Below are 57671 nucleotides of genomic sequence, written 5' to 3'. Positions count from 1 at the left end.
CATGAAGCTGATTTACAGTCCGCTGCACGGGACCGGCAAGGTCTTGGCCCAACGGGTACTGCAGGGCGCTGGCTTCCAGGCCGTCCGCATCGTGCCGAAGCAGGCCATTTTGGATCCTGAATTTCCGACGACACCGTTCCCGAACCCTGAATTCCCCCAAGCCTTTGACTTGGCAATTCAATTGGGCAAGGAAGAATCCGCGGATGTACTGATCGCCACGGACCCGGATGCCGACCGATTAGGCACGGCAGTGCGGCTGCCCAACGGCGAGTATCAGTTGCTGACGGGGAACCAGATCGCCAGCATCATGCTGCATTACATTTTGACGGCCCGGAAGAATGCCGGCACATTGCCTAAGAATGGGGCCGTCGTGAAGTCCTTTGTATCTACTGAATTGGCCACTAAGATTGCCGAAAGTTTCGGCATGCAGATGATCAATGTGGAGACCGGCTTCAAGTTTATTGCCGAGCAGATCGAACACTTTGAAGAAACCGGCGAGCACGAATTCCTCTTCGGCTTCGAAGAGAGTTATGGTTATCTGATCAAGCCGTTCGTGCGGGATAAGGATGCCATGCAGGCAACACTGCTGCTGGCGGAAGTGGCGGCCTACTATAAGCACCAAGGCAAGACGCTATATGACGGCTTGCAGGAGCTGTACAAGGAATACGGCTACTTCGCGGAGAAGACCGTTTCCCAAGACTTCCCGGGTATCAAGGGCGCTGAAGAAATGAGTGCCTTGATGGCCAAGTTCCGGAAAGAAGAGCCCAGCGAGTTTGCCGGCGTTAAGGTTGCCCGGACCGAAGACTACAAGACCGGCCAAGCCAAGTTGGCGGATGGCAGCACGGAGAAGCTGACGCTGCCGAAGTCCGATGTTTTGAAGTTCATCTTGAGCGATGGCACCTGGATCGCCATTCGGCCGTCTGGGACGGAGCCGAAGATCAAGTATTATGTGGGCACTCAGTCTGATTCCCAAGACGCGGCCCACAAGCGTTTGGATGACTTTGAACAGGCGCTGACTGCCTTCACTAAAGCGTAATGGTTGGTCTATCTTTTGAAAATGTAATAAAATAACTTTCAGCCCCATTGACACGTTGCTGCCGGTGGGGCTGAATTGTCTATTGGCAGAGAATCTGTCATGCTTGTACTGGGTGTCCGGACGTGGTAACATACGGACAATTCAAAATCAGAAATGGAGAGTGGTCTGGATGGGTCTGCATCAGTACATCACGGGGTTAACAAATTTGGAATGGTTGGATCGGGCGCCGGGGTTCTTCAAGTATCAGCAGCATTCCGTTGCTGCCCATTCATTTAAGGTGGCAGCGATCGCCCAAATGCTGGGCGACATTGAGGAACAGGCCGGAAACACCATCGACTGGAAGATGCTGTACGAAAAATCATTGAACCATGATTATACGGAACGGTTCATCGGGGACATTAAGACCCCGGTGAAGTACGCCACTCCGGAGCTGCGGCATATGCTGGCCCGGGTGGAGGATCATATGACTGAGAACTTCATTCAGAATGAAATTCCGGAAGAACTGCAGGACATTTACCGTCGGCGGTTGTCAGAGGGCAAAGATGATTCGCTGGAAGGCAAAATCTTGTCGGTGGCCGATAAGGTGGATCTGCTGTATGAGTCCTTTGGGGGAATCCAAAAGGGCAATCCGGAGACGGTGTATATGGATATTTTCAAGGAGAGCTTGACAACGATCGTATCATTTAAAGCGATGCCGTCGGTGCAGTATTTCTTGGAGAACATCATGCCGGATCTGTTGAATGAGGACTTTTCGGATCGGGATAAGCTGGCCGCGATTACGAAGCAGATCGTGCCGGCGTATCATGTGGCGCGGTAGGCTGGCTTCTTCTAACCGGGCTCAGGCGACCAGAAGCTAGGGGATAAGGACGGCCAGGCAAAAACCCAAAACCGGGGTTTGTGCCTGGCCGTCCTTATCCCTACGCTTCTGACCGGTCGCCTTCGCCCTCTCTCTGGCGAAAGTATGTTCTCTGTGGTACAATATTTCTGTTGAATTAGTAGTACGTAATATGCGGCGCAAGAGTCATTTTTTGGCTTTTGCGCTTCGTTCGCTTATCAGCTTTTGTGGAGGAGGATTTTGCCTAACTATGATTACACGTCAACCTGACAGACCATTTGATTTGGTTTCGAAATACAAGCCGGCCGGGGATCAGGGTAAAGCGATTGCCCGGATCACGAAGGACTTCCAGCAAGGGGATAAAGAAGTTGTCCTAGAAGGGGCGACGGGGACTGGTAAGACGTTCACGATGGCGAACGTGATTGCAAAGCTGAACAAGCCGACATTGGTCATTTCCCACAACAAAACGCTGGCTGGTCAATTATATGGCGAGTTCAAGGAATTCTTCCCCCACAACCGGGTGGAGTACTTTGTCAGTTATTATGATTACTATCAGCCTGAAGCCTATGTGCCCTCCAGTGATACGTATATTGAAAAAGATGCCAGCATTAATGATGAGATCGATAAATTGCGCCACTCCGCGACCAGTGCACTGTTGGAGCGTAATGACGTCATTGTGGTGGCCAGTGTGTCTTGTATTTTCGGGTTGGGGGATCCTAAGGAATATGCCAAGAGCGTAATCTCTTTGCGCCAAGGGATGCAGATCGACCGGAATACATTGCTCCGGGAACTGGTCGGGATTCAATTCGAACGCAATGATATCGACTTTCAACGGGGCCGCTTCCGAGTCCGGGGGGACGTGGTGGAAATCTTCCCTGCCTCCAACGACGAAAATGCGATTCGGGTCGAGTTTTTTGGGGATGAAATTGATCGCATCGTCGAAGTAGATGCGCTGACCGGCGAGATTATCGGGACCCGGGATCAGGTATCGATCTTTCCGGCGACCCACTTTATGACCAACGACGAACAGATGGAGGGCGCCATCAAGCGCATCCAGACTGAACTGCAGGGCCAACTGAAGAATTTCCGGGAGCACGGCAAACTATTGGAGGCCCAGCGGCTGGAACAGCGAACCAATTACGACATCGATATGATGCGGGAAATGGGCTACACCAACGGGATCGAGAACTACTCGGCCACCTTGGAAGGCCGCGCGCCGGGCGTGCCGCCCCATACGCTGCTGGATTTCTTCCCAGATGATTTCAATATTATGATTGATGAATCCCACGTCACTATGCCTCAGATTCGCGGCATGTATAATGGCGACCGGGCGCGGAAGCAGATGCTGGTGGACTACGGCTTCCGCTTGCCCAGTGCCCGGGATAACCGGCCGTTGAAGCTGAATGAGTTTGAGGAACACGTCAAACGGATTCTGTATGTTTCCGCTACGCCAGGCCCCTATGAAATGGACCGGACCCAGGACCATGTCCCCCAGATCATTCGGCCGACCGGGTTACTTGATCCTATCATTGAAGTCCGGCCAATTATGGGTCAGATCGATGATATGGTCGGTGAGATCAATCAGCGCGTGGAGAAACACGAGCGGGTTTTCATCACGACGATGACGAAGAAAATGGCCGAAGACTTAACCGATTATCTCAAAGAAATGGGTATGAAGGTGCGCTACCTCCACTCAGATATCAAGACTTTGGAACGGACCCAGATCATTCGCGACCTGCGGCTCGGTGTATTTGATGTCTTGATCGGGATCAACCTGCTGCGGGAAGGGATCGATGTTCCGGAAGTTTCACTGATTTGTATTCTTGATGCCGACAAGGAAGGCTTCCTCCGGTCTGCCCAGTCGCTGACCCAGATCATTGGCCGAGCGTCGCGGAACGTCAACGGTAAAGTGATTATGTACGCCGACAAGGTGACGGATTCGATGCAAGAGGCCATTGCTAAGACCCGTGGCCGGCGCAAGGTACAAGAGGCCTTCAACGAGGCGCACGACGTCACCCCGACGACGATTGTCAAGCCGATTCGGGATGCCATTTCAGTCATGCGGCCGGCGGATGACGCTGATGAAGCGACCAAAGAGAAGGCGGCCAGTGTGGATCTGAGTACAATGACGAAGAAGGAACGTACTGAATTGATCAATAATTTGACGGAACAAATGCAGAATGCCGCCAAGAAGCTGGACTTCGAAACGGCGGCCACGCTGCGCGATACTATCTTAGAATTGAAAGCGGAAGTGGATTAAACATATGGCCAACGACAAAATCATTATTCATGGTGCCCGGGCCCACAATCTGAAGAACATTGACGTGACGATCCCCCGGGATAAGCTGGTGGTCATCACTGGCCTGTCCGGGTCAGGAAAGAGTTCGCTGGCCTTCGACACGCTGTACGCCGAAGGTCAGCGGCGCTATGTCGAAAGTCTGTCAGCCTATGCCCGGCAGTTCCTCGGGCAGATGCAGAAGCCTGATGTGGACAGCATTGACGGATTATCGCCGGCAATTTCGATCGATCAGAAAACGACCTCTAAGAACCCGCGGTCCACGGTCGGCACAGTGACCGAGATCAATGACTACTTACGGCTATTGTGGGCCCGGGTGGGTCATCCCATCTGCCCTAACGACGGCACACCGATCCAAAGCCAGTCGGTGGACCAAATGGTCGCCCGCACGCTGGCTCTGCCGGAGGGGTCCCGGATTCAAATTATGTCCCCGATCGTCCGCCAAAAGAAGGGTACCCAGAAAAAAGAATTTGCCCGGGTGAAGCGGGAGGGCTATGTCCGCCTGCGGGTCGACGGGGAGACCTACGATGTGAGCGAAGCGCCGGAACTGGATAAGAACAAGAAACACGATGTGGACATCGTGGTTGACCGGATCGTGGTTCGGGATAATGTGCGGTCACGGCTTTTCGATTCCCTAGAGGCTGCCCTGCGGCTATCTGATGGGTACGCTAATGTGGATGTGATCGGCGGAGAGCCGCTGGTCTTTTCTGAACACTATGCGTGCCCCATCTGCGGATTTACCGTGGGTGAGCTTGAACCGCGGCTGTTTTCGTTCAATGCGCCGTTTGGTGCCTGTCCCGACTGTGATGGACTGGGCATGAAGCTGTCGGTGGACCCGGATCTGGTCGTCCCTGATGATACGAAGACACTGCGGGAAGGGGCCATTGCACCCTGGAACCCAATCAGTTCTCAGTATTATCCGGAATTGCTGGCCCAGGCGGCCGCCGCCTTCCATATTGATTTGGATACGCCGTTTAAGGACTTGCCGAAGAAAGATAGGGACCTGGTCATGAACGGTTCCGGCGGCAAAGAATTCCATTTCCATTATGAAAACGACTTTGGCGGCGTACGGGATGTTGATGTGGCCTTCGAGGGCGTCCTTACGAACATTGCCCGGCGTTATCGGGATACCAACAGTGACTTTACCCGAGATCAAATGCGGTTGTACATGACCGAACTGACCTGCCCGACCTGCCACGGCAAGCGGCTGAACCGTCAAGCCCTGAGCGTTAAGGTCAGCGGCGAGGATATTGCCGAAGTTTCTGACCTGTCAATCAAGGATGCACTCCCGTTCTTTAAGCAGGTCGAATTGTCTGAACAAGAAGCCGTCATAGCCAAGCCGATTTTAAAGGAAGTGCGGGATCGGCTCACTTTCCTGCGTAATGTGGGCCTGGATTATTTAACCCTGTCCCGGGCGGCTGGTACGTTGTCCGGTGGGGAGGCCCAGCGGATTCGATTAGCTACCCAGATCGGTTCCAATCTGTCCGGGGTGCTGTATATTCTGGATGAACCCTCCATTGGTTTGCACCAGCGGGACAATGACCGGTTGATTTCGTCGTTGAAAAAAATGCGGGATCTGGGGAACACCTTAATCGTTGTCGAGCACGATGAAGACACCATGCGGGCGGCGGATTACTTGATCGATATTGGACCCGGCGCGGGTGAAAAGGGCGGCGAAGTGATGGCCGCCGGTACCCCAGCCCAGGTTGCGAAAAATCCGAAATCGTTGACGGGGCAGTATCTGGCAGGGAAAAAGTTTGTGCCGGTACCGCTCGAACGGCGCAACGGCAATGGCAAAAAGATCCGCATCACCGGGGCCGCAGAAAACAATCTGAAGGATATTGATGTGGACTTCCCCCTGGGCAAGTTCATTGTGGTCACCGGAGTCTCTGGTTCCGGCAAGTCGACGCTGGTCAACCAGATCTTGAAGCGGGCGCTGGCGCAGAAGCTGAACCATAATTCCCACAAAGCGGGGAAGTACAAGAACATCACCGGCTACAAGAATATTGATAAACTGGTGGATATCGACCAAAGCCCGATCGGCCGGACCCCCCGGAGCAACCCGGCCACCTATACCAGTGTCTTTGATGATATTCGCGACCTGTTTGCCAAGACTAATGAAGCGAAGATTCGCGGGTATTCCAAGGGCCGCTTCAGTTTCAACGTCAAGGGCGGCCGTTGCGAGACCTGTAAGGGTGACGGAATCATTCGAATCGAAATGAACTTCCTGCCGGATATTTATGTGCCCTGCGAAGTCTGCCACGGCACCCGGTATAATTCCGAGACGTTGGAAGTCACCTATCACGGGAAGAACATTGCCCAAGTTTTGGACATGACCGTGGCTGAGGCACTGGATTTCTTTAAAGCTATTCCGAAGATCACCCGTAAGCTGCAGACTATTGTTGACGTGGGCTTGGGTTACGTGAAAATGGGTCAACCGGCCACGACCCTGTCCGGTGGCGAAGCCCAGCGGATGAAGCTGGCCTCTGAACTGTACAAGAAGTCCACCGGCAGCAATTTCTACATCCTTGATGAACCCACCACCGGTCTGCACACCGATGATATCAAGCGTCTGCTGACGGTCTTGCAGCGACTGGTAGATGAGGGCAACACCGTACTGATCATTGAGCATAATCTGGATGTGGTCAAGAGCGCCGACTGGCTGATCGATCTCGGTCCAGAAGGCGGCGATGGCGGCGGCACCGTGATCGCCACCGGCACCCCCGAACACGTCGCTACTGTAGCGGCAAGCTACACCGGCCAATACCTCGGTCCTATTCTTGACCGGGATAAAGCCCGGACGGAAAACGCCGTAGCAGCTAAGAAAAAGAAAACGCCGGTAAAGGCGAAGAAATAGTTCTAATCTGGATTAAGGCAAGGTAATTTGTTCTGGTCGATCTAGTGCCGAAGCTTGCGGAGCATTGGCACGGCAGTATACCGGACATCACCTTGCCTTAATCCTCTTTTTAATTGCCAACAATTAATTTGCCCCATGAAGGACACGCCCGGCTGTGTTATAATGTCCATGCAAAAGAAAAGGAGTGTGCGTATGGCCTCAAATAATCCATTAGATGTGGTCATTATCACCGGTATGAGCGGCGCCGGCAAAACCATTGCCGCCCAAGCCTTCGAAGATTTAGGCTATTTCGTCATTGATAACATGCCGCCGTCTCTATTACCCAAGTTCTGGGACCTGGTCCGTGAATCCGGATCGATCCAAAAGGTCGCGCTGGTCATCGACCTGCGCTCCCGGGCATTCTATGACCAGATTATTTCCATGCTGGCCGATCTGGACAACGCCAATACCGTACGCACCCGGATCCTCTTCCTGGATGCCTCGAATTCTGAGCTGGTCGCCCGCTATAAGGAGACCCGCCGCTCCCATCCGTTAGCAATGGACGGTCGGCTGCTGGAGGGCATTAAACTGGAACGCGAGCTGCTCACCGAGATGAAGAATCGGGCACAAATTGTGATCGACACCTCGAACATGTCGCCTCGGCAATTACGGGAAGAGATTTTCGGCCACTTCAAGGAATCCGGTGATACGCCGTTTCACATTGAAGTGATGTCCTTCGGTTATAAATATGGCATTCCCATTGATGCCGATATCGTCATGGACGTCCGGTTTTTACCGAATCCGTACTACATTCCAGCGTACAAGCCGCTGACGGGTTTGGATAAGCCCGTTTATGATTATGTGATGAACCAGCCGGAGACTGAGAAATTCTACCAGCAATTCATTGATCTGTTGTGGCTGACGATGCCGGGTTACCAGCGAGAGGGCAAGACTAGTATGACCATTGCCATCGGCTGTACTGGCGGTCAGCATCGCAGTGTGGCGATTGCCCAGCGGCTGGCTCAGGACTTAGGCAAGAAGTATTCCGTGGATGTGACTCATCGGGATATGCATCGGCGAAAGGAGACGGTGAACCGCTCATGAATGGAGACAACCGCATTATTCGCGTCATCCGCGGCCGCCGACCCAAAGTCGTCGTTATTGGCGGCGGCACCGGCCTGCCAGTCATTTTATCCAGCCTGCGCCAGGAGAACGCTGACATCACTGCGGTCGTGACTGTGGCCGATGATGGCGGCTCCTCCGGCGTTTTGCGCAACTACATCAATGTTGTGCCGCCCGGGGATATCCGCAATGTCCTGGTGGCATTATCGGAATTATCCGATTCAGAGTTGCGGATTTTCCAATACCGCTTTAACAGTTCCGACGCCTTTCTCTCTGGTCATGCCATTGGCAATCTGATCATTACGGCGCTGGCGGAAATGGATGGCGATATTTTCACTGCTGTTCAGGAATTGTCGGCGATGATGAAAGTGGACGGGCACGTCTATCCCGTGGCGGATGTCCCGCTGACTCTGAACGCTGAGTTCACCGACGGCTCCACCCGCCAGGGGGAGACTGAGATCTCCGGTGCCGGCAAACGCATCCAGCGCGTGTGGGTGACCCAGAAGGACAACCCCGCTGAACCGCCGGAAGCGGCCGATCAGGTGATTGACGCGATCATGGACGCCCAAGTCGTGGTGCTGGGTCCGGGCTCGCTGTTCACCAGTATTCTGCCGAATCTGATGATCGACAATGTGCATCACGCGCTGCGCCATACCGCGGCCAACATTACCTATATTTGCAATATCATGACTCAGAAGGGTGAGACCGAGAACTTTTCTGACGCCGACCATGTGGCGGTATTGAACCGCCATCTCGGCGGCAACTACATCGATACTGTCCTGGTCAATACGGCGCCGGTACCGGAGAATTACATGGACCGCCAAAAGTATGATGAATACTTATACCAAGTGCGCCATGACTTCGATGGCTTACGGGCCTTTGGCTGCAATGTGATCTCCGACAATTTCTTGGACCTGCACGATCGCGGTGTTTTCCATAACGGCCGCAAGGTGGCCAAGGAGTTGCTGAATCTGGCGTTCCAAGCCAAACTGGATAAGCGCGGCAGAAAGGGCAGGGGGTGAGTCAATGGCGTCTTTCGCCAGTCAGGTGAAAAAGGAATTAACGCTATTGCCGGTCCATCGGCAGCACGCCCGGGCTGAGCTGGCTGCTTTGATTCGGATGAACGGTACACTGCGGTTAGTGGATCATCAATTTGTCCTTTCCGTGGCGACAGAGAATCCAGCCATTGCCCGGCGTATTTATGCCTTACTGAAGCAGGTGTATGCCGTTGAGGCGGAGCTGCTGGTCAGTCGGAAAATGAATTTACGCAAGAATTATAATTACGCGGTGCGCCTGCAGGGCGGCAGCCATCGGGTGCTCACCGACCTGTCGATCCTGCAAGATGATGCCCTGCATATCAGTCACCGGATCTCGTCGGATATCAGCAGCAAAGAACCGTTGCTGCGCTCCTACTTGCGGGGGGCCTTCCTTGCCGGCGGGTCGGTGAATGATCCTGAAACCAGCCGCTATCACTTAGAGATTTACTCCACATATGCCGATCATTCCCGGGATCTGTTGGCAGCCCTGCGGTCGTTTCACTTGAATGCCAAGGAAACAGCCCGGCGCAGCGGCTATATTGTCTACCTCAAAGAGGCGGAACAAGTCGCCGATTTTCTCCAATTGATCGGTGCGACCAATGCGATGCTGCAATTTGAGGATGTCCGCATCGTCCGGGACATGCGCAATTCAGTTAATCGGCTGGTCAATTGCGAGACCGCAAATATGAACAAGACGGTGAACGCTGCCGCCCGCCAGATCGAGAACATTGAATTGATTCAAGCAACAGTCGGCCTGAGCGCGTTATCCCCATCGCTCCGAGAAATTGCGACCATCCGGCTGGCTCATCCTGAGGTGTCGTTGAAAGAGCTTGGTGAATTGCTCCCCGGCGGCCCAGTGTCGAAATCCGGGGTCAATCACCGGCTGCGCAAAATCAATGCCTTCGCGGATACCTTGCGGCAAGGCAATTACAGTAACAGAAAGGAAGCATAAGCCTATGGCAACCCCTATTATTCTGGATGAACAACTCTGTTTTTCCATTTATCAGGCACATAAAGTATTCAATCGCTTCTATGCGAAGGCACTGGCGCCATTCCACCTCACCTATTCCCAATACATCGTGCTGCTCGCCTTGTGGCAGTATGGCACGCTGTCAGTGAAGGCTCTGGGCGAACGAGTTGGGCTGGATAGCGGCACCCTGACGCCGCTCTTGAAGCGGTTAGAAAAGGACGGCTGGTTAAGCCGGCAGCGCTCTAAGCGGGACGAACGGCGCTTGGACGTCCAGCTGACCGCCTATGGCCGCGACATGCAGGATAAAGTCGACGAGCGCGTCGGTACGTGCATGGAGTGGATCGGGCTGACCCCAGACCAATACAATCATGTCCGGGATGCAGTGTCCTCTGTCCGGGATCATTTGGCGGCGATTCCTGACGGCAATTTTGAAGATCTGCCGACGATGAGCAACTAGCGCCAACAAAAATAGCGGCGGCACATACCAGAATCTGGCATGTGCCGCCGCTATTATTTTTTAGTCGGGCCGAAGCCCAAGATTAAATTACTTCTTTGCTGCCGGTTGCGTCCGGTCCATGATCTGGTCGATCAAACCGTAATCCTTGGCTTGTTCAGCAGACATGTAGTTATCCCGTTCGGTATCGGCTTGGATCTTCTTCAGCGGCTGGCCAGTCGTGTCCGCCAAGATCTGGTTGATCTTGTTCCGGGTCTTCAAGATCTCTTCAGCAGCGATCTGGATATCCGTTTGCTGACCCTGGGCACCGCCTAAGGGTTGATGAATCAAGACGGTGGCGTTTGGCAGAGCAAAGCGCTTGCCCTTTGTGCCGGCAGTCAGCAGAATGGAGGCCATGGAAGCCGCCATCCCGATGGCAATCGTCTGCACGTCAGCCTTGACGAAATTCATGGTATCCATGATTGCCAAGCCGGACGTAATGACACCGCCCGGAGAGTTGATGTACAGGTAGATATCTTTATCGGAATCCTGGGCATCCAGGAACAGCAGTTGGGCGATAATCGAGTTGGCCATTTGGTCATTTACTTCGCCAGACAGCATGATGATGCGGTCCTTCAGTAACCGGGAGTAAATGTCATAGGCGCGCTCGCCCCGAGAAGTTTGTTCAATAACTGTAGGGACTAACATAGGTTCAGAAAACCTCCTTCAAAGAGCGCACCGCGACCGGTTCAGCCAAAATGCGGCGAGCAGCGGTGCGATGCATGGTGACAGGCAATTGGGTACTGTGGTAGGGCATCAACATGCCCGCAATTAGCACTCATCAAGTTACTCTGCTAATTTACCACGAAAGAATCCAGGCGTCAACGGCGACGCTCATGTTTGTCCTTGGGGGCGGCCAAGCTTAGACCGGCAGCGACGATGGCGATCGTACCGGTGGTGATCAGCAAGACGCCGTTCACGATATGTAACACTTCGGCGGCAGTGTGTTTATCCATTGGGGAAGGCTCCTTTCTTAATTCAGTAACTGACTCCATCATAGCAAAGTTCTGTCGATTCTGGCGAAAAACTTCTGCGACCCCCTTGTAATTCCTCGGGGTTTCAGGTATTATATTTCAAGTGATGCGCTGTTAGTGTAATGGATCGCACGAAAGATTCCGGTTCTTTAGATGAGGGTTCGATTCCCCCACAGCGCATAGTGATTCAGAATGTTCCGCCCACCGATTGCTGTCGGTGGGCGGTTTTTTGGTGGCTTCGGACAGCCTGCCCCGGCCGACTGGGGCGTTTTTTGTCCAACCTGCTGAAAATATGTGCAAATTCCGAACAATTATTGATATTTTTGCGCAAAAAAGGGCTGAAAAGTGGCCCAAAACCGGGCCCAATGGGGTTTGCGGGAAGAAGCGCTGAACTTGCAAACCCCTACGGCGAGTGCTATATTGATAAGTGTCAGAGGGAGAACCGAAGTGAGTGGATCCCTTAAAATTTTCCCCTCACCGGGTCACTCTGTGACACCCTTGGACATAATGCGTCCCAGAGAGGGGTCAGATATCGTGCACGAAGAACTGGGGTGGATCGAGGCGCTCGCGCCGGATTTCCTATCTGTGCTTCGCCAACGGTATCAGGTCCTGCGCATGATCAGTTGGGCGTCCCCGATCGGCCGCCGCACACTGGCGGCTGAATTGGATGTAAGCGAGCGGGTGCTGCGCACGGAGACAGATTTCCTCCGGCGCCAGCGGCTGATCGACTCAACATCCGCCGGGATGGTCATCACCACCCATGGTCGAGAAGTTCTTCAAGGCTTGGAGAACTTCATGAATCAATTGGTTGGCATTCATGATGTGGAGAATCAATTAGCCCATGTGTTGGGTGTGGATCACGTCATGATTGTATCGGGTAACTGCGATACGCAGCCGAAGATTCTTGATGAGATGGGTGCGCTGGTGAATCAAACGCTGAACGCATTGCTGCCGGATGGCAGGAACGTCGTTGCCGTCATGGGCGGCAACACGATGGGCCATGTGGCGACCGCTCTTAGCCGTAGGCTGGGGCAGAACCGCCAGCTCATGTTCGTTCCCGCCCGCGGCGGTATCGGCGAACGGGTCGACATTCAGGCCAACACGATTTGTGCCGAGATGGCCCGTTCCACTGGCGGCGAGCATCGTGCCCTTTATCTTCCGGATAATGTGAGTGCCGATGTTTACGAGCCGCTTTTGAAAGAACCGAGTGTACGCCGGGTCCTTGATCTGATCGGTCATGCGACTGCGGTAGTCCACAGCGTGGGTGATGCCTTGGTCATGGCCAAGCGTCGTGAAATGGACGCGGCCACGATTCAGCTGTTGCAAAAGGATCAAGCAGTCGGCGAAGCCTTCGGCTATTTCTTCGATGAAGCCGGCCAGGTGGTTTACAAGGTACCGCGCATTGGCCTGCAAGTTTCTGACTTGCAGAAAATCCCGTACGTCGTCTGCATTGCTGGCGGAGCTTCCAAAGGCAAAGCAATTAAGGCGTACATGCATAGTGCACCGGAACATACGTGGTTGATCACGGATGAAGGTGCAGCTAAAGTGATTTTAAATGGGGCAACCCTTTAAAATATTATTGTTCAATTTCCTAAAGGAGGAAGTTTTGTATGACTGTCAAAATTGGTATCAACGGCTTCGGTCGTATCGGTCGTTTGGCTTTCCGTCGGATTTATGAATTAGGTGCTAAGTCCAACGATATTCAAGTTGTCGCTATCAACGATTTAACCAGCCCGGCAATGCTGGCTCATCTGTTGAAGTATGACTCCACTCATGGCACCTTCCCTGGTGAAGTGAGCGCGACTGACGACTCCATCGTCGTTGACGGCAAGAAGTACCGTGTATACGCTGAACCCCAAGCACAAAACATTCCTTGGGTTAAGAACGACGGCGTTGAATACGTTCTGGAATGCACCGGCTTCTATACTTCCAAGGCTAAGTCCCAAGCACACTTGGACGCTGGCGCAAAGCGGGTACTGATCTCAGCACCGGCTGGCAGCGACACAAAGACCATCGTTTACAACGTTAACGATGACACTTTGAACAGTGACGATCGTATCGTTTCTGCTGGTTCCTGCACAACTAACTGCTTGGCTCCTCTGGCTTACTTCGTCAACAACGAATTTGGTATCAAGGTTGGTACCATGACGACGGTTCACGCCTACACTTCCACTCAGATGCTGCTTGACGGCCCTGTACGTGGTGGCAACTTGCGTGCTGCTCGTTCTGCCGCTGTTAACACGATTCCCCACTCCACAGGTGCTGCTAAGGCCATTGGCTTGGTAATTCCTGAATTGAAGGGTGTCCTGAACGGCCATGCACAACGTGTGTCTGTTGTTGATGGTTCCTTGACTGAATTGGTTACTATCCTTGACAAGAAGGTTACTGCCGACGAAGTTAACGAAGCAATCAAGAAGCACACTGAAGGCAACGAAAGCTTCGGCTACAACGCTGATGAAATCGTATCTTCCGATGTTATCGGTACAACATACGGCTCCATCTTCGACCCGACCCAAACTGAAGTTGTTACTGCTGGCGACAATCAATTGGTTAAGACTGTTGCTTGGTACGACAACGAATATGGTTTCACTTGCCAGATGATTCGTACGCTGTTGAAGTTTGCCACTCTCTAATCTGAGCGTCCAGCTTTAATACGGCAATAACGTTGAGGCGGAGGGAGGTTCACTCCCTTCGCCTTTTATTTTTGGAAAGTTTAACTAGGAGGTTACTACACAATGGCAAAATTGATTGTTTCTGACGTCGATGTCAAAGACAAAAAAGTCTTGATGCGGGTGGACTTCAACGTGCCCATCAAGGACGGCAAGATTGGCGACGACAACCGGATCCGCGCTGCTTTACCGACGATTAAATACATCATCGAGCATGGCGGCAAGGCAATTCTGCTGTCTCACTTAGGCCGGATCAAGAGTGACGAAGACAAGGCTAAGCTGAGCTTGAAGCCCGTTGCTGCTCGTCTTTCCGAATTGTTGAACAAGCCGGTTGAATTTGTACCGGTTAACGAAGGCAAGGAATTGGAAGACGCCATCAACAAGCTGCAAGACGGTCAGGTATTGTTAATGGAGAACACTCGGTTCCAAGATATCGACAACGATTTTGGCAAGCGGGAATCCAAGAACGATCCGAAGCTGGGTCAATACTGGGCTTCCTTGGGCGACGTATTTATCAACGACGCCTTTGGGACAGCACACCGGGAGCACGCTTCTAACGTTGGTATCGCCACCGCTATGAAGGCTGCTGGCAAGCCCGTTGCGGCTGGCTTCTTGATGGAAAAGGAAATCAAGTTCTTGGGCGAAGCGGTCGACAATCCGGTTCACCCGTTCGTTACCATTCTTGGCGGGGCTAAGGTTTCCGACAAGATCGGCGTCATTGACAACTTGATTCCTAAGTCTGATCACATCCTGATCGGCGGCGGCATGGCGTACACCTTCTTGGCGGCCCAGGGCCACAAGATCGGCAAGTCTCTGTACGAACCGGACAAGGAAGACTTGGCTAAGCAATTACTGGCTAAAGCTGGTGACAAGATCGTTTTGCCGGTCGACAACGTGGTCGCTAAGGAATTCTCCAACGACGTGCCTTACGAGACTGTCGGCGTGGATGTTCCTGACGATGAATTAGCCTTGGATATCGGCCCGAAGACAGTTGCTCTGTTCAAGGAGAAGCTGCAAGGCGCTAAGACGGTTGTTTGGAACGGCCCGATGGGTGCGTTTGAAATGAGCCACTTCGCCAAGGGTACTTTGGAAGTCGGCCAAGCACTGGGCGACCTGCAAGGGGCCACCACGATCATCGGCGGCGGCGATTCCGCAGCGGCTGCTGAGCAATTGGGCATCGCAGACAAGATTACCCACATTTCCACTGGCGGCGGCGCTTCTCTGGAATACCTGGAAGGTAAGACATTGCCGGGTATCGCCTCCATTTCTGACAAGTAATCACGGAAGGACGGAGTAATTTTGCGTAAACCTATTATTGCAGGCAACTGGAAAATGAACATGAACCCTGATGAGACCCGGGCATTCGTGGCTGCTGTCAAGAATGAATTACCGGATCCCAGCAAGGTGGAGTCTGTCATTGCCGCACCGGCAATCGACATCACGGCCTTAGTGGATGCAGCCAAGGATTCTGTCTTGGTGCCCGCTGCTCAAAATGCCAATGATCACGAATCAGGGGCCTTTACTGGCGAGACCAGTCCTAAGGTTTTAGCTGACTTAGGCGTCAAGTACGTCATCGTCGGCCACTCCGAACGGCGCGGTTATTACCATGAAACGAATGAGGACGTCAACAAGAAGGCTAAGGCCGTTTTTGCCAACGGTATGAAGCCGATCATCTGTGTTGGCGAGTCCTTAGAACAACGCGAAGCCGGCGAAACGGAAGACTGGGTCGCGACTCAGGTTGAAGCCGCTTTGAACGGTTTATCTGCTGACCAGGCCAAGGCATTGGTCATTGCTTATGAACCAATCTGGGCCATTGGGACCGGTAAGACGGCGACCTCCGACCAAGCTGAGGAAGTTTGCCGGCACATCCGGGAGACGATCGCGAAGCTTTATGATCAAACGGTTGCGGATGCCACTCGGATCCAATACGGCGGTTCCATGAAGCCGAACAACGTTAAGGAATTAATGGCTCAGCCGGATATTGACGGCGGGCTGGTTGGCGGGGCTTCCCTGCAACCTGATTCCTTCCTGCAACTCGTTCACTACCAAGACTAATTGGTTGCGGCAAGGGGAATGATTGGTTGGGAAATCCAGGAATTCCTTTTGTCCCACCGTTAAATACGGTAGAATGAACTTGAGTCATTGTTTCTACATTGTTTAAAAAGGAGAGATAACCACATGTCTGTTATTACTGATGTATTGGCCCGCGAAGTGTTGGATTCTCGGGGCAACCCCACTGTCGAAGCCGAAGTTTACACTGAACTGGGCGGCTTTGGCCGGGCAATCGTTCCTTCTGGTGCGTCTACTGGTGAACATGAAGCTGTTGAATTGCGTGACGGCGATCCCAAGCGCTTCGGCGGCAAGGGTGTCCTGAAGGCTGTTGCCAACGTTAACGACAAGATTGCTAAAGAAGTCATCGGCATGGACGTTACCGACCAACGTGCTTTGGACCAAGCGATGATCGACTTGGACGGCACCCCGAATAAGGGTAAGTTGGGCGCTAACGCCATCCTCAGTGTTTCCTTGGCCGCTGCTCGCGCAGCTGCTGACGAACTGGGCCTGCCGCTGTACTCTTATCTTGGCGGGACCAATGGTCACGTTCTGCCCACACCGATGATGAACGTTATCAACGGTGGTGCACACGCAGACAACAACGTTGACTTCCAGGAATTCATGATCATGCCGGTTGGGGCTAAGTCGATCCACGAAGCTGTTCGGATGGGTTCTGAAACTTTCCACACCTTGAAGAAACTGCTCGAGGAGCGGGGTTACATGACCGCTGTTGGTGACGAAGGCGGCTTCGCACCGGACTTGAAGAACAACGAAGAGCCTTTCGAAATCTTGGTTGAAGCCATCCAACGTGCTGGCTACAAGCCTGGGGAAGATATTTCCATCGCCTTCGACTGCGCTTCTTCTGAATTCTACAACACCGACACTCATCAATATGAATTGAAGGGTGACGGCAAGAACTATACTGCCGATGAATTCACCAGCTTGCTGGAAGGCTTGATCGACAAGTATCCGATCGTTTCCGTTGAAGATCCTTTGGACGAGAACGAATGGGACGACTGGAAGACTCTGACTGCTCGTTTGGGCAAGAAGGTCCAAATCGTTGGTGATGATCTGTTCGTAACGAACACGCAATATCTGGAAAAGGGTATTGAAATGGGCGTTGCTAACTCCATCCTGATCAAGTTGAACCAAATCGGTACGTTGACTGAAACAATGGAAGCCATCGAAATGGCTAAGGAAGCTGGTTACACAGCTATTGTTTCTCACCGTTCTGGTGAAACTGAAGATACAACGATCGCTGACTTGGTTGTTGCCACCAATGCTGGCCAGATCAAGACTGGTTCCATGAGCCGGACTGATCGGATCGCGAAGTATAACCAATTGATGCGGATCGAAGATCAACTCGGCGATGCTGCTGAATACAAGGGCATCAAGAGCTTCTACAACATCAAGAAGTAATAATCGCTTAACCCTCTGGTGACGATCAGGGGTCGACAAACACCGCGGGCCGGCGCCACCAGTCTGCGGTGTTTTTGTCTGAACTTTTGAAGGGAGTGACAGGGTGTGGAAACGTCCAAACAGACTCAGCCAATTGATTGGACCCGTTTGATTCTGGTGGGGCGCGGACTGCTGATTGGTCTTTGTACCGGCGCGGTCGTGAGCGCCTTTCGCTGGAGTATCGGTAAAATGCTGGCCGCCACCATCTGGGTCTATCAGCAGGTCCAGACTGGCCACGGCTGGTGGTGGCTGGTGATCATCGGCGGCAGTGTCCTGCTGCCGTTAGGGGCCGGCATCTTGGTTAAGCAGCAGCCGCAGATCAGCGGCTCGGGTATTCCTCAAGTTGAGGCCCAACTGGATGACGCCTTGCAGCTGCACTGGTGGTCGATCCTCTGGCGCAAATTTATCGGCGGCGTCTTAAGTATCGGTCCGGGTCTATTTCTGGGTCGGGAAGGGCCCTCAATTCAGCTTGGCGCCGCTGTCGGCCAGGGTTTCGCGGAAACTACCGGTCAGGCCGGTACCGCGCGCCGCATTGCCATTGCCTGCGGGGCAGCTGGCGGATTATCCGCCGCGTTTAATGCGCCCATTGCCGGTACGTTATTTGTGCTGGAGGAAATATACCACAACTTTTCCCTGCTGGTTTGGCTGGCATCGCTGGCCAGCGCCGTGGCGGCTAACTTTGTCGCCAGTGTGGTCTTCGGCTTGACGCCGGTCCTGCACCTCACCTATGCCAATAGTCTGCCGTTAAATGAATACGGCCATTTGCTGGGATTAGGCGTCTTGCTGGGGCTGCTGGGCGTGGTTTATCAGAAGACATTGCTGGCCATGCCCGGCTGGTACCGGCGATTTGTCCCGCTGCCGCGCTGGCTGGACGGTCTCGTACCGTTTGCAGTCACCATTTTAGTTGGCTTTTGGCAACCGCTGTGGTTGGGCGGGGGAAACGCCATTATCCTGCACATGGGGCAAGTGGTGCCCACCCTCGGATTGTTGCTGGTCTTATTCGCGGTCCGCTTTGCATTGTCCATGGTCGCTTATGGATCCGGTCTGCCCGGCGGGATTTTTCTGCCGATTCTTAGTCTAGGCGCCGTATTGGGCGGTATTTACGCCACCGTGATGATCATGCTCGGCTGGCTGCCGCGGCAATACTTCATTAATTTTGTCATTTTTGCCATGGCTGGCTATTTCGCCGGTATTGGCAAGGCGCCGTTTACGGCTATTCTATTGATCACTGAAATGGTGGGATCACTCGTGCACCTGATGCCCTTGGCCGTGGTATCCCTCGTGGCTTATCTGGTAGTGGACGTGCTGCACGGGGCACCAATCTATGCCAGTTTGCGCGACCGGCTCAAATTGCCCGCTGGCACGCAGGGACCAACGGGCAAACGGGCGCATATTGAAATTCCGGTGACGGTTGGTTCGCGGTTGGAAGACACTTCGGTGCGTGATTTCCGTTGGCCGAAAGGCACTTTGCTGGTGGCAATTCGGCGGGGGGAACAGGAATTGGTCCCCAGCGGCGATACCTTGATTCATGCCGGGGATACGCTGTTAGTGGCAGTGGACGCCAGCATGCGCGCAAAAGTCAAAGAAGAGCTCACAGCGCTGGTCCAGCAACGGCACTAGTGATTATCGCTGGGATCGGCGGCGATGTAATGCTGCTGCACTTGGCTATCCCAGTTAGCGACCAGATCGTCGTACCGGTGGAGCTGAATATAGAAATATACCGCGTCAGCAAAGGGCAGAAAAAGAACCAGCATCACCAGCCGCAATGGCAAAAAGATCCCCGCAATATGAATCAGCAGCAAAAAGGTAACGATTTTACCCACCCGGCGCAAGATTCCGCGGCCATCACGGAGCACATAATCTTTCCAGAACCGATGACTGACCACCGGGCCGCTGAGCTCAAAATGATCACCTGGGCGGCGTAATTTGTCCTTTAAGGCAAGAATCCGGCGGCGAATCGTGGCCAGGGTCTGCAATCTGACCCGGACCGCCAGCCACGCAAAGAATAGGGTCATCACCGTGAGAAATGTCGTTAATAAAATGGCGAGCATTGTACTGGTCATTATTCGTCCGCTCCTTCTATTCTAAGTTGTCCCCATCATACCCTATTTTGGCCCGCCGGGGGTGCTAGCCGAATCGCCCATGCTAGACGGCGGCCCGCGTAGTGTGGTACGATAAACAAGTAAATTTAGCAATCCGGAGTGAAAGCAGGTTCTATACGTGTATAATCTCGTTATGACGTTACTCATTATTGATTCCATTGCCATCGTGATCGCGGTCATGATGCAGCCGACCAAACAGCAGGATGCGCTGAACGCCCTTTCTGGTGGCGGCGGCGAGCTTTTTGGTCAACAAAAGAAGCGGGGCTTTGAAGCATTTATGGAGAAAGTGACGGCCGTTTTAGGCTTTCTATTCTTCGTATTTGCGTTGATTCTGGTCTACCTCGGATCAAAATAATCTAATGGATACAGAGGCTGGAACACAACGTTGTCGGCGATGACAGACTCGCATGCTTTTCCTAGTCGCGGAACACAAGCCAGCAATTTCTGCTTAACGCAACAAGGGGCAAAGCCAAGGTACGGCTTTTGCCCCTTGTTGTCGTGAACGCACATTTTTTCGGCCTCATTTTTCTTTGCACAAATGAATTCTGGTGGGGTGCCACCAAGTAAGAAGGACGGTAAACAGTTTAATGAATGAACACGATGAATTAATTGCGAATGTCTACGACATCTTTGGCAGTCATCCAGAGACCCAATATACGGTCGAGACATTAGCCAAGATCATGCACTTAGGCGGCGCGGCAGCCTTCAAAAATATTGTGAAGGTCCTGACCGAACTGGAAAACGACAAGCGCATCACACCTCAGGGTAACGACCGTTATCAGCTGACCCCGATCGACGAAGTCGTTACGGGTGTTTTCCATGGCCACGAGAAGGGTTTCGGCTTTGTCTCTTATGATGATGAACAACCGGATATCTTTATCCCCAAAGGCAAGACTGATACGGCCATTGACGGCGATACGGTCGTTGTCACGATGGTCGGTCCGGGCAATCCTTGGAAGAAAAAGGGCCCGGAAGGCTATATTTCCGGTGTCGTCGAACGCAAAATCACTCGTCTAGTCGGTGAGTTTGTCCAGTATTCCGACGCAGAAGCTAAGAAGACGGGTCAGGTCGGTTATGCATCCAGTCACGAAAAGAAATTGGCCCAATATGTGATTTTCCTGTCTAATGAAGGTATCCATCCCCAAATGGGTGATATGGTCTTAGTGGAGATCACTAAGTATCCCACAGCGAAGACACCGACCCAGATGGAAGGGGTCGTTTTGAAGACCATTGGGAATAAGAACGAGCCCGGGGTCGACATTCTGTCCATCGTTTACGATCATGGATTGCATGATGAATTCCCCCAGGAAGTCCTGGATCAGGCCAATAGTATTCCCGATACCGTGCAGCCGGAAGAAAAAATCGGCCGGCGGGATATTACGGATCAGCCGATGGTCACCATCGACGGTGATGATTCGAAGGACTTCGACGATGCCGTGGCGGTTTGGAAAATGGATAACGGCCATTATCATTTAGGCGTCTCTATCGCCGATGTGTCCCACTATGTCACTGAGGGATCGCCTCTGGATAAGGAAGCCTATGATCGCGGGACCAGTACCTATTTGGCCGATCGGGTGATCCCGATGCTGCCGTTCCGCCTATCCAACGGAATTTGTTCCTTGAATCCCGGAGTAGAGCGCCTGACCTTGACCTGCGACATGGAAATTGATGGTGAAGGTCACGTCGTGAAGTATGATATTTATCCCAGTGTGATGAAGTCAGCCGCCCGAATGACATACAACAACGTGAACAAAATCATCGAAGATCGCGATCCAGCACTGCGGGAACAATACGCCAAGCTGGACGACATGTTCGACACCATGGGCGAATTGCATAAGATTCTCTTTGCCATGCGTCATCGCCGCGGGGCTATCGACTTTGAAGACACTGAAGCAAAAATCATTGTGGATGAAAACTCTAAGCCAGTGGATATCGTCTTGCGTGAGCGGGGGACGGCAGAGCGAATGATCGAAAGCTTCATGCTGGCGGCCAATGAGACCGTCGCAGAGGCCTATTACAAGAAGCATGTGCCGTTCTTGTACCGGGTGCACGAAACGCCTGATGAAGATCGGATCCAATCCTTCTATGAATTTGTGTCGGCTTTTGGGATTCATCCTAAGGGCGGCACAGAGAACGTGAAGCCCAAGGCCTTGCAGGATCTGCTGGCCCAGGTGGAAGGTACGCCGCAAGAGGCAGTTGTCAATATCATGATGCTGCGCAGCTTGAAACAGGCCCATTATTCCGATGAACTGCTGGGCCACTTTGGTTTGGCGGCCGAGTATTATACCCACTTCACCTCGCCCATTCGCCGGTATCCGGACTTGTTCGTGCACCGGATGATCCATGAGTACGCGGCTAATGGCACGACCCAGAAGGAAAAGGATAAGTTCCACGAGATCCTGCCAGATGTTGCATTGCAATGTTCGACCCAAGAGCGCAAAGCAGTCGACACGGAGCGGGACGTGGATGATCTGCTGAAGACTGAATATATGGCGGACCAAGTCGATCAAGAATTCGATGCCGTCGTCGCTTCGGTCACCAGCTTCGGAATGTTCATTGCGCTGCCGAACACCGTTGAGGGTCTGGTCCACATTTCGACGATTGGCGACGACTTCTACTCATTCGATGAGAAGCAGTTAGCCTTGATTGGCCGATCGACCCATAAAATGTACCGGATCGGCCAAGACGTCAAAGTTAAATTGGTCACAGCTAATGTGACGCTGCGCCAGTTGACCTTTGAATTAGTCCTGAGCCCAGAGGATCAGCAGCGTGCGGATCAGCGGCAGAAGCGGATGGCGCAATACGGCAATTCCGGCAACTACAGCGGTCCTCGCAAGACCACTGGCGGCAAGCCGAATTTCCGCGGCAACAATAACAACAACCGCGGCAATCGGAACACCAATAATAACAACGGCGGCAAGAGCGACGACGGCTTCAACCGGCCGCGGGTCGTGCGCAGCAACAATAGTAATAATCATCGTCGCAATCAGAACCATAAGTAACAGAAAGAAAGGTGCGTCGGCATGGCCAAACGTAAAGAGCAAAAAAAGCCGGCCAACCAGCTCGCCCAAAACAAAAAGGCCGGTCACAATTACGAGATTCTGGAAACCTACGAGGCGGGCATTGCTTTGACCGGGACAGAGATCAAGTCCGTCCGTGAGGGTAAAATGAACCTGCGGGACGGATATGCCCGGGTCCGCAACGGTGAAGTATGGTTGGAAAACGTGCATATTTCGCCCTATAAGCAGGGAAATCAGTTCAATGTCGACCCGTTACGCAATCGCAAGCTGTTGTTAAAGAAGCGTGAGATTGCCAAACTGGCGGGCGTCGTCCAGGAAAAAGGGATCGCCATTGTGCCCTTGAAAGCTTACCTGAAACATGGCTACGCCAAGATCTTGATTGGCGTGGGCAAAGGGAAGCACGAGTATGACAAACGTGAGACCCTGAAACGCAAGGAACAGGCCCGGGATGTCCAGCGCGCCCTGAGCCAGCGTTATGATTAAACAGCATGGTGCATGGACCATGGACAGTAAAAAAGCCAAACCTCGTTGCTGAGAGGTTTGGCTTTTTCTGTGCGGTTCGAATTAGTCGATGGCCGCCGGAGTGATATTGTTCTTGTCGGCCCACTGTAACGTCTTCTCCAGCATTGTCCGGGCAGCGGTCAGTTGACCATGCTTGTCCTTGATCTTCAATGTTGGAATACTCTTCTCGGCATTGTGCACCGCTTCGAGCAGATCAGTAATATTTTTCAAGGTCTTGCGGGGTTTGCCGGTGATCAGCTGGCCCTTCATCTTGCTGGGCAGAACACTGAAGATGATCGTGGTGATCCCCTTTACTGTGTCCCGGTATTCGTCCTGTTGGGCACTGGTTGTGTTTGCCAGGACGGCAAGATTTAACGGCAGAAGGTCGTGAACAAAGTCATTGACCTTCTCCATTTCAGCGACGCGCACCCGAGGGGCATGGTCGCTGTCATCCGTTGACTTAGCGTCGGCCTTCACTTCAGTTGCCGGTGCAGCAGATGTTGTTTCTCGGTTATTTGCTGTTGTCCCATGCTGATTATTGGTGAAGTATTGGGTCGAAGTGGGTACCGGCCGGCTCAAGTGGGCGTCCAGCTTGTGGATAACCGGCTGCTTACGGCTAGGTGTTGGCTGCGGGGCAGTGCTGCCGGCAGTATTATTACCATTACCATGGTTGCTATTGGTGTCTGCGGTCGAAGCAGGCATCTGCGCTGCGGGCGCCTGAATCTGTACTTGCGGTGTCGGAGCCGATTGCGGTGCGGCAGAAGCGGCTTGGGTGGACGGGCTGCTAGTGGAGACAGCGGCGGCCGGAGCGGCTGTGGTCGTTGTTGCCGCAACGGCCGTTGGCTGTTCGTCCGTCGCAGTGCTCGGCAGGGCGCTGTAGTTGATCCGCTGATCCTGCAAGCCATAGAAGTACACGAATTGTTGGGCCATCTCGGAATTATCGTGGTTGAACGGGATCAAGTCGATCACCGGATCAATGGACTTCGTAGCGACCCGATTGAGGTAGTTGGCTAAGAAATCAGCCAGCTGCAAGCCCAGCCGATCCTTGGAGTCCGCACTGGTAATGTAGATGCTGGACCGTTGCTGGTATTTCAGCAGCAAGTGCTTTTGCAAGCTTTCCCGGACCATCCGCAATTGATTCTCGTCAATGATCGGCGAGTGATCCATGGTGATGGTCAGGTTCAGTTGCGGCAGATGTTTGCCGGCCAAAGTGTGGCCAATCAATTCACTCAGCAACCGGATATACGGGAAGGTTTGGGAGAAACGTTCGTTAGCATTGTTCCGGGTCAGCAGGACCGGAACCTTTTCGGTCTTCAAACCGGCGTAATCGATGTATTTATCGTGGCTCATCTGCAAGATCTTGACGATATTTTCGTTCGTCTTGAAATGGGCTTTGACTTCGTCGCCTTTGTCCCAGCCAAACGGATAAAGGGCATCTTGGAATTTCTTCAAAGAGCTCGCTTCTTCCAATTGGGGCACCAGAATACCGCTGACGACGATCAGATTGTTGCCGCGGCCCTGTTGTTCAGGATCAAAAGATTCATCCATGTAGATGGAATAGTCTGTCAGCACCGGCGCGGGTTCTTCCACGGTGGGCGCCTTGGCCGCGGGGGCCGCTGCCTTTTCTTCACTGGGGGCCGGTTGGGCGGCTAATTCCTCGGCCACTTTTTCAAAATAAGCTTCCAAAATGCCGCGGTTCTTAGCGCCCGGTTGAGTCCGGCCGGTCAAGTAGGATTGGAGGCTGGCGTAGGAAATACCAATATCAACCGCCAGATTTTTCGTGGACTCTTTTGTCCGTAATAATTCTTGTTTCAATTTTTCAGGCAATGTATCGTTTGTTGCCATGCAAAATTCCTTCTTCCGTGTTTTCGATAAATTTAAAATTCGTAGTACAAATCCCGTTCAGGGAGTAAGACGTCACTATACGTTGGGGCTAACGCATCCGCCATTGCTTGGGGCTTAAAGGTGTGCCAGGGAACCACATACATGGCGTGAACGCGCTCGGCCAGGGTGATCAAATCTGCCCGCTGAGCATGACCGGTGGCTGATAAAAAAGTGAAGGGAATATCAGCGGCTGCCAGGAAGTCCTTCAACTGCGCAAAACGGGGATCGTAATCACCCAGCGGCTCGCCGTTGGAGTGCAGATAAACAGCCGGTCGGGGGAGGGCAGTCAGTCGGGCCAGATGGGCATAACTGTTTTGCAAAACAAACCGACCGGGATTCGCTTGAATTGCTGCCATGGTGTCCGGACCAAACGTCGTGAGCGGCGTGTCCGGGGCAAAGGCATGCAAGACGGCAGCAAATTCCGGTTCCCAAATGATTGGCCGATCAGCCTGGCGCGCAATTTTGTCTAGGGCCAGCAACCGTTCCACGTTGCGGGGATAAACATTCAAAATAAATTGGGTCGCCGGCTGATCGTGCAGCAAATCTTGAAATTTAGCGGCAAGCGTTGCTTCAGTTAAGGGTGTCGCCGGCTGGTCTGCATCTTCTACAGGAACCGGGGCAGAAAAGCTGAATGTTGTCCCTTCCAGCATGAATACTTTGACCCGCCGAGTTTTCAGCACTCTAGACCAGTTTAGCACGCGGTCGGCGTGGGGTCCATTCAAACGGACGTCCCCGCTATGGGCAAAGCATTGGCGGCCATCATCCACCAGCAGCGCCATCGCTCCGACCGTATCGTGATCACTGGCAAAGCCGGTGACCTGTAAACTGCCCACTGTTAAGGGCTGTTCGTAGGGCAAGATATGCAAATTAGCGACGGGTGCTTCCATGTGCTGGGCAATCAAGACTTGATAAAGCTGATAAGCGTCGGGACTCAGATAGATGGGGATGTCCCGTTGCAGATACTGCAAAGCCCCCATGTGATCGATGTGCAGGTGGGAAATAAAGATGGCCTCGTGCTGAAACTTGTCCGGCAGCTCAGGATGGAACAACTCGGGCAGGTGGGGCAGCTGATGCTGGGCAATCATATTGTCAATGGATAACTGCGGATCAATGGTGGTGACGCCGAAATCCATGATTACCCGGGAATCCCCCTGGGCGATTTCGACAATATTTCCGCCGATGGTGTCTAAACCGTTTAAAAACCGTAACGTAGTCAATGCCAGGATCCTTTCTGATTAAAAAGGGCCAGGCAACGCAATCGTTACCCAGCCCGCGGTCATTATTCAATTCTTCTGCGCGCAGCAGATTATTGCTTGTTGGTCTTGATGATGTTTTCGGTGGTGGCTTGCAACTTAGTCAGCGTTGCCTTCGGGTCGGCATTCTTCGTGATCATCTGATCGACTGCTTCCAGCAAATCGTTCCGATATTCAGAAAAGCCTAAGAAGGCAGTGGACTGGAAGCCATCATCCAAGGAATCAACAGCGGCTTGGTTGTAAGGCTTGTCCTTCAAATACTGTTTGAAGTCGGTGTCATCCATTGCGGATTTGCGCAGCGGCACATAGCCGGTGGCCATGGCCCATTTTGCCGTTTCCTTAGAAGAAAGCAGGAACTTCATGAACTGCCAAGCACCTTTCTTCTGATCGGCGCTGGCACTCTTGAACATGACGATATCGTTCCCGGCGATTTCAGTGGCCTTCTTGCCCTTGTAACTGGGCAGCGGCATTGTACCCCACTTGAGGGTCTTAGGCGCCTGAGCGACCATCTGGGTGACCCCAGCAGAGGAGCCAGCGTAGAAGGCGGCCTTGCCTTGGATGAAGCCTTGGGTGAAGTAGTTATCTGCACCGGCGGTCTTGGCGATCTTGTTCTTCACCATGTTCTGGATCAAGTTGGCAGCTTCCAGCGTATCCGCAGTGTCCAGGTTAACTTTCAGTGTACCTGGGGCGATCAGCGGATTGCCGGCTTGGCGGGCTAAGCCCTCGAATTCCATGTCCCAGGACCGGTCAAAGCCCATCCCGTAGATGCCGTCTGCCTTCAGCTTATTGCCAGCCGCGACGATGTCATCCCAAGTCTTGGGCTTGGCAATGCCGTACTTGTCCAGGATGGCTTGGTTGTAATACAGGATCCGAGTCGACTTGGAGAAGGGGATCGAATAATACTTGCCTTCGTACTTGGAACTCTTCAAGAAGGCGGGGTAAATATCCTTCAAGTCGCTGCTGCTCAGCTTATCGCTGCCCTGCAGCATGTAGTTATCCAAGGGTTCGATCAAATTGCTCTTGCTGTAATCCGGTACGGTGGTGTAAGTGGTCTGCGAAATAGTCGGCAGGTTGCGGGACTTGGCGGCAGCCATGATCTTTTGCTGCAGCGCCGTATAGTTCCCTTGGGCGGTACCTTTCACGACATATTTCGATTGCGACTTGTTGAAGTCGGCGATGATGCTGTTGATTGCCTTTTGATAGGGGCCGTTCATCCCATGCCAGAAGGTGATCTCCACTTTTTTATTATCAGTGGTGCTGCTTCCCTTGCTGCTGGATGAACTGGAATTGCTGTTTCCACACCCGGCCATGACCAGGGCGGCTAATACTACGGTGACAGTCGAGGCCATGACTTTCAACCAAGTATGCTTTTTCATCAGTTTAAACCTATCCTTTCAATCCTGAATTCGAAATCCCTGCAATAATGTATTTTTGCAGGAAAATGTAAACAATGACCATTGGAATGATAACAAATGTAGACGCCGCCATCAACAGGGCATAATTTGTCCCAGCATCCGTGGTGAAGGCCTGCAACCCCACGGGCAGGGTGCGCATGTTTTCATCATTGGTGACGATCAGCGGCCACATGAAGGCGTTCCAGGAGCCGATGACCTGCAGCACCGTGACCGCGGTGATCGTGGATTTGGACATCGGTACCAGAATATGCCAGAGGAAGCGCCAATCCGAGGCACCATCGATTTTAGCGGCGTAGTATGTCTGATCCGGCACCGAATTGAACGTTTGGCGCAGGGTAAAGACGGTGAAGAAACTAGCCAGCCACGGCAGGATCAAAGCGCCGTAAGTGTTGACCAGGTGCATGTTCGACAGGGTGACAAAGTTCGGGATGATCAGCATTTCGCCGGGGATCATCATCGTCCCCAGAAAGATCATGAACACGAGATTGCGGCCCCAGAAGTGCAGCTTGCTAAAAGCAAAGGCGGCCAAAATGCTGGTGAACAATTGGCCCACTGTCGTAACGGTGGTCACGATCACTGAATTCACGAAGTAGCGGGCAAAGGGGGCAGCCTTAAACGCTTCCACGTAGTTGCCCCATTGCAGCTGCTTCGGGATCCAGACCGGCGGAATTTGCACCGTTTCCGGCTGGGTCTTCAGAGAAGTTGACAGCATCCAGAAGAAGGGCAGGATCATGATGAGGGCACCCAATGTCAAGATGACGTAACGTAAAACTGATGCAGCTTTTTTCATGATTTTCTCCCCTCCTAATAGTGGACGTGCTTGCGGCTATACCACAGCTGAATCAAGGTGACGAATAGGATTAGGAAGAAGAGGACCACGCCGCTGGCGGCGGCGATGCCGTACTTCCATTCGGTGTAAAACTTCTCGTATAAGTAGTACACGATGGTCAAGGCCGACTTCGACGGACCGGATGATCCTTGGAACAAGGCGAAGATCTCATCGAAGACTTTGAAGGAGCCGATGACACCGTTGACCGTCACCAGGAAGGTGATCGGGGATAACAGTGGGAGCGTAACGTTGGTGAATTGGCGCCAAGCATTTGCCCCATCAATTTCAGCCGCCTGGTAATAGCGGGTGTTGATGTTGTTCAGGCCCACCAGAAAAAGGACGATATTGAACCCGAGACCTTTCCAAATTGACATAATGATCAGCGCCGGCATGGCCCATTTTGGATCATTCAACCAGTTGATCGGATTGACGCCGACCAAGCCCAGCAGATAGTTCAACAGACCGTAATCGGAATGGTAGATCCAGTTCCAAACTTGAGCGATAGCCACGGTACTGGTGACAAAAGGCAGGAAGTAGATCGTCCGAAACGCGCCAGCCAAGAATTTGATCTTGTTCAAGAGCAGGGCAATGGCCAGGGAAATGATAATGTTCAGCGGCACCACCCCAATGACGAAGACCAAGGTGTTGCGGACGGCCAGATGGAAATCCGGATCGTTCCACAAGTAAGTGAAATTACTGAAGCCATAAGCCGAAACAATATCATTATAGAAATCGTATTTCGTGTAGAAACTCATCAAGAACGACTTGATGATCGGGTAAATGTTGAACGTGATCGTAATGACCAGCATCGGCAGCAAATACAGCCAGCCCTTGATGGTGGATTTAACGGTAGGTTTTTCATTCAGCATGATCATCACCGCCAAAGATGCGTTTGCCGTCCGCGTCGAAGAGGAAGAAACCTTTCTTTTCCAGAGTGAAATCAAGTTCCTGAGTATTGTGCGGCAATTGCCCCATTTCGGTACTGATCAATTGCAGATCGTTATAATCCAGCTTGGCTGTGGATTCCCGGCCAAATTGGTCAAATTCGATAACCTTGCCGTGCAGTGTGGTCAGCGGATCAAGGGCCCGCTGGGGCAGCGTCAATGCCTCCGGCCGAATGCCGGCCGTTTGCGCGCGGCTTAAGATATCGTCTGAAACAACGCCGGCTAAATCATGGCTCAGGGCACTGGCCGGAACAGAATTGATTACTGGTTCGCCAATAAATTGGGCGACAAACAGATTATCCGGACTGGCGTACAGTGTTTTGGGCGTGCTGAATTGTTGAATATGGCCGTCATGGAGGACCATGATTTGGTCGGAAATGTGCATCGCTTCATCCTGATCGTGGGTAACGAAGACGGTGGTGACGCCGGTTTCCCGTTGGATCCGGCGGATTTCTTCCCGCATCTCGATCCGTAAGCGGGCATCCAGGTTGGATAAGGGTTCATCCAGCAGGAGGATGCTCGGCTCCTTGGCTAAGGCCCGGGCAATCGCGACCCGCTGCTGCTGGCCGCCGGACAGCTCGCCGGGCTTCTTATCCAGTTGGTCGTCCACGTGGACCAGGGCGGCGAGTTCGTGGGCCTTCTTGGCCCGGTCAGCCCGGGACAGGCCCGCCATCTTGAGCGGGAATTCGATATTCTTTTGAACCGTCAAATGGGGATAGAGGGCGTAGTTCTGAAAGACCATCCCGACCTTGCGGCCTAAGGCGTCTTCCTTGGTAACGTCAGTATCGCCAAAATAAATCTGGCCGTGAGTCGGGGCGAGCAGCCCCGAAATCAGCATCAGCGTCGTGGACTTGCCGCCGCCGGAGGGGCCTAGCAGACAGACTAGGGATCCCTCCTGGATGACAAAGTTCAGATGCTTCAAAATGTCGCGCTTGCCGTCATAAGACAGCGTCACGTCCTTAAAAGTTACTTGCAAAAGTGTTCTCCCCTTCGCTGAGTATGCTTGGTGCTGGATCAACAGATAACAAGTGCTTATCGTTCCGCGAATGTTGGTGCAGAAACATAACGAATCATTAAGGATTTTACCGCATTTGAGCGGTTTTGACCACCAAAGAGACGCTGGTATCAAGCGGTTTTTGCACCGTCCGCCGTTGGCAAGGCGTGCTAAATCGATTAAACTGGAAAACATAGGAGTGATCAATGTGATTCGGATGGCTAAAAAAAGCGACGGGCCAGCAGTGCTGCCCATCGTTAATCAGATTTTTGAAGAAATGGAATTAAAAACAATGGCGAAGATTCCCCAGGATATCTTATTCAAAGAATTGGCCATTGCCTACCAGACAGAAAATTATCGGTATAGCTACCGGCGCACCCTGGTGGCGACAGATGACGATGATCAAGTGGTCGGCGTCGCCGTCGGGTATCCGGAAAGCGATGAAGCTCACGTGGATGATGCACTGCAGGCACTGTGGCCCAAGATCGGCTTACCGGCAGATTATCGGTTATTTACCGATAAGGAGGCTCGGCCGGGCGAATGGTACTTGGATTCGCTAGCCGTGGCGCCAGCGGCGCAGCATCATGGAATCGCGACGTCGCTGCTGCAGGCTCTGCCGGCGCATGTGCTGCGGACAACCGGGCTGCACCGGATTTCGCTGAATGTGGATCTGACCAATCCGGGAGCAGAGCGGCTGTATACGAAGAACGGGTATCGCAGTATTGGCGACCAGATGATTGGGGATCATCAGTATCACCATATGGTGCTGGATATTTAAGTTGAAAAAGAGACTGAGACTGACCATATTTCAAGCGTACCGAGTGTCAATGCAGAGCATTAATACTCGGTACGCTTGAAAGGGTTCTAGTCTCAGTCTCTTTTATTTCCGCCGGTGATGGTGGTACGGGGTGAAGTCGTCCCCGAGGACATAGCCGCGTTTCTTTGGCCGCAAGAGGTTGCGGACGCCGGAGCGCAGGCGGACTTTGCGCCAGCGGTTGAGCACCGCAGCGACGAGCAGGGCAGGAACTTCGTTATCCGGGTGGAAAACGTCGACGACATAGTAGTCGGCGTCAGTGACGGTGGATAGGGTATCCACGACCATCACTTTCCGGTTGCCGTGGAAGCCGGTGTAGCGATTCTGGGTCAGGTCGCCGACCAGCAGCCAGTTTAGACCGCTGACAAAGATGACTTCCCGCCAGATCCCGACGATCCGGTTGATCTGGCCGACAGTCTCTTCATGGCTGGTCAGCGTGTAATTCGGCAATAACCCCAATGAAGACTGGCGAGCTTCGCCCAGCGTCTCCGCGCTCAAGGACAGGACCCGCACGCCGTTCAATTCAAACGACCGGAGGGATTGAATGAGATAGTGGGGGGTGTTTTTCTCATCCGTTACCCGGACCAGGGCATTATGCTCGGCGGGGACATAGAAGCGCATCAGACGCGGGCCTTGGCCTGGGCGGCCGGCTTGGCAGCCAATCCCCACCGAATGGCCTGGGCAACCCCGTCTTGAATATTAGTGGCTGTCACGTACTGAGCAATTTTTTTAATGGCCGGGACCGCGTTGCCCATGGCGACCCCCATACCGGCGCTGGCGATCATCGATTCATCATTCAAGTTATCGCCGATGGCCATCACGTCGGTCATGGCGTAGCCGCGCAGTTTCGCCAGGCGGGCCAGAGCCAGTCCCTTTTGGGCTTCGACACTATTGATTTCGATATTGTTTGGCGACGATGACGTAATCACCAGTCCGGCGTTGGCGTCGTACGCCTCCCGAATCGGGGCGAATGCGGCTTGGCCGCGGCTGTCAAAGACCAGCATCTTGAGTACCTCCACGGTCGGATCCACCAGCAGGCTGTCGAAGGAGTCGACATAGTGGATGTTCATCAGCTCCAGCCGGGCACTCGCCAGCACAACGGCGATTTTGAAGGACGTATCCGGATTCAGCCGGGTCAAGACATCGGCGACATTTTGAATCCGCCGCACTTTGCTCTCAGAAAAAATGCCGCGGTTGGTCACTAATTCATAGTAATAACCCTCTGCCTCGATGTCCCTGCGCAGTTTAGTCACCAGCCCTTGAGGAATGGGCAAATCCACTAGCAGTTCACCGGTTTCACTGAATACGCGGGCGCCATTCAAGGTAATGAAGGCTGGTTTCACCGTGAGATCGGCCACCAAGGGCTGTGCTTCGGTGAGCCCGCGGCCCGTGGCTACGACAAACTCGGCGCCAGCCTTGGTGGCTTCTTCAATAGCCGCAATGTTGCCGGGAGAAACAGTCATTTTGTCATTCAACAGCGTGCCGTCCATGTCGGAGGCAATCATTTTGAGCATGGCGATATTCCTTTCTTTGAGGCTTAGCTTAAAACGTTCTCAATCCATAGTTTAGCACATTCGCACCAACCCGCGTCTTTCCCCGGGCGGCGCTTTTTGCTATAGTTTGCAATAGAGGTGAAGGTCAGTGAAAGTCTTGATCCACAACGATTGGCAGGAAGTATTGGCCAAACAGTTTGCGGCCCCGTATTATGGCCGGTTACATGAGTTTTTGAAAGAAGAATACAGCCACCATACGATCTATCCAGAGATGCACCATATTTTTCAGGCTTTTGAGTGGACGCCGTTCAGTCAGGTGAAAGTGGTGATTCTCGGTCAGGATCCGTATCATAATCCCCATCAGGCCCACGGTTTGAGCTTCTCCGTCCTGCCCGGGGTGCAGATCCCGCCGTCTTTGCAAAACATCTATAAAGAACTGCAAGATGATCTGGGTTATCCGCCGGTCCATCATGGCTATTTGAAGAGCTGGGCCAAACAGGGCGTGCTGCTGCTCAACTCGGTCCTGACGGTGCGTGCCGGGGCCGCTTTTTCCCACGCCGGCAAGGGCTGGGAACCGCTGACGGATGCCGCTATTAAGGCGCTGTCTGCTCGGGGCGGGGTAGTCTTTATTCTGTGGGGCAACGCGGCGAAAAAGAAGATTCCGCTGATCGATCAAGAGCGCAATCGGATCATCAGCTCAGCCCATCCCAGTCCATTATCGGCCAGCCGGGGGTTTTTCGGTTCCCATCCATTCTCCCGGGCCAATGCCGACTTGAAAGAACTGGGCGAGAGCCCAATCAATTGGCAATTACCGGAAAAACCGGATATTGACGACTAATATACTAGGCAAGAGAGCGATTTCAAGGTATCATTGAGGGCATAACTAAGTCGCCGGCACTGCCGGTGTTGGAGGTCAACTATTGATGGATTTATTCGCAAGTTTACAACAGAAAATTCAAGGCAAAGACATTCGCATCGTATTCCCCGAAGGAACTGAACCCCGGATCATTGGCGCGGCGGCTCGCTTGAACGCGGAGCGCTCAGTGACGCCGATCCTGCTCGGTGAACCGGCGGCGATCCGAGCAGCCGCCGAGAAGGCTGGATTTACGCTGGGCAATATCCAGATTCTAGATCCTAACGACTACGCGGATTTCGATTCCTTGGTGACCAGTTTTGTGGACCGCCGCAAGGGCAAGAATACCAAGGAACAGGCCGAAACAATGCTGCGGGACCCGAATTACTTCGGTACGATGCTGGTATACACCGGCTTAGCTGACGGGATGGTCTCCGGAGCAGTGCACTCCACCGGCGAGACGGTGCGGCCAGCACTGCAGATCATTAAAACGAAGCCGGGCGTTTCGCGGACCAGCGGTGCGTTCATCATGCAGCGCGGGCGGGATGCCGAACGCTATATCTTTGCCGATTGCGCCATTAATATTGATCCCAATGCCCAAGAGCTGGCCGAAATCGCGGTGGCGTCAGCCCAAACAGCCAAACTGTTCGATATCGAGCCCCACGTGGCCATGCTCAGCTTTTCCACCAAGGGTTCTGCTAAGGCCCCGCAGGTCGATAAAGTCGCCGAAGCCACTCAGATTGCCCATGAATTAGCGCCGGATCTGGATTTGGACGGCGAGCTGCAATTCGATGCGGCCTTCGTACCCTCTGTTGGCGAACAAAAAGCGCCTGGTTCTACCGTTGCTGGTAAAGCGACAGTCTTTATCTTCCCAGATTTGCAATCTGGCAACATTGGTTATAAGATTGCCCAACGCTTCGGTCATTTCGAAGCCATCGGCCCGATCCTCCAAGGGTTGAACAAACCGGTCTCCGATTTGTCCCGGGGCTCTAATGAAGAAGATGTGTATAAGCTGGCCATTATCACGGCCGCCCAAACACTGGATCAAGACTAAGAAGGACATGAAAGTGAGGGCACGTTGATGCGGGAAATTATCACCAATGGGGCACAGGAAACAATTCAATTAGGCAAATCGCTGGGAGAAATTGCCGGACCTGGCGACGTGATTCTGCTGGACGGTGATCTTGGCGCCGGTAAAACGACGCTGACCAAAGGCATTGCCCGGGGCCTTTGCATTTCGCGCCCGGTGAAGAGCCCGACGTTTACCCTCATTCGCGAGTATCAGGAAGGCCGTCTGCCGCTGTACCACATGGATGTGTATCGGCTGGAAAATGGCGGCGCCGAAGATTTGGGCCTGGATGAATACTTTGACGGCGACGGCGTCAGCGTCGTTGAGTGGTCGGCGTTCATCACAGACCTGCTGCCGCTAGACTACGTGCGGATTCAAATTGAACGCACCGGTCAAAGCGACGACGCTCGCCGGATTCAGATTTCTGCTCAGGGTAATGAGTATGAGCGGTATGAAAACGTAGCGTGGCATAGCCGCAAGGATAATTAAATAGTTGGCACTATGTCAAAAATCCCCGTGGACTGCAATTGCAATCTTACGGGGATTTTTGATTGGCACAAGCTAGGACGAAATTCCATTTTTACGCATTGGCACGGCGTTCAACGAACTACTCAGACCATCTTCACAAATTTCTTCAACGCATCATCGCCAAAGGCATACTCTTCCTGCAGCAGAATCTGTGCGCAGGCAATGCTATCTGCCAACGCGTTGTGGTGCTGGCGCAAATCGAAGCCGAGGCCGGCGGCGACGGTGTTTAATTTGTGATTGGGCATCTCTGGATAAAACCGGCGCGACGTGCGCACTGTATCGATGAGCAGGTACCGCGGCGGTGTGATTGCGTAACTGGCCAAGGTCTCCCGCAGTACGCGGCTGTCGAACCCGGCGTTGTGCGCGGCTACCAGTTTATCCGGGGCAAAAAAATGGTCGATGTGCGGCCACACTTCCGCGAAGGTCGGGGCATCGGCCACGTCGGCGGTGTGGATGCCGTGGATCTTAGTGTTACGCCAATCCAGCTTGCTTTGGGGCTTGATCAGGGTATAAAAAGAATCGACGATCTGGCTGTCGCGCACCACGACCAGCGCTAAAGAAAGCGCGGAATCGGGCCGCGCATTGGCTGTTTCGAAGTCCATGGCTGTGAAATTCACGCTTGCTGGGCACCTGCCTTTTCTTCAGTCTCGACGGGTTTCAGGGCATCCGTGGTATCCAGCTCCACTGGACAATGGTCGCTGCCCAAAATCGTGGTCAGAATTTGCGCGTCGGTAATTTCCGGCTGCAGTCGTTGAGAGTAGCAGAAATAATCGATCCGCCAGCCGGCGTTACGGCTGCGGGCCGCGAAACGGTAGCTCCACCAGGAATACATCACCTTGGTGGGGTGGAAGTGGCGGAAAGAGTCCAAGAACCGGTCTTTGAGCAGTACGCTGAACCCGGCGCGTTCTTGATCAGTGAAGCCGGCGTTGTGATGGTTGTTCGTCGGGTTCTTGAGATCGATTTCCTCATGGGCCACGTTCAAGTCGCCGCAGAAAATGACGGGTTTGGTTTTATCCAAGTGACTGACATACGCCCGGAAGGCCTCATCCCACCCAGTCCGATAGTCTAATCGCTTCAACTCACCGCCAGAGTTCGGGGTGTAGCAGGTGACCAAGAAGAATTTTGGAAATTCCAGGGTGATCACCCGGCCCTCATCGTCATCGAAATAGGGGGCGATCCCATAGGTAACAGCTAACGGCTTATATTTTGTAAACACTGCCGTACCGGAGTAACCCTTGCGTTCGGCGTAATTGAAGTATTGATAATACCCCGGTGTGTTCACTTCGGCCTGACCCTCGTGCATTTTTGTTTCTTGAATGCAAAAAATATCGGCATCCAGCGCTGTGAAGGTGGCTAAGAAGCCCTTCTTCAGGACGGCGCGGAGCCCGTTCACGTTCCAGGAGATTAATTTCATTTTTTCCACCTCATCAAATAGAATACATGATGCCGGTCCGAAACGTAAGCCCCCAAGCCCGCTGGCCGGATGTGCTAAACTATTGCTGTATACAGTTGTGCCCTATGCAGTAGAGGTATTACTGTTCAGTCTATGCAGATAGGTGGTCGCCCATGTTAGTTGATGTTGATTTTACTGATGTTTTGACCCAGGCCGGCTTTACCCCTTTACGGGATGAGCCTTTATCCAAGTACACATTCACCAAGACCGGCGGCCGCGCCGATTGGCTGATATTTCCCCGTACCCACGAAGAAACGATGCAGCTGGTGCAGCTGGCCGAAAATCACGGGATCCCGCTCACCATTATTGGTAATGCCTCCAATCTGATCGTGCGCGATGGCGGCATTCGGGGGTTGGTATTAATTTTAACGCAAATGGCGCAGATTCGGATTGAAGAAACGGACATCGTCGCCGAGGCCGGTGCCCGAATCATTGATGTGGCCGAAGCCGCATGGCGGGCCGGGCTGAGCGGTCTGGAGTTTGCTGCCGGTATTCCTGGCAGTGTCGGCGGGGCAATTTTTATGAACGCTGGTGCTTATGGCGGCCAAATCGATGAAGTCGCCGCGGCGGTGACTTACTTGGACCGCAGCGGCCATCAGCACCGCGCGGCCGGCGAAGCGCTGCACTTTTCTTACCGGCATAGTTTGATCCAAGAGAATGATGGGATTGTCTTGACTGCGCGCTTCCATTTGCAGCGCGGGGATAAGGACGCCATCCGGGCCCGGATGGATCACTTCAATGCCCAGCGGGCAGCGAAACAACCGCTGGAGTATCCATCTTGCGGCAGTGTCTTCAAGCGGCCGGTGGGGCATTTCACTGGCCCGCTGATTATCAAAGCCGGACTGCAGGGCAAACAGATTGGCGGGGCACAAGTATCTAACAAACATGCCGGCTTCATCGTGAACATTGGTCAGGCCACGGCCTCCGACTATTTGGCCCTGATTGCTTTGATTGAGCAGACAGTCTGGACTAAGTTCGGTGTCCGTTTAGAGCCGGAAGTCCGGATCATCGGCGAAGCGCCAGAACAGAAGTAGTTTAAGCAAAGGACGAAAGGAGCGGTACCAGCATGCAGATCGCCCTGATCGAAGGGGTTATCCTCTTGGTGGGGCTGGTGGTGTTGTCGAACATCATCAGTCACTACTTAGTGGATGTACCCATCAGCTTGATTCAGATCGCCGTTGGCCTGGTACTGGCCCTCTTTTTTGCGGTGAAGATACCACTGGAATCGGATTGGTTCACCCTGCTGTTCATCGCGCCGCTACTCTACAACGACGGGGTGAGCTTCCCCAAGCGCCAATTGTGGGAACTTAAAGGACCAATCATTGCCAACGCCATTCTGCTGGTTTTTGTCGCGACCTTTGTCGGCGGCTTGTTTTTTCACTGGCTGCTGCCCACGATTCCGTTGGCGACAGCCTTGGCTTTCGCGGCAATCATGTCGCCGACGGACCCGATTGCCGTAGAATCCATCGCGCGGCGGGCCAAACTGCCGGATTATATTCTGCATCTGGTGGCTGGAGAAAGTCTGATCAATGATGCCAGCGGTCTGATTGGTTTTAAGTATGGGGTCAACGCCACGGTCAGCGGGGTGTTCCATCCCCAAGCAGCGGTGTTGGACTTCTTCTACATCAGTATTGTGGGGGCAATCGTCGGGCTGCTGCTGGCGTTCCTATTCCGGGCGGGGCAGACAATCTTGCTGGATCACGGGATTTCTGACGTTTTGCTGCACACGATCGTATCGCTGCTGATCCCCTTTGTCGTGTACCTGACGGCGGAGGAGGGCTTCCATGCGTCCGGCGTTATCGCGGTCGTGGTGGCGGGTATTTTTGCCTCCCAGCGGGCAGTCAACTTTTCCGCCCAGCCGGAACTGCGTATCGTGACGCAGCGGACCTGGCAGTTGGTGGTGTATTTGCTGAACGGGATGGTTTTCCTGATCTTGGGGATCGAATTGCCGGTTGCTTTCGGCGAGGCGGTCACCGATCCGGGCATCAATACATTGAATGCGGTGGGAATCGTCATTGCCATGTGGCTGATGCTGGTGGCCATTCGCGCCCTATGGACATATGGGGCGGCTTTGCTCCATTCGTGGCGGGCGGCTAAGAACGCTCGGCCCAGTTGGCGGACGGCCATTCTCAGCGGTTTATCCGGCGTGCGCGGCGCCATTTCCATGGCCGCCGTCTTTTCTTTGCCGATGACGGTGGCTGGGGGCAAACCCTTTCCGGAACGGGCCCTGCTGCTGTTTATTGCGGCTGGTGTCGTCATTTTGAGTCTGGTCATGGCCGCCATTTTATTGCCGATCCTTTCCCCTGGCAGCGGTTTGTTCCGGTCTCGGGGGAGTTCTGTGAACACGGCAGATGAAGAGGCTGATGCTGCGGCGGCCAGTGGTCAGACGATCGGTTTTGCCCAAGCCCAAAGTTACACGTATCGGGTGGCGATTACGGCACTGGAAAGTGAACGACGGCAGGATAACCAGCGGGCAGTATTGGCGATCATCAACGACTATGAGCGCCGATTGAAACAATTGCGGCAGCCCAACGGTGATAAAGTATCACCCCTGCTCGGTGAGAGTCTGCGCTTGCGGATCATCGGCGTACAGCAGGAGCGGCAGGCGTTAGACCACTTATGGCGGCAAAATTTAATTCAAGCGACGACATATCAGCGCAACGTCGCATTACTGCATCAACGGGAAGCTGATTATGCGGCCATGCTGACCAATAATTATCGGATCTGGCGCAGTGCGGGCCGGTTAATTCAGCTGCGCTATCAACAGGTACGGACTCGGATCAGTGCCAGCAATAATCGCAACAGTGCGCATCCGTTTTTTAATGAACAATTATTTGTGGAACGCGAATTAGCCAAGGGCGCGATCAAGGGTATTTCTCGGGTGACCAAAGAACCTGACTTTGCCGAGACGGCGATTTCACCCCAAAGTATTTATGAGGTGATCACTGCCTATCGGGGCCGAATCGCCCAGTTGAAGAGTCTTTCTGCGCCGCGTAATAATCAATTAGCCGATCAAATTAAAGCACTCCGCCAAACCGCTTTAGCGGCTGAACGGAGTGCAGTTCAAGAGTTATTCGAAGCTGGCCGGATCACCCCGGAAGAGGCAACGCAACTGCGCCAGCAAATCAATTTTGCCGAGAATCTGGCACTAAGCAACCGCGATGACGGGTGAAGGCTGATTGGCGGCAAGCAGAGCAGCCGGCAGCTGGTCAAAGGAAATTGTCGGAAAATCTGGGAAAGGTGTCGGCCGTAAATTGGTTGCCAGCAGCTGCCAAAGTTCTGCCCGGTCCGCCGGCAGCAGATGAACGGAATCAATGCCTTGGAGCCGGATGCCGCGCAGAATAAACGGATAGATCGACGTGGTGAGCTGGGCCTGCCCCAGATTGCCCACGGCCACCACCGTTCCGCCGGGAGCGATTTGGGGCAAAATGACACTTAATGCGTCGCCGCCTACGGTATCCAGGGCGGCGGCGTATTTGGCGTGGGCCAAAGCTTGGGCCGGAGCCGGCCAATCATGCGCCGAACTGATCGTGACATTGGCGTAGCGCCGCCGCTGGAGGATTCCAGCAGCAATTTGGCCCACCGCACTATGGCCGCCGGTGATCAGAATGGGGGCGGTTTTGTCGGTCAAGGCCGTGACGCGAAAGAGTTCAGTCAACGCCGCGGCCGCCGTTAAGCCCGCCGTTCCCAAAGCCATTGCTTCTTGGGCAGACAATCCGGTGGGCAGCTGGGTCAAATACTGGATCGGTACTTGGGCATATTCGGCGAACCCGCCGTCCCGGGCCGTTCCCAGGTCAAAACCGGTGGCAATAACGGCCGTACCGACGGGCCACACCGGCTGATTGGAGGCAGTGATCACCCCGGCCAAGTCAATACCGCCCACTAAGGGATAGTCATTACCGGCAATTATTCGGTTTTTCGGATTCAGAGCCAGTCGGTCTTTATGATTGATCCGGCTATATTGCACCGCCACCAAGACTTGATCCGGCGGCAGCGTCCGGGCTGCCGGTAGCGCTTTGTTCACCCAAATCAGCGGCTTTGCGGAATCACCAGTGAATTGCAGGGCTTGGTATGTCGCCATGCCAGGGCCTCCTTTTTCTCGTAGATAATAATCATTATCATTATAACGGAATTTAACGCCAGTTTCGAACTTTTTGTGGTTTTTGCTTGCACTGAGACTGCTGTTCCGTATAATGGTCCGTGTACTAAACTTTTGGTTTAGTGTTACGTAACTGTGACAAAGGAAAGTAGGTCCCACCATGGATATTGGTTCCCGTATTCGGAATCTGCGCGTCCAGAAAAACTTGACCCAAGAAGAATTGGGTGAACGAACGGATTTAAGCAAGGGGTTTATTTCACAGCTGGAGAACAATCAGTCATCGCCGTCATTGGATACCTTTTTTGCCATCTTAGAGGTGTTAGGCACCACCCCGGAGCATTTCTTCGCGGTGGCCGCGGAGCCGACTAAGGTCGTGTACAAGCCTGCAGAACAAACGGTGTACGAGGATGCGGACGAGCACTACACGCTGCACTGGCTGGTCCCGGATTCCAATGAAAAGCAGATGGAACCGGTGCTCTTGACTTTCAGCAGTGCTGGCGCGTTTAAGTCGTTTCCGCCATCACCGGCAGAAACCTTTATCTATTGTCTGCGCGGAACGATCATTCTGCGCTTAGGCGAGCAGGAGTATCAAGCCCAAGCGGGCGAAGCCATGTACTTTCGGGCGGATGCGCCCCATCAGTTGCGCTGTACCGGCCCCTGCCAGGTACTGATCACAGCGACAGATTCCTATTTATAACAAATTGATGCAGGGGGAGGAGTAAATGCCATCATGGCGACACCAATTATCGAATTTCACAATGTTAATAAATTCTTCGGCGACTTCCAGGCGCTGAAGAATATCAATTTTACTCTGGACCAGGGGAAGTTCTATTCTCTGCTGGGCCCGTCCGGATCGGGTAAAACGACCATTCTCCGGACGATTGCCGGCTTTAACACGGTCACCAGCGGGGAGGTCTTGTTTCAGGGCAAACCGCAAAACGATGTGCCAGCCAACAAACGACGCGTGAACACGATTTTCCAAAACTATGCATTGTTTCCGCACTTGAACGTTTTTGACAACGTGGCCTTTGGCTTGTCCATTCGCCACGTCGCCAAGGCGGAGATCGAGACGCGGGTGATGGATACTTTGAAAATGGTTCGGCTGCAGGAACTGGCGAATCGGGAGATCAATGAGCTCTCCGGCGGTCAGCAGCAGCGGGTGGCAATTGCCCGGGCAATCATTAACGAACCTGAATTGCTGCTGCTGGACGAACCGTTGTCGGCGCTGGATAAGAAACTCCGCCAAGACATGCAGTATGAACTGCGGGAACTGCAGCAGCGGTTGGGCATCACGTTTGTTTTTGTGACCCATGATCAGGAAGAAGCCCTGGCAATGAGTGATGAGATTTTTGTCATGGATGCCGGAGAAATTTTGCAAAGCGGGACCCCCGTGGATATTTACGATGAGCCGATCAACCACTTTGTCGCTGATTTCATCGGGGAATCCAACATTGTGAAAGGCACGATGATCAAGGATTACGAAGTCGAATTTGTCGGCAAGCGCTTTGAGTGTGCCGATGCCGGTATGCGGCCCAATGAGCCGGTGGAAATTGTCTTGCGGCCCGAGGATTTGGATGTGACGACCCCCGACAAAGGCAAATTGGTGGTCCAGGTGGATTCCCAATTATTCCGCGGTGATCACTTCGAAGTCGTGGCTTATGATGCGGACCACAACGAGTGGCTGATTCACTCCACCAACCCCGTGGAGGAAGATAAGGACATTGGGTTGTTCTTTGAACCGGAAGATATCCATGTCATGCGGTTCAATGAAAAGGAAGCCGACTTCGATGCGCGGCTGGAAACTTACGAAGGGGAGTGAACCGGGTGAGCAATACGGCTAAACGCCTTTATTACATTCCTTATATGCTATGGATCATCCTGTTCGTGATTGCGCCGGTGGCGTTGATCATTTATCAATCGTTCTTCAACTTGGATCATCAATTCACGCTGGGAAATTACGCCGCCTATTTCACGTCCGGCACCTATCTGCGGATGACCCTGAATTCATTCTGGTATGCGCTGATCATCACCGTGGCGACGGTATTGATCAGTTATCCGGCGGCACTTTTCTTAAATCAGTTGAAGCACAAGGACTTGTGGCTGCTGCTGATCATTTTGCCGACCTGGATCAACTTGCTGTTGAAAGCTTACGCCTTCATCGGGATTTTTGGCCAAAACGGGTCGGTGAACCAGTTTCTGGGCTTCATCGGCATCGGGCCCAAGCAGATCCTGTTCACCGATTTTAGTTTCATTTTTGTGGCGACATATATTGAAATCCCGTTCATGATCCTGCCGATCTATAACGCCATCGCCGAGATCGATCCAGCGCTGCTTAATGCCAGCCGGGATCTGGGCGCGACCAATTGGCAAACGCTGACCCGGGTGCTGCTGCCCCTGACCCGTAAGGGGGTCGTGGCTGGCGTGCAGGCGGTTTTCATTCCGTCGCTCTCCTTGTTCATGTTGACCCGCTTGATTGGCGGGAATCGGGTGATCACCCTGGGCACGGCGATCGAAGAGCATTTCTTGACCACCATGAACTGGGGCATGGGGTCCACGATTGGGGTCATCTTGATCGTGATGATGTTCCTGAGCATGGCTTTGACCGCAGAACGGCGGCATAAGCGAAAGGGGATTGGTACCGGTGCAAAAGAAAAATAAGCTGGGCCGGCTCTATCTGGTCTTTGTCTTCCTGGTCCTGTATCTGCCGATTGCCTACCTGATTTACTTTTCATTCAGCACCGGCTCGACCATGAATACGTTCAAGCAGTTCACTTGGGCTAACTACCAGACACTGTTTGCGGACACGCGGTTGATTCAAATCGTGTTGCAAACACTGCTGCTGGCGTTGCTGTCGTCCTTGATTGCGACGATCGTCGGGACCATGGGCGCCTTGGGTATCGCGGCAACCAAACGCCAGGCCAATCGAAATCTGATGCTGTCGCTGAATAACATTCTGATGGTCTCGCCAGATGTCATTATCGGGGCGTCATTCCTGATTCTCTTCACCATGCTGGGGATTAGTTTAGGCTTTGGTTCCGTATTGGCCAGTCACATTGCCTTTTCGATTCCCATTGTGGTCTTGATGGTCTTGCCCCGTATCCAGGAAATGGACCATGCCTTGATCGATGCCGCGTATGATCTTGGGGCCAGTGGGCCGCAGGTGCTGAATCGGGTCATTTTGCCCTTCATCACTCCGGGAATCGTGGCCGGCTATTTCATGGCCTTTACCTATTCGCTGGACGACTTTGCCGTGACCTTCTTTGTCACAGGGAACGGCTTTGCCACCCTGTCTGTAGAAATATATTCCCGGGCGCGGCAGGGGATCTCACTAGAGATCAACGCCCTGTCAGCGCTGATGTTCCTGTTCGCCCTGGTCTTGGTGCTGGTGTACTTCTTCATTCAGCTGCATCAGACGAATCGCCAGCGGCGGAATAAAGAAAAGGCAGGAGGCGCGGCGAAATGAAAAAATTAATGAGTTTCTTCATTGCTATCGTGGCGGCGTGTCTGCTCTTAACATTGGGGGTCAACCGGCTGGAACACGCCCAGGGTGACGCGAATGCCAAAACGCTGAATCTGTTCAACTGGGGCGACTATATCGATCCGGCGCTGCTCACGAAGTTTTCGAAAGAAACCGGCTATAAGGTGAATTATGAGACCTTCGACAGCAACGAAGCGATGCTGACGAAGATCCAGCAGGGCGGGACCAGTTACGATTTGGCCGTACCCAGTGATTATACGATCGAGAAAATGAAGAAAGAGCACCTCCTGCTGCCCTTGGATCGCAGTAAGATCAAGGGCATGAACAACATTGGCAAGGACTTTCTGAATAAGAGTTTTGATCCGGGCAATCGCTATTCGATTCCGTATTTCTGGGGCACCTTGGGCATCATTTACAATGACCGTTATGTGCAGGCTGATGAAATGCAGCATTGGTCTGATTTATGGAATCCCAAGTGGCGGCACAGTATCATGCTGGTGGACAGTGCCCGAGATATTTTAGGTCTGGCGCTGGTGAAAAACGGCGATTCGATGAATACTAAGTCCGTTGCGCAGGTGACTCGGGCGAAGGACAGTCTGGATGATCTGGCGCCCAACGTGAAGGCCATCGTGGCCGATGAAATCAAGATGTACATGATCCAAAACGAGGCGCCCTTGGCCGTTACGTGGTCCGGGGAAGCCAGTGAAATGCTGGCGAATAACAGCCATCTGCACTATGTCGTACCGACTGAAGGCAGTAATCTGTGGTTTGACAACTTGGTGATTCCGAAGACGGCGAAGCATTTTAAGGCGATCTACGCGTTCTTGAATTTTATGCTGGAGCCGAAGAATGCCAAGCAGAATGCGGAGTATGTTGGTTATGCGACGCCGAACGACAAGGCGAAGGCGATGCTGCCGAAGGCAATTCGGAATGACAAGCAGTTTTATCCGGAGCCGAAGACGATTGGCAAGCTGCAGGTTTATGATGACTTGGGGTTGAAGACCGTGGGAATGTATAACGACTTGTTCTTGGAGTTTAAGATGCACCGGTCATGAGTTAGGTGGGGCTTTGATTGCCGTGCCAATGCTGCACAACCTCCGGCAGAATTGGGCTGGCGGAGCGCAGCAAGTGCGAAGCCGAAGGCGTAGCTAGTGGTGACGGCGACTTTGAGCCCGCAAAAACCGCGGTCTCAAAGTCGCCTAACCACATCGGCGGCAAGCCGCCGTGTGGTTGCACCACTGAGCCCATTCCGCCTCCGGTTGCTCCGCGTTGGCACTAGATACACGCAGACTGATAGACTGAAGATTACTTGAATACAAAAGCAGCCCCTGAAATCTGTATCTCGGATTTCAGGGGCTGCTTTTGTGCCTAGTCAGACCGTTTCGTTTGTCTGCTGTAGACCATTAGGGCCCAGATGATGTACTGCAGGATCACCATCAAGCCGACGAAACCGGCCATGTGCCAGGACCACATTTGCATGATGGGGCGCCAGATGAGGTCGGGGGTGAGGAGGTAAAAGGTGTGCAGGCGGAGGAAGCGGCCGATGTAGATACCGATGCCCACCAGGATGTAGAAGGCCAGCCGGACGACTGGGAGCCAATTGTGCCGGCGGTTGGGCCAATAGGCCAGCATCCGCTGCAGGATGCGTTCACTACCGATTTGGGCGACGCCGGCGCTGATCAGCCCGATACCCACCAACAGGAGAAAATGGGTCCAGAGCGGTAATGAATTGCGGATCAGTCCGGAGAAGCCATAGGGACGCAATAGAGACAAATGGAAAAAATCGGTTAAGATATACGGCGCGTTGGGATAAAACAGCAGCCAAACCAGGGCTGTCAGCCAAAAGACAATAGGCCAGCGAAACCGGTGGTACTGCAACCAGAAGCCGATTTCAATGGGAATATAGGCTAGGAGGGTGTTAAAGGCCAAGAAGCTGAAGGCGTCTTGGATCAGCCATGCGGTCAACCCGATGTACACCCAGAAAAATAGCCGGATACCCCAGCGCCATGCACGTTCTGACATTTTCTCCCTGCCTCCAAATTTTTCTTTACAACCATCATACAATGCCGCCGCGGTCTGTGCCAGAATTCTCCAGGGAACCAGCGGCGCCCTATGCTATAATGTTTGAGTTAGCGCATGTGCGTGGAAAATGGAGTAAACGAGTGGGAGTGAACTGATGCAATTGTCATTTAGCAACCTGATCAGCTGGCAGTCGTTGGCCAATCTGATCGATATCTTAGTGGTCTGGTACGTGATCTACAAATTGATCATGCTCATTCGCGGGACTAAAGCGGTCCAGCTCGTGAAAGGGATCGCGGTTATTGTCGTGGTCAAACTAGCCAGCATGCTGCTGCATCTCACGACGATTTCTTTCTTGATGGATCAAATTCTGACCTGGGGGGTCATTGCACTGGTGATCGTCTTCCAGCCCGAAATTCGCCGCGGCTTGGAGCACTTGGGCCGTGGCTCGATATTGCAGCGGGCTAGTCAGGACCAGAACCGGATCGCCGAGCGGATGATCAATGAACTGGACAAAGCCATTCAGTATATGGCTAAGCGGCGCATTGGTGCGCTGATTTCAATTCAAATGAAAACCGGGTTGGAGGACTATATTGAAACCGGGATTCCTTTGGATGCGGACATTTCCAGCGGCTTATTGATCAATATTTTTATCCCCAATACGCCGCTGCATGATGGGGCCGTGATCATTCGCGACAACCGTATTGCCGTAGCGGCGGCCTATTTGCCGCTTTCTGAAAGCAACACGATCCCTAAAGAGTTAGGGACGCGGCACCGTGCGGCGGTGGGAATCAGTGAAGTGACTGATGCTTTGACTATTGTCGTCTCGGAAGAAACCGGCGGTGTCACTTTAACAAAAAACAGCCAGTTGATGCGGGACATGAGTCAGGCCGAGTATCTCAAGTATCTGCGTTCCCAATTTATCGTCGCTGATAAAGAACCGAATCAATGGGATCGGATTCGTGATCGCATCGTCCACTTCTTCACCGGTAATGGTAATGGAGGTGACCACCATGTGGACTAAAATCACCAATAGCAAGTGGTTCTATCGGATCATTTCTCTGGCTTTTGCCCTGCTGTTATTCACGTATGTCAACTACAACAGCTTGGTCACCAACCGGAATACGGCAGAACGCCAAGCGATCGCCGCGACGACCAAGAAGACCTTGAAAGTGCCCCTGCAGCTGAATGCTGATACTGACAAATATTATGTAACCGGCTATCCGGCCAAGGTATCCGTGACGCTGGAGGGCCCGTCCTCCTTGGTATCGATGACCGTCAATACCCAGAATTTTGAGGTCGTGGCCGATCTGAGCAAGCTCAAGGTGGGCAAACACGTCGTTAAACTGAAGGCCTCCGGCTTGAACAAGGAGCTGACCTATGAGATTTCGCCGAAAGAAATCACGGTGAATATCCAAACTCGGCGGACGCAGAAGTTCCCGATTCAGGTCACTTATAATAAAAACGCGATTGCCGACGGCTATATCACAGATCAGCCCAAGCTGAGTCAAAATACAGTGGAAGTCACCGGAGCAACGGACGAAATTCGCAAGATTGCTCGAGTCGTCGCTAATGTGCCGCTGTCGCGGGATACGAAGACCACCTCGAACCAAGAGGTCCTCTTGCAAGCCTTGGATAGCAACGGTAATATTGTGAATGCTGTTTTGGATCCCCAGACCATTCACGTCACCTTGGGCATTCATCTGCCCAGTAAGACGGTGCCGCTGAGCTTGTCCACTGAAAAAGGCCAGAGCAATCTGGCGTATTCAGTGACGACCAGCGTGAAAACTGTGAAAATCACCGCCCCCAGCGATGTGCTGAATAAAATCAAAGAGCTGACTGTGCCCATTGATGTCAGCAGCATCACCTCGGCAGGCAGTTATAACCAACAGGTGTCCATTCCGTTGAAAGATAATGATCTGGATGGCGCCGATCCCAGTTCGGTGAAAGCGACCATTAAAGCGGCCACGGACCGATCTGAGAGTGAAAGTGAAAATGAAAGCGACAGTACGCCGACCGCCAGCAGCAGCCGCAGCAGTACCAGCAGTAGCAGTAGTAGTGATAGCAGCAGTAGCAGCAGTAGTAATGAGTGACCGGTTACCGGTTCAATAACAATTAGGATTGGAGTTTTGGCTATGACAACGAAGTACTTTGGGACAGATGGGGTTCGGGGAATCGCTAACCGGGAATTAAGTCCGGAGCTGGCATTTAAACTAGGCCGGGCAGGCGGCTATGTGCTGACCCAGCACGCGACTGAAAAGGATGCTGAGGGTGCGCCGCACGCCCGGGTTTTAGTGGCCCGGGATACTCGGATCTCCGGGGAAATGCTGGAACATGCACTGATCGCTGGTTTGCTGTCAGTGGGGATTGAAGTGCTTAACCTGGACGTAATCACGACTCCGGCGGTGGCCTATTTGACCAGAGTACAGAATGCTAACGCGGGGATCATGATTTCTGCCTCCCACAACCCGGTGGCGGATAATGGCATCAAGTTCTTTGGCCCGGACGGGTATAAATTATCTGACGAAACGGAAGAGGAGATTGAAGCCTTGCTGGACGCACCGGAAGATACCTTACCTCGGCCTGAAGCAAAGGGTTTGGGTACTGTTGCCGATTATCCAGAGGGTGCATTGAAATATCTGCAATTCTTAGAACAATCCGTTTCGGAAGCGTTGGATGGCATTCCCGCTGTATTTGACGGGGCCAATGGGTCCACGTCGGCCCTGATCAGCCGATTGTTCGCGGATGTGGATGTCGATTTCACAACGATCGCCACGAAGCCCAATGGCTTGAACATTAACGATCACGTCGGCTCCACCCACCCTGAGTTATTAGCCAAGACCGTTGTCGAACGGCATGCTAAGATGGGGGTCGCCTTTGATGGCGATGGCGATCGGGCGATTGCCGTGGATGAAAAAGGCAATATCGTTGATGGCGATAAGATCATGTATATTTTGGGCAACTACTATGATCAGCGCGGCCGCTTGAAGAAGGACACCGTGGTCACGACGGTCATGAGCAATATTGGTCTCTACAAGGCCCTGGACAAGGCCGGTATGCATTCTGAGCAGACCCCAGTGGGCGACCGCCACGTCGTGGAAAAGATGCGCGAGGGGGGTTACAACCTGGGCGGCGAACAGTCCGGCCACATTATTATTTTTGATTTCCATAATACTGGTGACGGTATGCTGACGGCTCTGCAATTGCTGAATGTGATGAAACAGACTGGTAAACCGTTGTCTGAACTTGCTGCCCCGTTAAAGACCTATCCGCAAAAGCTGGTGAATATTAAAGTCCAGGCCAGTGCCAAGAACAAATGGCGGGAACACCCAGAAATCATGGCGGCCATTGATACGGTAGAGAAAGAAATGGCCGGCGATGGCCGGGTGCTGGTACGGCCCTCCGGAACAGAAAGTCTTTTACGGATCATGGCGGAAGCGCCGACTGAAGAAAAGGTCAGCCAATACGTTGATCAAATCGCCGATGTTGTCCGCAATGTTATGGGTGAATAATTGAATTCAGACTGAAAAAACCGCCATTGGCGGTTTTTTTGTTTGTCTACGTAATATTAATTTTGTTGTTCCATCAGCCCAGCACCGAAATGAGTGAAGAGATCGGTGTATAGGTGAATGGCTGCTAAGTAGTCGGCCACTTTGATATGTTCATCGACTTGGTGGTTGGTGTCATTCCCAGGTCCGAAAACCGCGAAGGGGAACCCGTTTGGAATCATCACGGATGCATCGGAAATCGCGGGTCCGCCGATGACGTCGGCAGTATCATACCCATTAGCGCGGAGAATGGCTTGGAGTTGTTTGATCAGCGGATTGTCCGGCGCGCTGGCCAGCGCAGGCAAAGCCGAATCAACGTGAATCGATCCGTCAACGCCCTGTTTCTTAGATTCTTGAACTGCAGTCTGCAGGGCCTGACTGAACTGGTCATTATTGGCCGTCGGGGTGGAGCGAATATTTCCCCGGAAATAACCAGACTCAGGGATGATGTTCACCTGCACGCCACCGCCGATCAAGGTGGGGTTGTACGTTGCGTGGCCCAGCAGCGGGTCTGTTTTATCCGTTAAGACTTTCGCCTGGGCTGCTGTGAGTGCAGCCAGTGTCAGCAGATCATTGATGGCGTTTTTACCCAATTCCGGTTGGGAGCTGTGAGCCGCCTTGCCTTTGACTTGGGCGGTGAAATCCAAGATTCCCTTTTCGCCGTGCCAAATCGTTTTGAACCCGGTCGGTTCCGCAACCAGCAGCGCATCAAGATCTTTGGTGAAGCCCAGCTTGGCTAATTTTGCTGCGCCGCCGTTGTCGACTTCCTCACTGGTCGTGCCCATGAACCGAATCCGGTTGGGTAAATTAGTCCCGGCGACATTCGTCAAGGCCACAACCAGTGCCGCTAACCCTGATTTCATATCGCTGGCACCGCGGCCGTATAACAGCCCATCCTTGATGGTGGCCGCAAAGGGCGGGTAGGTCCAGTCTTTTTCATTACCCGCCTTGACCACATCCATATGTCCGGAAACGCCTAATAATGGAGCGTCCGCATTCTTTCCGACATCTAACACCAGTTCCTCACGCCCATCGGCGTAAGGAATGCTCTGCTTATGAAAATAGTGTGCTTTCCCAGAAGCCTCAATGAATTCCCAAATCCGCTCGGCGACAGTTTCTTCCTGTTCGCCGACGGAGGGGATCCGGATCAGATCCTGAAGAAAGGCAATGGCAGTTCCATCTGACATAAAATCACCTCGCCGGTATTTTCGCATACTGGCGGGCTGAACACAATGGTATAGACATATATACCAAAACCTGACATCCGAGAATACCAATGCATTTTTTTGTTGACTAAATGGATAAATCCGTATAACATACTTGGCAGACACACGGGATTGGTTCCAGATACCTGTCTATACCAAATAGGTAGACCAAGCCCACCAATTATATTGTCGCGGAGGTTTTATTATGTGCGGAATCGTCGGTGTGATCAGTGCTAAACCGGTTCAAAAGATTTTAATTAATGGATTACAAAAATTGGAGTATCGCGGTTATGATTCAGCGGGTATTTTTGTCAACAGCGCCCGCAACGGTCAGCATGTGGTGAAGACAGTAGGTAAAATTGCCGCCTTAAAGGCCCAGCTGACCCCGGCGGTAGAAGGCACGATGGGTATCGGCCACACCCGCTGGGCGACTAACGGTGCACCGACAGATGCCAATGCCCACCCTCAATACTCAGCAGACGAGCGCTTTTACTTGGTTCACAACGGGGTGATCACTAACGCCGCGGCGTTAAAAGACCAGTACTTGACGGGGGTACCGTTCAAATCACAGACCGACACCGAAGTCGTGGTCCAATTGGTGGCTAAGTTCGTGGCTGACGAGGGATTAACACCGGCTGCTGCCTTTTACAAGACTTTGAATTTGCTGCAGGGCTCCTATGCATTTGTCTTGGCGGATGCTGAAGATCCCAACACGCTGTATGCGGCAAAAAACAAATCACCGTTATTGGTCGGCATCGGCGAGGGTGCTTACTACGTCGGCTCCGATGCCATGGCGATGATCGATCAGACGAAACAATTCAAGGCACTGCAGGATGGTGACGTCGTGATTATGCATCAGGATGAATTGACCATCACCGATTTGGCGGGCGACTTTGTCCACCGCGATACGTTCACGGCCAACATTGACGCCAGTGAAATCTCTAAAGGAACTTACCCGTATTACATGCTTAAGGAGATTGACGAACAGCCGGCTGTGATGCGCCGCATCGTTGATGCTTACTTACCGGCCGACGGCAGTGTGACCGTATCGGCGGACTTGCTGACAGCACTCGACCAAGCGGATCGGCTGTACATCGTCGCCGCCGGTACCAGCTACCATGCGGGCTTAGTGGGCAGCTACTTATTCGAACAAGTAGCCGGCCTGCCCACTGAGGTGCATTTGGCCAGCGAGTTCGGCTACCACATGCCGCTGCTGTCCGCCCATCCGTTCTTCCTGCTGCTGTCCCAAAGCGGTGAAACTGCAGACAGTCGGGAAGTACTGGTCAACGTGAAGAAACAGGGCTATCCAGTTTTGACCATGACGAATACTGCTGGGTCGACGCTGTCCCGGGAAGCCGATTACACGATGCTGCTGCATGCCGGTCCGGAAATCGCCGTGGCGTCTACCAAGGCGTATACGGCTCAAATCGCGGTGCAGGCGGTCTTGGCCAAGGCCTTGGGGCTGCATCGCAACCTGACGGCCGCCAAAGCGTTGAACCTGCGTCATGAGTTAAGTCTAGCTGCCGCTGGAATGCAAACACTGGTGGACGAAAAAGACCAGATCAATAATCTGGTTGGTCAGTATTTCCCGAATCAAGCCCATGCGTTTTACATTGGTCGGGGTGAGGACTATCCGCTGAGTTTGGAGGCCGCGCTGAAGCTCAAAGAGGTCTCCTACGTCCACACGGAAGGCTTTGCCGCCGGCGAGCTGAAGCACGGTACCATTGCCCTGATCGAAGAAGATACTCCGGTCTTGGCATTCATTACTGATGACGCCACCGCTGCGCACACCCGCAGTAATCTGCAAGAAACCGAAGCCCGGGGCGCCCATACAATGACCATCGTCAGTGAGCATCTCGCCCAGCCGACAGACAATATTGTCCTGCCGGATGTGGCCCCGCTGCTGAGTGCTTTGGTTGGGATCGTACCCGCCCAGCTGATCGCGTATTATGCCGCGTTAGGCAAGGGCCTGGACGTGGATAAGCCGCGGAACTTGGCCAAGAGTGTGACAGTTGAATAATTAATTAAGGCATTGCCGATGAGCACAGTATTCCTGCGGGAATGCTGTGCTCATTTAGTATACTGAGAAGAGAAAAGCGGAAAGAAGGTTGAGACCATCAACTCTGAAGACAGTGAAACAGCTGCCGCGTGGGATGACTTCGCGGCGGAGTATTATGCCATGCAGCAAGCGGACCGGCTGCCCTTGGTACCGGATATGGCCCACTGGCTGCTGACGGAGAAGATTCTGCCTGCTGGTCGGGTGCTGGATCTAGGCAGCGGCAGCGGCCGTTTCTCGCCCATGCTGGCCCGGCACGCCCAGACTTTGACCCTGATGGATATCAGTGCCCAGATGCTCCAGTACGCCCAGCAGGCGCTCCAGGTGGCCGGTCAGCACGCCCAGACCGTGATCCGGGCGCCCTGGACTGAATTTGCCCAGCGGGACCAGCAGTATGAAGTGATTTTTGCCCATATGGCACCATTTTTAACGCCTGCCGACATGCCCCGGCTGGCCCGGCTGCTGGCGCCTGCGGGCACCTTTGTCCTCAGTCGGGTGAGTGGCCGAACCGACTTGATATTTGACCAGTTTATCCGCGCGTTCCCTGAACTTAAGGCCCATTACGTGAGTGAAACCGAACAGCCGCTGGCACAGTGGCAGCAAAAAAGCCGCCAGGCCGGCTGGGCCCAACGGCAAACATCATTCAACTATCAGTATACGGAAGAAATCGACCGTGACTATCTCACCGAAGAACTGCCGCCACTACTGAGCGCCGCGCACCAGCAGGCGTTTCAAGCGCTGATTGATCGGCTCTTCGGGGCGACCGCCACGCAGGTTACACAAAAGACGCTGACAGTGGGGGTGACTGCCTTCACTCCGCCAGCAGCCGATCGCCGGTCTTAATGTAGTCGGCCATCTCCGCAGCGGGGACCATGCTGCCGCCGGTGGCCCAAATGATATGGGTGGCATTTTCCACCGGGTAGCCGAGTTTGGCCAGAGCAGGGAAGGAACGTTCCAAAATGGCCAAGCCGCCCGCTCCGGATGGTTCGACATTATGGTGTTCCTGCTCGGCCAAACGAGCGGTCCAGCGCATCATATCGTCATCTGGGAAGGTGCAGCTGCCTAAGAGCAGGGTGTCCATGACCCGGCCGGCTAAGCGGGATGGGCGGGGTACAGCTAAACCGTCGGCGGCTGTTTTTCCGTCGATGCCTAAATCGTAGACGTCGATTTTTTCCTGCAGTCCGCTGATCATCCCGATCGTGACCGACGGCATGTGGGTCGGTTCCGCGAAGATGCCATGGATATTGGCCCCTAGGACGGTCTTCAAACCAAAGGTGACGCCGCCAGGGGAACCGCCGACGCCGGCCGGCAGATAAACAAAGACGGGGTGGTCGGCATCCAGCTTGATGCCGGCATCCTTTAATTGTTTGCCCAGCCGAATTGCTGCTACGGCATATCCCAGGAACAGATCGGTGGAGCCTTCGTCGTCAATGAAGTACGTATTTGGCTCGCTTTCGGCTTTTTTCCGTCCCGCGGTGATCGCAGTCGTGAAGTCTGCGTCATATTCCACCACGGTGACGCCATTGGCGCGGAGTTTATCCTTCTTCCACTGGCGGGCATCGGCGGACATGTGGACGGTAGTTTGAAAGCCTAGGGTCGAGGCCATCAGGCCAATGCTCAGGCCCAGATTGCCGGTGGAACCAACAGCGATCCCGTACTTGGAAAACATCTGCTTGTAGCGGGGACTGTTCAAAATCCGGTAATCATCGGTGTAGGCTAAATCGCCTTCGCGCATCGCGATGGTTTCCGCGAATTTCAGTACTTCATAAATGCCGCCTCGGGATTTGATGGAGCCAGACACTGGCAGTTCACTGTCGGCTTTCATATAAAGCTTGCCGGGAAAGGCAGTCCCAGTATCCTGGCTGATCTGGTTTTCTAAATGCGGCAGGCGGTAAATGGGGGATTCAATGATCCCGCCGGCCGCCGCGGTTTCGGGGAAGACTTCCGCCAAATACGGCGCGAACCGGCGCCAGCGGGTACCGGCGTCAAAGACGTCGGCTTCGCGCAGACTGGCGGCGTCATCACGCGGCGCACCATAGTGGGGATTGGCCCAAAACGTGGGTGTCTCAGCGGCATACGGGGCCAGCGCAGGAAACTGCGCCAGCAATTCTTGTTTGTCCAAACTTGTGACCTCGCTTTTTAGGATTGGTTCCATTCTAAACGGTACTGACTCATTGGTAAATCTTGCCATTGGGATTTTGTATATTTTTCCTTTTCCACAGCCACGATCAGGGCGTGGAAGTTTTGCAGGCCGCGCAGGGTGAAATTCGGCAATTGATCGGCCACGGCCTTTTGGGCAGCTAAGTAACTGGCCGGCAGCGTGATCTCGAAGCGGTTAAAAAAGCGCCGGGTGTATTTATCGATGATGACGGTAGGGACACTCAGCACATATAAGAGGATGTCGTCGGCCGTTTCATTGCCGATCCCGCTGAGCGCCACCAGACTGGTCCGCAGCTGCTGGGGAGGGATGCGCCGCAGCCGGGCTAAATCATCGTTGGCTGCTGCCAGCCAGGTCAGCAAGTTCTGAATCGTTTGCGCCTTGCGGGTGAAAAATCCAGCCGGGCGGATCAAATCCTGCAGCTGGTCCGTGGACAGCGTCCGCATTTGGTGCGGGATCATGCCAGTGGCTTGGGTCAGCGCTGCAATGGCCTGGTCAACATTGCGCCAATTGGTATTTTGAATCAATACGCTGCCAAACAGGATTTCCCAATCGCTGCGGCCGGGCCACCAACCCTGGTCGCCATAAGTATCATAGAGCAGGTTATAAAGCTGTGTTAACTGCACCGGAGGGTCACTTCCTTCGTATAATATTGTACGCTTTCAGACGAAATATTGAATTGCCGCCTGCTTTTTGGTATTATCTATTGTGTTTGCGTGACTTTTTTACCAATTACACGAAAGAAGGAAATATAGAATGTCAGGACATTCCAAATGGCATAACATTCAAGGACGGAAAAACGCCCAAGATGCCAAACGCGGCAAAATCTTCCAAAAACTCTCCCGTGAGTTATTTATGGCTGCAAAGAGCGGAGGTCCTGACCCCAGCGGCAACCCCTCTCTACGCTTAGTCATGGATAAAGCCCGGGCAGCCAATATGCCCAAGGATAATATCAAGCGGGCCTTGGATAAAGCGGCCGGCAACGATGAGACGCACTATGATGAAGTGACTTACGAAGGGTATGCACCGGGCGGTGTGCCGGTTTTGGTCGAGGCTTTGACCGACAACAAGAACCGGACTGCTTCCGATGTCCGGGTCGCCTTTACCCGGCATGGCGGCGCTCTGGGTGCGTCTGGTTCTGTTTCCTATCTGTTTGATCGCAAGGGCTACATCGTAATTGACCGGTCCACGACCGATGCCGATGAGGACCAAGTGTTGGAAGATGTCATGGACGCTGGCGGTGATGACCTGCAAACGTCTGATGATGCGTATGAGATTTATACCAACCCGAAGGACTTCACGGCGGTTCGCGACGCGCTGGAGAAGCAAGGCTACAAATTGGCTGATGCTGAATTGACCATGATTCCCCAGAACATGACGCCGATCCCGGACGATAAGCTGGAGAAATTCCAAGATATGATTGATGCTTTGGAAGACAATGATGATGTTTCCGAAGTCTATTATGCCGCTGAACTGCCTGATAACGATTAAGAGGCAATTACGGGTATGAGCAAAGGCACCGCCTTGGACCATGTGGCCCGGGCGGTGCCTTTCGTCTTACCCGGGGCTAAGCTTTTACATCAGCGTAAGCTTCCGGATGTTTCATGAATTGAGTGCGGGCGTAAGTGCAAAGCGGTTTGACCTTGATACTGCGGTCCCGAGCCGCTTGCACCGCGGTATCCAGCAGTTCTTTGGCGATCCCTTTGCCGCGCTGGTCGCCGCGGACGAAGGTGTGGTCGATTACCCAGACTTTGCCGTCTTCACTGGGCTGGTAGGTGAGCTCGGCCATGAGGTCGCCTTGCAGGTCGTTGGTGAAAAAGCGGCCGGGTTCTTCGATAAAGTGCACAATAGTCCCCTCCTTGTATGTTTTTCTAAATGCCGGATTTAAAATTGAAGTGCAACACCGATTGAGTTAGACCAATCGACCGGGTTGATTTAACAAAATAGGCCATGAAGACCTATCCTTGAAGCGACTAAACTACCAAGAAAGGTGACCTTCATGACCCACAATCAGTCTAACAGTCTCGGCTCGTACACTCAACTCACAGAGGGCGAGCGCGGAATAATTGATGCGCTTTGGCACTCCCATGAATATTCCATTCGCGATATTGCACACATCATCCATCATTCCCCTAGTACGGTAAGCCGTGAGCTTAAGCGCGGCCGAGTCCAGCAACG

General features: G+C 53.2%; 54 protein-coding genes and 1 tRNA gene (1 of these 55 running past the window's edge). 36 read left to right on the top strand and 19 right to left on the bottom strand.

The genetic code is table 11. The annotated features are described in order from the left end of the window. The 8 genes from H627_RS0101640 to H627_RS0101605 all read left to right on the top strand — a co-directional run. Positions 1-1036: the 3' portion of a phospho-sugar mutase gene (locus tag H627_RS0101640; protein WP_027827517.1), read on the top strand. It extends 689 nt beyond the left edge of the window; the window shows 1036 of its 1725 coding nt (coding positions 690-1725); its start codon lies beyond the left edge, outside the window; the stop codon is at positions 1034-1036. Positions 1037-1205: 169 nt separating this feature from the next. Continuing rightward, on the top strand, positions 1206-1853 hold the full coding sequence (locus tag H627_RS0101635) for a YfbR-like 5'-deoxynucleotidase (protein WP_027827516.1): 648 nt from the start codon (positions 1206-1208) through the stop codon (positions 1851-1853). 268 nt (positions 1854-2121) lie between these two features. Continuing rightward, positions 2122-4131 (top strand): excinuclease ABC subunit UvrB, encoded by a 2010-nt coding sequence (uvrB, locus tag H627_RS0101630; protein ID WP_027827515.1) that lies wholly within the window; start codon positions 2122-2124, stop codon positions 4129-4131. 4 nt (positions 4132-4135) lie between these two features. Continuing rightward, positions 4136-7024 carry an excinuclease ABC subunit UvrA gene (gene uvrA / locus H627_RS0101625; protein WP_027827514.1) on the top strand — a complete coding sequence of 963 codons (2889 nt, stop codon included), beginning with the start codon at positions 4136-4138 and terminating at the stop codon, positions 7022-7024. Between the two features lie 192 nt (positions 7025-7216). Then, positions 7217-8107 carry an RNase adapter RapZ gene (gene rapZ / locus H627_RS0101620; RefSeq protein ID WP_027827513.1) on the top strand — a complete coding sequence of 297 codons (891 nt, stop codon included), beginning with the start codon at positions 7217-7219 and terminating at the stop codon, positions 8105-8107. Continuing rightward, entirely contained in the window at positions 8104-9147 is a 1044-nt protein-coding gene (locus tag H627_RS0101615; RefSeq protein WP_027827512.1) for a gluconeogenesis factor YvcK family protein, read from the top strand. The genes rapZ and H627_RS0101615 overlap by 4 nt, the downstream gene beginning before the upstream one ends. A gap of 4 nt (positions 9148-9151) precedes the next feature. Then, on the top strand, positions 9152-10114 hold the full coding sequence (gene whiA, locus H627_RS0101610) for a DNA-binding protein WhiA (protein ID WP_027827511.1): 963 nt from the start codon (positions 9152-9154) through the stop codon (positions 10112-10114). A 4-nt stretch (positions 10115-10118) separates the two neighbouring features. Next, positions 10119-10589 carry a MarR family winged helix-turn-helix transcriptional regulator gene (locus H627_RS0101605; RefSeq protein WP_027827510.1) on the top strand — a complete coding sequence of 157 codons (471 nt, stop codon included), beginning with the start codon at positions 10119-10121 and terminating at the stop codon, positions 10587-10589. Positions 10590-10676: 87 nt separating this feature from the next. Here the strand turns inward: H627_RS0101605 and clpP are convergent, their stop codons facing one another. Beyond that, a complete protein-coding gene (gene clpP / locus H627_RS0101600) occupies positions 10677-11273 on the bottom strand; it encodes an ATP-dependent Clp endopeptidase proteolytic subunit ClpP (protein ID WP_027827509.1) in 597 nt (198 codons plus the stop codon). A gap of 173 nt (positions 11274-11446) precedes the next feature. Continuing rightward, positions 11447-11581, bottom strand: coding sequence for a hypothetical protein (locus H627_RS20580; protein ID WP_258456733.1), 135 nt, complete (start codon positions 11579-11581; stop codon positions 11447-11449). 126 nt (positions 11582-11707) lie between these two features. Here H627_RS20580 and H627_RS0101590 point away from each other — a divergent pair. The 7 genes from H627_RS0101590 (at position 11708) to H627_RS0101560 (ending at position 19398) form a co-directional block, all read left to right on the top strand. Continuing rightward, a tRNA-Arg gene (locus H627_RS0101590) sits at positions 11708-11779 on the top strand. Between the two features lie 354 nt (positions 11780-12133). Next, the gene (locus H627_RS0101585; protein WP_027827508.1) at positions 12134-13171 is read left to right on the top strand and encodes a sugar-binding transcriptional regulator; all 1038 of its coding nucleotides are present in this window, start codon (positions 12134-12136) and stop codon (positions 13169-13171) included. 38 nt (positions 13172-13209) lie between these two features. Further along, positions 13210-14232: a type I glyceraldehyde-3-phosphate dehydrogenase gene (gene gap / locus H627_RS0101580; RefSeq protein ID WP_027827507.1), complete on the top strand. Its 1023-nt coding sequence runs from the start codon at positions 13210-13212 to the stop codon at positions 14230-14232. A gap of 102 nt (positions 14233-14334) precedes the next feature. After that, positions 14335-15546 carry a phosphoglycerate kinase gene (locus H627_RS0101575; RefSeq protein WP_027827506.1) on the top strand — a complete coding sequence of 404 codons (1212 nt, stop codon included), beginning with the start codon at positions 14335-14337 and terminating at the stop codon, positions 15544-15546. Between the two features lie 21 nt (positions 15547-15567). Beyond that, the gene (tpiA, locus tag H627_RS0101570) at positions 15568-16323 is read left to right on the top strand and encodes a triose-phosphate isomerase (RefSeq protein ID WP_027827505.1); all 756 of its coding nucleotides are present in this window, start codon (positions 15568-15570) and stop codon (positions 16321-16323) included. Between the two features lie 123 nt (positions 16324-16446). Further along, positions 16447-17739 (top strand): phosphopyruvate hydratase, encoded by a 1293-nt coding sequence (gene eno / locus H627_RS0101565; RefSeq protein WP_027827504.1) that lies wholly within the window; start codon positions 16447-16449, stop codon positions 17737-17739. Between the two features lie 105 nt (positions 17740-17844). Then, the gene (locus H627_RS0101560; RefSeq protein ID WP_027827503.1) at positions 17845-19398 is read left to right on the top strand and encodes a ClC family H(+)/Cl(-) exchange transporter; all 1554 of its coding nucleotides are present in this window, start codon (positions 17845-17847) and stop codon (positions 19396-19398) included. Here the strand turns inward: H627_RS0101560 and H627_RS0101555 are convergent. Continuing rightward, the gene (locus H627_RS0101555; RefSeq protein WP_027827502.1) at positions 19395-19841 is read right to left on the bottom strand and encodes a hypothetical protein; all 447 of its coding nucleotides are present in this window, start codon (positions 19839-19841) and stop codon (positions 19395-19397) included. The two genes, H627_RS0101560 and H627_RS0101555, sit on opposite strands and share 4 nt — an antisense overlap. A 157-nt stretch (positions 19842-19998) precedes the next feature. Here H627_RS0101555 and secG point away from each other — a divergent pair, with 157 nt between their 5' ends. The 3 genes from secG (at position 19999) to smpB (ending at position 23383) form a co-directional block, all read left to right on the top strand. Then, positions 19999-20235: a preprotein translocase subunit SecG gene (gene secG, locus H627_RS0101550; RefSeq protein WP_027827501.1), complete on the top strand. Its 237-nt coding sequence runs from the start codon at positions 19999-20001 to the stop codon at positions 20233-20235. A 232-nt stretch (positions 20236-20467) separates the two neighbouring features. Further along, positions 20468-22882, top strand: coding sequence for a ribonuclease R (gene rnr / locus H627_RS16520; RefSeq protein WP_081674541.1), 2415 nt, complete (start codon positions 20468-20470; stop codon positions 22880-22882). 21 nt (positions 22883-22903) lie between these two features. After that, entirely contained in the window at positions 22904-23383 is a 480-nt protein-coding gene (smpB, locus tag H627_RS0101540; RefSeq protein WP_027827500.1) for an SsrA-binding protein SmpB, read from the top strand. An 81-nt stretch (positions 23384-23464) separates the two neighbouring features. Here smpB and H627_RS0101535 read toward each other — a convergent pair whose 3' ends face one another. The 6 genes from H627_RS0101535 to H627_RS0101510 form a co-directional block, all read right to left on the bottom strand. Further along, positions 23465-25246 carry a DUF3800 domain-containing protein gene (locus H627_RS0101535; RefSeq protein ID WP_027827499.1) on the bottom strand — a complete coding sequence of 594 codons (1782 nt, stop codon included), beginning with the start codon at positions 25244-25246 and terminating at the stop codon, positions 23465-23467. 32 nt (positions 25247-25278) lie between these two features. After that, entirely contained in the window at positions 25279-26502 is a 1224-nt protein-coding gene (locus H627_RS0101530) for an MBL fold metallo-hydrolase (RefSeq protein WP_027827498.1), read from the bottom strand. A gap of 89 nt (positions 26503-26591) precedes the next feature. After that, positions 26592-27914, bottom strand: coding sequence for an ABC transporter substrate-binding protein (locus tag H627_RS0101525; protein WP_027827497.1), 1323 nt, complete (start codon positions 27912-27914; stop codon positions 26592-26594). A 10-nt stretch (positions 27915-27924) separates the two neighbouring features. Then, entirely contained in the window at positions 27925-28743 is an 819-nt protein-coding gene (locus tag H627_RS0101520; RefSeq protein ID WP_035439725.1) for a carbohydrate ABC transporter permease, read from the bottom strand. Positions 28744-28757: 14 nt separating this feature from the next. Further along, positions 28758-29651, bottom strand: a complete 894-nt coding sequence (locus tag H627_RS0101515) for a carbohydrate ABC transporter permease (RefSeq protein WP_027827495.1) — start codon at positions 29649-29651, stop codon at positions 28758-28760. Next, complete coding sequence (locus H627_RS0101510) at positions 29641-30702, bottom strand: ABC transporter ATP-binding protein (RefSeq protein WP_027827494.1); 1062 nt, start codon at positions 30700-30702, stop codon at positions 29641-29643. Before H627_RS0101510 ends, H627_RS0101515 begins: the two co-directional genes overlap by 11 nt. A 217-nt stretch (positions 30703-30919) precedes the next feature. Here H627_RS0101510 and H627_RS0101505 point away from each other — a divergent pair, with 217 nt between their 5' ends. After that, positions 30920-31498: a GNAT family N-acetyltransferase gene (locus H627_RS0101505; protein WP_235859322.1), complete on the top strand. Its 579-nt coding sequence runs from the start codon at positions 30920-30922 to the stop codon at positions 31496-31498. 102 nt (positions 31499-31600) lie between these two features. On the opposite strand, the gene H627_RS0101500 is transcribed toward H627_RS0101505, so the two are convergent. Continuing rightward, positions 31601-32155, bottom strand: a complete 555-nt coding sequence (locus H627_RS0101500) for an LURP-one-related/scramblase family protein (protein ID WP_027827492.1) — start codon at positions 32153-32155, stop codon at positions 31601-31603. Further along, positions 32155-33048: a Cof-type HAD-IIB family hydrolase gene (locus H627_RS0101495; protein ID WP_027827491.1), complete on the bottom strand. Its 894-nt coding sequence runs from the start codon at positions 33046-33048 to the stop codon at positions 32155-32157. Before H627_RS0101495 ends, H627_RS0101500 begins: the two co-directional genes overlap by 1 nt. A gap of 127 nt (positions 33049-33175) precedes the next feature. Here H627_RS0101495 and H627_RS0101490 point away from each other — a divergent pair, with 127 nt between their 5' ends. The 3 genes from H627_RS0101490 to tsaE all read left to right on the top strand — a co-directional run bounded on the left by H627_RS0101490 (position 33176) and on the right by tsaE (position 35438). Continuing rightward, complete coding sequence (locus tag H627_RS0101490; protein WP_027827490.1) at positions 33176-33865, top strand: uracil-DNA glycosylase; 690 nt, start codon at positions 33176-33178, stop codon at positions 33863-33865. A gap of 85 nt (positions 33866-33950) precedes the next feature. Then, positions 33951-34934 (top strand): phosphate acetyltransferase, encoded by a 984-nt coding sequence (gene pta / locus H627_RS0101485; RefSeq protein WP_027827489.1) that lies wholly within the window; start codon positions 33951-33953, stop codon positions 34932-34934. 27 nt (positions 34935-34961) lie between these two features. Then, positions 34962-35438: a tRNA (adenosine(37)-N6)-threonylcarbamoyltransferase complex ATPase subunit type 1 TsaE gene (gene tsaE, locus H627_RS0101480; protein WP_027827488.1), complete on the top strand. Its 477-nt coding sequence runs from the start codon at positions 34962-34964 to the stop codon at positions 35436-35438. 122 nt (positions 35439-35560) lie between these two features. Here tsaE and H627_RS0101475 read toward each other — a convergent pair whose 3' ends face one another. Both H627_RS0101475 and H627_RS16515 read right to left on the bottom strand, forming a co-directional pair. Further along, on the bottom strand, positions 35561-36094 hold the full coding sequence (locus tag H627_RS0101475) for a 3'-5' exonuclease (RefSeq protein ID WP_027827487.1): 534 nt from the start codon (positions 36092-36094) through the stop codon (positions 35561-35563). Further along, complete coding sequence (locus tag H627_RS16515) at positions 36091-36891, bottom strand: exodeoxyribonuclease III (protein ID WP_051225082.1); 801 nt, start codon at positions 36889-36891, stop codon at positions 36091-36093. Before H627_RS16515 ends, H627_RS0101475 begins: the two co-directional genes overlap by 4 nt. 152 nt (positions 36892-37043) lie before the next feature. Here H627_RS16515 and murB point away from each other — a divergent pair, with 152 nt between their 5' ends. Both murB and H627_RS0101460 read left to right on the top strand, forming a co-directional pair. Further along, the gene (gene murB, locus H627_RS0101465; RefSeq protein WP_051225081.1) at positions 37044-37964 is read left to right on the top strand and encodes a UDP-N-acetylmuramate dehydrogenase; all 921 of its coding nucleotides are present in this window, start codon (positions 37044-37046) and stop codon (positions 37962-37964) included. A gap of 32 nt (positions 37965-37996) precedes the next feature. Further along, positions 37997-40102, top strand: a complete 2106-nt coding sequence (locus tag H627_RS0101460) for a Na+/H+ antiporter (protein ID WP_051225080.1) — start codon at positions 37997-37999, stop codon at positions 40100-40102. Here the strand turns inward: H627_RS0101460 and H627_RS16510 are convergent. Continuing rightward, positions 40079-41011: an alcohol dehydrogenase catalytic domain-containing protein gene (locus tag H627_RS16510; RefSeq protein ID WP_051225079.1), complete on the bottom strand. Its 933-nt coding sequence runs from the start codon at positions 41009-41011 to the stop codon at positions 40079-40081. The two genes, H627_RS0101460 and H627_RS16510, sit on opposite strands and share 24 nt — an antisense overlap. A 178-nt stretch (positions 41012-41189) precedes the next feature. Here H627_RS16510 and H627_RS0101450 point away from each other — a divergent pair, with 178 nt between their 5' ends. From H627_RS0101450 to H627_RS0101430, 5 genes are read left to right on the top strand one after another with little or no spacing between them, the layout of a single operon-like run. Then, complete coding sequence (locus tag H627_RS0101450) at positions 41190-41726, top strand: helix-turn-helix domain-containing protein (protein WP_027827484.1); 537 nt, start codon at positions 41190-41192, stop codon at positions 41724-41726. A 33-nt stretch (positions 41727-41759) separates the two neighbouring features. Then, positions 41760-42848: an ABC transporter ATP-binding protein gene (locus tag H627_RS0101445; protein WP_027827483.1), complete on the top strand. Its 1089-nt coding sequence runs from the start codon at positions 41760-41762 to the stop codon at positions 42846-42848. A gap of 44 nt (positions 42849-42892) precedes the next feature. Next, positions 42893-43687 (top strand): ABC transporter permease, encoded by a 795-nt coding sequence (locus H627_RS0101440; protein WP_051225101.1) that lies wholly within the window; start codon positions 42893-42895, stop codon positions 43685-43687. Beyond that, on the top strand, positions 43671-44492 hold the full coding sequence (locus H627_RS0101435) for an ABC transporter permease (protein ID WP_027827481.1): 822 nt from the start codon (positions 43671-43673) through the stop codon (positions 44490-44492). The genes H627_RS0101440 and H627_RS0101435 overlap by 17 nt, the downstream gene beginning before the upstream one ends. Further along, positions 44489-45562, top strand: coding sequence for an ABC transporter substrate-binding protein (locus H627_RS0101430; protein WP_027827480.1), 1074 nt, complete (start codon positions 44489-44491; stop codon positions 45560-45562). Before H627_RS0101435 ends, H627_RS0101430 begins: the two co-directional genes overlap by 4 nt. A gap of 313 nt (positions 45563-45875) precedes the next feature. On the opposite strand, the gene H627_RS0101425 is transcribed toward H627_RS0101430, so the two are convergent. After that, entirely contained in the window at positions 45876-46529 is a 654-nt protein-coding gene (locus H627_RS0101425) for a DUF1361 domain-containing protein (protein WP_027827479.1), read from the bottom strand. 154 nt (positions 46530-46683) lie between these two features. On the opposite strand from H627_RS0101425, the gene cdaA reads away from it, so the two are divergent. The 3 genes from cdaA to glmM are packed head-to-tail and all read left to right on the top strand — an operon-like array spanning position 46684 to position 50038. Further along, entirely contained in the window at positions 46684-47550 is an 867-nt protein-coding gene (gene cdaA / locus H627_RS0101420; RefSeq protein WP_027827478.1) for a diadenylate cyclase CdaA, read from the top strand. Beyond that, the gene (locus H627_RS0101415) at positions 47540-48619 is read left to right on the top strand and encodes a CdaR family protein (protein WP_035439720.1); all 1080 of its coding nucleotides are present in this window, start codon (positions 47540-47542) and stop codon (positions 48617-48619) included. Before cdaA ends, H627_RS0101415 begins: the two co-directional genes overlap by 11 nt. Positions 48620-48661: 42 nt before the next feature. Then, entirely contained in the window at positions 48662-50038 is a 1377-nt protein-coding gene (gene glmM, locus H627_RS0101410; protein ID WP_035439718.1) for a phosphoglucosamine mutase, read from the top strand. 56 nt (positions 50039-50094) lie between these two features. Here the strand turns inward: glmM and H627_RS0101405 are convergent, their stop codons facing one another. Beyond that, complete coding sequence (locus H627_RS0101405) at positions 50095-51261, bottom strand: ArgE/DapE family deacylase (protein WP_051225078.1); 1167 nt, start codon at positions 51259-51261, stop codon at positions 50095-50097. 223 nt (positions 51262-51484) lie between these two features. Between H627_RS0101405 and glmS the strand changes: the two genes are divergently transcribed. Continuing rightward, positions 51485-53299, top strand: a complete 1815-nt coding sequence (gene glmS, locus H627_RS0101400) for a glutamine--fructose-6-phosphate transaminase (isomerizing) (RefSeq protein ID WP_027827474.1) — start codon at positions 51485-51487, stop codon at positions 53297-53299. Positions 53300-53458: 159 nt separating this feature from the next. Then, positions 53459-54178, top strand: a complete 720-nt coding sequence (locus H627_RS18980; RefSeq protein WP_027827473.1) for a class I SAM-dependent methyltransferase — start codon at positions 53459-53461, stop codon at positions 54176-54178. Here the strand turns inward: H627_RS18980 and dsdA are convergent. Further along, positions 54147-55490, bottom strand: coding sequence for a D-serine ammonia-lyase (dsdA, locus tag H627_RS0101390; RefSeq protein WP_051225077.1), 1344 nt, complete (start codon positions 55488-55490; stop codon positions 54147-54149). The genes H627_RS18980 and dsdA overlap by 32 nt on opposite strands. Beyond that, the gene (locus H627_RS0101385; protein ID WP_035439716.1) at positions 55475-56119 is read right to left on the bottom strand and encodes an endonuclease III domain-containing protein; all 645 of its coding nucleotides are present in this window, start codon (positions 56117-56119) and stop codon (positions 55475-55477) included. Before H627_RS0101385 ends, dsdA begins: the two co-directional genes overlap by 16 nt. 130 nt (positions 56120-56249) lie before the next feature. On the opposite strand from H627_RS0101385, the gene H627_RS0101380 reads away from it, so the two are divergent. Continuing rightward, positions 56250-56984: a YebC/PmpR family DNA-binding transcriptional regulator gene (locus tag H627_RS0101380; protein ID WP_027827470.1), complete on the top strand. Its 735-nt coding sequence runs from the start codon at positions 56250-56252 to the stop codon at positions 56982-56984. Between the two features lie 76 nt (positions 56985-57060). Here the strand turns inward: H627_RS0101380 and H627_RS0101375 are convergent, their stop codons facing one another. Next, positions 57061-57384: a GNAT family N-acetyltransferase gene (locus tag H627_RS0101375; RefSeq protein WP_338107494.1), complete on the bottom strand. Its 324-nt coding sequence runs from the start codon at positions 57382-57384 to the stop codon at positions 57061-57063. 108 nt (positions 57385-57492) lie between these two features. Here H627_RS0101375 and H627_RS20845 point away from each other — a divergent pair. Beyond that, a partial coding sequence (locus tag H627_RS20845; RefSeq protein WP_155827882.1) for a helix-turn-helix domain-containing protein occupies positions 57493-57671 on the top strand: 179 nt, incomplete at its 3' end.

Source organism: Schleiferilactobacillus harbinensis DSM 16991 (genome assembly GCF_000425885.1).
GTDB lineage: Bacteria > Bacillota > Bacilli > Lactobacillales > Lactobacillaceae > Schleiferilactobacillus > Schleiferilactobacillus harbinensis.
The sequence above is the reverse complement of the archived record's forward strand: the minus strand, read 5'-3'. Positions and strand labels throughout refer to the sequence as shown.

Bases quoted from the DNA above. Each gene is read 5' to 3' on its own strand.
- H627_RS0101440 (WP_051225101.1), top strand. From the start codon at position 42,893: ATGCTATGGATCATCCTGTTCGTGATTGCGCCGGTGGCGTTGATCATT.
- H627_RS0101555 (WP_027827502.1), bottom strand. From the start codon at position 19,841: ATGACCAGTACAATGCTCGCCATTTTATTAACGACATTTCTCACGGTG.
- glmS (WP_027827474.1), top strand. From the start codon at position 51,485: ATGTGCGGAATCGTCGGTGTGATCAGTGCTAAACCGGTTCAAAAGATT.
- glmM (WP_035439718.1), top strand. From the start codon at position 48,662: ATGACAACGAAGTACTTTGGGACAGATGGGGTTCGGGGAATCGCTAAC.
- H627_RS0101460 (WP_051225080.1), top strand. From the start codon at position 37,997: ATGCAGATCGCCCTGATCGAAGGGGTTATCCTCTTGGTGGGGCTGGTG.
- gap (WP_027827507.1), top strand. From the start codon at position 13,210: ATGACTGTCAAAATTGGTATCAACGGCTTCGGTCGTATCGGTCGTTTG.
- H627_RS0101635 (WP_027827516.1), top strand. From the start codon at position 1,206: ATGGGTCTGCATCAGTACATCACGGGGTTAACAAATTTGGAATGGTTG.
- H627_RS0101405 (WP_051225078.1), bottom strand. From the start codon at position 51,261: ATGTCAGATGGAACTGCCATTGCCTTTCTTCAGGATCTGATCCGGATC.
- rnr (WP_081674541.1), top strand. From the start codon at position 20,468: ATGAATGAACACGATGAATTAATTGCGAATGTCTACGACATCTTTGGC.
- H627_RS0101425 (WP_027827479.1), bottom strand. From the start codon at position 46,529: ATGTCAGAACGTGCATGGCGCTGGGGTATCCGGCTATTTTTCTGGGTG.
- uvrB (WP_027827515.1), top strand. From the start codon at position 2,122: ATGATTACACGTCAACCTGACAGACCATTTGATTTGGTTTCGAAATAC.
- cdaA (WP_027827478.1), top strand. From the start codon at position 46,684: ATGCAATTGTCATTTAGCAACCTGATCAGCTGGCAGTCGTTGGCCAAT.
- dsdA (WP_051225077.1), bottom strand. From the start codon at position 55,490: ATGGAACCAATCCTAAAAAGCGAGGTCACAAGTTTGGACAAACAAGAA.
- pta (WP_027827489.1), top strand. From the start codon at position 33,951: ATGGATTTATTCGCAAGTTTACAACAGAAAATTCAAGGCAAAGACATT.
- uvrA (WP_027827514.1), top strand. From the start codon at position 4,136: ATGGCCAACGACAAAATCATTATTCATGGTGCCCGGGCCCACAATCTG.
- H627_RS0101575 (WP_027827506.1), top strand. From the start codon at position 14,335: ATGGCAAAATTGATTGTTTCTGACGTCGATGTCAAAGACAAAAAAGTC.
- rapZ (WP_027827513.1), top strand. From the start codon at position 7,217: ATGGCCTCAAATAATCCATTAGATGTGGTCATTATCACCGGTATGAGC.
- clpP (WP_027827509.1), bottom strand. From the start codon at position 11,273: ATGTTAGTCCCTACAGTTATTGAACAAACTTCTCGGGGCGAGCGCGCC.
- H627_RS0101535 (WP_027827499.1), bottom strand. From the start codon at position 25,246: ATGGCAACAAACGATACATTGCCTGAAAAATTGAAACAAGAATTATTA.
- H627_RS16510 (WP_051225079.1), bottom strand. From the start codon at position 41,011: ATGGCGACATACCAAGCCCTGCAATTCACTGGTGATTCCGCAAAGCCG.
- H627_RS0101415 (WP_035439720.1), top strand. From the start codon at position 47,540: ATGTGGACTAAAATCACCAATAGCAAGTGGTTCTATCGGATCATTTCT.
- H627_RS0101500 (WP_027827492.1), bottom strand. From the start codon at position 32,155: ATGCGCTTCTATGTCCCCGCCGAGCATAATGCCCTGGTCCGGGTAACG.
- murB (WP_051225081.1), top strand. From the start codon at position 37,044: ATGTTAGTTGATGTTGATTTTACTGATGTTTTGACCCAGGCCGGCTTT.
- H627_RS0101430 (WP_027827480.1), top strand. From the start codon at position 44,489: ATGAAAAAATTAATGAGTTTCTTCATTGCTATCGTGGCGGCGTGTCTG.
- H627_RS0101495 (WP_027827491.1), bottom strand. From the start codon at position 33,048: ATGCTCAAAATGATTGCCTCCGACATGGACGGCACGCTGTTGAATGAC.
- H627_RS0101525 (WP_027827497.1), bottom strand. From the start codon at position 27,914: ATGAAAAAGCATACTTGGTTGAAAGTCATGGCCTCGACTGTCACCGTA.
- H627_RS0101515 (WP_027827495.1), bottom strand. From the start codon at position 29,651: ATGCTGAATGAAAAACCTACCGTTAAATCCACCATCAAGGGCTGGCTG.
- tsaE (WP_027827488.1), top strand. From the start codon at position 34,962: ATGCGGGAAATTATCACCAATGGGGCACAGGAAACAATTCAATTAGGC.
- eno (WP_027827504.1), top strand. From the start codon at position 16,447: ATGTCTGTTATTACTGATGTATTGGCCCGCGAAGTGTTGGATTCTCGG.
- smpB (WP_027827500.1), top strand. From the start codon at position 22,904: ATGGCCAAACGTAAAGAGCAAAAAAAGCCGGCCAACCAGCTCGCCCAA.
- H627_RS0101520 (WP_035439725.1), bottom strand. From the start codon at position 28,743: ATGAAAAAAGCTGCATCAGTTTTACGTTACGTCATCTTGACATTGGGT.
- H627_RS20580 (WP_258456733.1), bottom strand. From the start codon at position 11,581: ATGGATAAACACACTGCCGCCGAAGTGTTACATATCGTGAACGGCGTC.
- H627_RS0101605 (WP_027827510.1), top strand. From the start codon at position 10,119: ATGGCAACCCCTATTATTCTGGATGAACAACTCTGTTTTTCCATTTAT.
- H627_RS16515 (WP_051225082.1), bottom strand. From the start codon at position 36,891: ATGAAATTAATCTCCTGGAACGTGAACGGGCTCCGCGCCGTCCTGAAG.
- H627_RS0101615 (WP_027827512.1), top strand. From the start codon at position 8,104: ATGAATGGAGACAACCGCATTATTCGCGTCATCCGCGGCCGCCGACCC.
- H627_RS18980 (WP_027827473.1), top strand. From the start codon at position 53,459: ATGCAGCAAGCGGACCGGCTGCCCTTGGTACCGGATATGGCCCACTGG.
- H627_RS0101380 (WP_027827470.1), top strand. From the start codon at position 56,250: ATGTCAGGACATTCCAAATGGCATAACATTCAAGGACGGAAAAACGCC.
- H627_RS0101450 (WP_027827484.1), top strand. From the start codon at position 41,190: ATGGATATTGGTTCCCGTATTCGGAATCTGCGCGTCCAGAAAAACTTG.
- H627_RS0101445 (WP_027827483.1), top strand. From the start codon at position 41,760: ATGGCGACACCAATTATCGAATTTCACAATGTTAATAAATTCTTCGGC.
- whiA (WP_027827511.1), top strand. From the start codon at position 9,152: ATGGCGTCTTTCGCCAGTCAGGTGAAAAAGGAATTAACGCTATTGCCG.